The sequence below is a fragment of the Streptomyces sp. NPDC046379 genome (assembly GCF_055587785.1).
Map to the genome: position 1 here is coordinate 114350 of NZ_JBVJFP010000013.1, position 55462 is coordinate 169811.

Consider the following 55462-nt stretch of genomic DNA (forward strand, 5'->3'; position numbering starts at 1 on the left):
AGACCACGACGACCGCGGCGAACCAGCCGGGGACCTCGTCGGTGAGCCCTTGGAGCCAGGGGGTGTCGGGGCCGGCGAACACGGTGGTCACGTACGCGCCCGCGCTCAGGGCGGCCAGGGTGCTGACGAACATCGCCCCGCCCGAGTACCGCACCAGCCTGCCCGGTGGCGTGCCGGCGGGCATGTAGCGGGTGTAGTCGCCCTGGAAGGTGGCGTAGGACAGGGGCACGGTCGCCGAGGCGGTCGCCGCCAGCAGCCAGGTGTGCAGCGGGCTGGACAGGATGTGGGTCCCGCCCGCGTAGCCGGCGTCGAACTTCGGGGCGAGGACCAGGACCGTGCCGGCCAGCACCACCGCGCCGATCACCGCGGTGACGCGGTACGTGCGCACCAGCAGGTCGTGCCCGCGCACCGCGACGACGGCCACCGCCACCGCCGTGACGAACATGGCGACGGTCAGCGCGCCCGGCCCCGTCGGCGTGGAGACCAGGCGGTGGGCGGCGACCATGACGGCCGTGCCGCCGGTCCACACGGCGATGGAGAAGAACCCCAGCGCGGTCACGATGGTGATGAGGTTGCCGATCAGCCTGCCGCGTACGCCGAAGTGGGCGCCGGACGATATCGGGTCGTTGGTGCCGGTGCGGGCGCCCAGGCGGGCGAGCGGGGCCAGCAGGAGGGTGCCGACCGCCGTGCCGACCAGGATGGACGTGAACGCGTCCCACCAGCCCAGGCCGAACACCACGGGCAGCGCGCCCAGCACCACGGTGCCGAAGGAGAACTGGGCGGAGGGCCAGATCCAGCCGAACTCGGCCGGGGTGGAGGTGCGTTCGGCGTCGGGTACGGGGGCGATGCCGTCCGCCTCGGCGGGGGCCGGGCGGGGCGGCGCCGAGGTCGGCGCCGCCCCTTCGCTCAGGGTGCTCATGAGGCGTCCCGTCCCGTGTCGGGGCCGCTGCCGGGTGCGACGCCCCGGCCGGCCGGAAGACCCTCGCCACCGTCATCACCGCGCGGGCCGCCGTCCGGCGGATTCACGCCCGTCACGCCCCCGCGGCCACCGTCCGGCAGAGTTACGCCCGCCGCGCCCCCGCGGCCACCGTCCGGCAGACTCGCTGCCGCCACGCTCCCGCCCGGCAGGCTGTCCACGATGCGCAGCGGATCGCACGCCGGCCCCGACGTGCGTTCGCCGCTGGTCAGGTCGAACGTCGAGTAGTGCAAGGGGCACTTGATGCGCAGCCGGTTCCCGTCGACGTGGGCGTACTTGAGCTTGCCCTGCCGGTGCGGGCACCGCGCGGCGGCCAGGAACTTGCGGCCCGCGACCTCGACGAGGACCAGGTCCTCGCTGATCTCCCGCACCGAGCACTCGGTGTCCATCAGGACACCTCCCGTGCCCGGTCGATGGCCGCCTCGGTGGCGCTGCCGACGATGAGGCTGGCGAGCCGCACGCCGGCCCAGATCTTAGGCAGGTCCGGGTCGTCCAGGGAGCGGATGGCGGTGCGCATGTGGTTGCTGTGGTACGAGTCGATGTAGAGGTGCTCGGTGTAGTACGCGTCCTGCTTGATGCCGAGCCGCCTGGCGGCGCGGGCGAAGCTCTGGAAGCCGTAGAGCACGCTGGCCTCGAAGTAGCCGTAGGCGCCCAGGAAGTACTGCGGGGACGGGGCGCGGGAGGCCAGCCAGTGGAACATGTTGACGTAGGCGTAGCTCTCCGGGCCGGTGACGTCGAGGTAGTCCTCGACGTCGGTGCTCATGCCCAGCTCCTCCAGGAGGTTGCGGTAGAGCTGGGAGTGGGACTTGTCGTCGTTGCCGCAGCCGAGTTCGTCGATCAGGACCCGGAAGACCGCCATGCCGGAGCGGTACGGCAGCCTGGGCACCACGGGCAGCAGGGACTCGGACTCGGTCAGGCCGTCGAGGGCGAACTCCCGCACCACGACCTTGAACTGCTCCAGCGTCGCCTCGTCGGCGAGGAAGGTCTCGTTGGCCGAGACCTCGGCCTCCTCCGCGGCGAGGAACTCCTTGAGCGCCTGGAGGAGGTCGCCGGTGGAGGAGAACTCGGGCGCCTCGGTCTCGAAGCCGCGGGCCAGCGGGAGGATCCACTGCTCCTCGATGTCGAGCATGGCGGCGTAGCCCTCGGCGTCGGGCACCTGCCGGTACAGCTCGTACAGTTCGCGCTGGGCCTGTTCGCGGCGCTGCTTGCCGCGCCGCACGTTGGCGACGACGGTGGCCGGGTTCACCGCAGCTCCTCGTGGACGGCCGGGTCGGCGATGACGCCCCGCGCGTGCAGTTCCCGCTTGACCCAGCGGTACCAGTCGTCCTTGAAGACGCCGTAGCGCTCGCAGACGGCGTCGACCTCGGCCTGGCGGTCGGGGCTGGGGTCGACGAGCACCGCGTTGCACAGGGCCGGCTCCAGGTTGGCGAGCGGGCCGATGAAGCCGTCGATGCCGGTGGCGGCGGTGATCAGGTTCTCCCAGCCCTCGAAGACGGGGATGCCGGTGGCGGCCTCGGCGAGTTTGCGGGTGAAGGCCGCGTCGCCGCTGGACTCCTTGATGCCGACGATGCCGGGGAGTTCGCACAGGGCCAGCAGGGTGTCGTACTCGATGCGGTTGCCGGACAGCGCCTCCTCGTTGTAGAGGAAGATCGGCACGTCGGTGGCGGCGCGCAGGGTGCGGTAGTGCTCGACGATGTCGTCCTGGGTGACGTCCTTGCCGAACGGGGTGGTGACCACGACGGCGTCGACGCCCAGTTCCACGGCGCGCAGGGCGCGTCGGACGACCTGGCCGGTCTCGGGGAGCTGGATGCCGGCCAGCACCGGGAGGGCGCCGGAGTGCCGGACGGTGCAGTCGACCATGTCCGTCCACTGGCGCTCGTCGAGTTTCCAGCCCTCGCCGGAGGTCAGGGCCGGCATGAGGGCGTTGACCTCGTGGCGGACGCTGTCGATGAGGCGGGCGGCGCTGTCCTGGTCGACGGCGCCGTCGTCCCGCATGGGGGTGATCAGGGGAACTATCGTTCCGGAATACATGGCCGGGGTCCTCACAGCGAGTCGGAGGCGACGGTCAGTACCAGGGAGTCCTTGTACAGCCGTTCGAGGTGGTCGGGGAAGGCGTCCTCGGCGGGGGCGGTCCGCAGGTCGGCGACCGGGAGGTCGGTGCGGCCGGTGAGGCGGGGGCTCGCCGTGTACAGCACGCCGGAGTGGGACAGGACCTGGGCGAGCAGCAGCCGTTCGTGGGCGGGGAGGCCGTCCAGTTCCTTCGTGGTGAAGGCGCGGCGGGTGTCCTCCTCGGTGTAGCCGACGCGGTCGATGGCCATGTCGGTGTGGAGGACGTCCATGAAGGGGTAGTAGGCGTCCTGCACCTCGCGGCTGTAGCCCCACACGAGGTCGTCGCAGCGGCCGACCTGCTCCCAGCTCATCGTGACCTTCTCGCCGATGCGGGCGGCGAAGAAGCCCTTGCAGGCGCGGCGGACGGAGTCGTCGCTGCTGTGCATGCCCATGAACAGCGTGGCGTCGATGAAGACGCGGTCAGCCGGCATAGCGCTCGAGCACCTTCCGCAGCCGGTCCATGGCGCCGGCGAACATCTCCGGCTCGCGGGCCAGCGCCAGCCGGACGTAACGCTCGCCGCGCTCCGGGGAGTTCCAGTAGAAGAACGTGCCCGGCAGGACGTAGACCTCCTCGTCGAAGAGCACGGCCTGCAGTTCGGTGGCGGTGACGTCCTCGGCGAGGATCTTGAACCAGGCGACGGAGGTGTTCACCACCGGCTCCTGGAACTCGAGGATGGTGCCCCGCATGGCCTCGCGCGCGGCCTTGCCGTTGGTGGTGATGACGTCCCGCACGGAGGCGAAGCCGTCGGCGATGGAGTCCTCGACGTACTGGGTGACCATGTTGAGGACGAACGGCGAGACGTTGAGGAGCACGCTGGTGTGGAGGTTGTAGACGTCCTCCTGGATGTCCCGGCTGGCGGTGATCATGGCGCACTTGGCGTCCTGGATCGGCCAGGTCTTGCCGGTGTCCTCCATCACCATGTAGGTGACGCCGGACTCCTCCAGCAGCTGGTAGATGTCCACCCGCCCGATCGCGTCGTCGCACAGCGCGAACGAGGCGAAGCAGAAGTCCATGACCAGGACCTTCCGGTGGTCGACGCAGTAGCGCACGACCTCGCGGAAGCCCTCCAGCTTCTGGGCCAGGAGGGTGAAGCCGGTGGGGTTGTTGGGGTCGACGAGGTAGATCGCGTCGGTGGTGACGTGCTGCGCGAGGCGCTCGTAGATCTTGTCCGTCTCGTGCAGCGCCTGCTCGGGCAGCGGCGATATGGGCACCTGCATGTTGCGCAGCAGGTCGACGAGGTTGTCGAAGCACGGTTCGACCAGCGAGACCGACATCCCCTGCTTCTTGAGGTACATGCCGGCGACCATGGTGGAGACGCTGGCGGAGTACGACAGGAGGGTGCGGCCCATCTCGCGGGCGGTGGGCTGGCGGTGCAGGCGGAAGAAGGCGTCGAGGAACTTGGCCTCGAAGTGCGCCTGCTGCTTGGACTCCGACTCGTACCACAGCTCGGGCAGCCGGGCCACGATCGCGTCCTGGCTGGGCGACTGCCGCTGGTGGGTGTGGGCGTCGGCGAGGTTGTACCGGGTCTTCAGCGCCTCGATCTCGTGCTGGGTCAGGTCGACGAAGGCGCTGACGTCCGCCTTCTCGGAACCGTTCACGGACGGGGCGTCGTTGATCGCGCTCTCGGGCATGACAATTCTCCCTGCGTCATTTTCCGGGGAAGCTCCGGGCCGGCCGACCGAAGGCCGATGCCTTTTCGGCGGCTCCGAAACACAGGTGAAACGCTACCGACAAAACACGGCGCCCTGAATCACGCGACCATTACCAAAGCGGTAATCACCGTGATGTTTTCGGGGACAAAATAATGGTGGTGACGTTTTCCGGGGAAAGATAATCGCGGTGATTTTCTGAATGCGCGAAAAAAGGCGGCCGGGAGCTCCCCAGGGGAGTTCCCGGCCGCCTGCGGCGCGCCGGAGGTCCGGACGTTACTCGGTGGCCGCCCGCAAAAGGATGTCCTCGAAGATCTTGGGGTCGTCGGACTCGATCACCGGGAATCCGATGCCGTACGAGCCCTCCCAGCGCACCTCGATCCCGGGGTTGGCGTAGTCGCTGCCGTCGGACAGGAACAGGTGCGGGCTGCAGTTGACGCGGTCCGTGCGGGAGTCGGCGGCCTGGTCCATGAGGGCGCGGCGGGCCCGGCCGTCGTCCAAGGCCTCGGCCAGCGCGTCCACGTCGACGGCGCCGGTCTCCTCGGCGACGTCCAGGATGACCTTGCGGTGGCTGACGCAGCGGGACTCGGCCCAGAACGCCTTGCGCAGGCCGAGGTCGAGCTGCTCGGCGGCGGTCGCCGACTGCTCCTTGGCGGCCTGGATGGCCTCCAGCGCCGGCAGCATCGTCGACGGGTACAGCCAGTCCTTGCTCTGCCACAGCTGCCAGCCGGCCTCGGGCTCCAGGCTCGCCATGCGGCCGACCTCGCTGTCGGTTCCGGGGCGCGGGCTGGGCGCGTCGTTGAGCAGCTCCAGCGGGAAGGCCCGCAGGTCGAAGCTGACCTGGCTCTCCAGGCCGAGGCGCTCGCGGGTGGCGTGCAGGCGGTGGATCGCGATGTGCGCGAAGGAGCACCAGATGTCGGAGTAGACGGTGATGACGCCGGGCGGCGGGGTGAGGGTCGTGTCGGTCACGGAGGCTCCATGGTGTGTGAAGGGCGGGGCTGGGTGTGCGGGCCCGGCGGGTCGTGGTGGTGGGTGGTGGACGGGGGTGGTGGACGGGGGTGGTGGATGGGGGTGGTGGTGCTGGAGGCGGGTCGTCGAGGTAAGGGCGTCGGGGGTCGCGGCGGATCAGGCGGTCGTCGCCGTCCCGTGGGCGTCCAGGACCGCCTCCAGGTCGACGTCCGCGCCCGGCAGCCAGGCCGGCAGCCTCGGTATGCGGGACATGGCCTGCATCAGGGCGTCGACCATGGACCCCTCCACGGTCGGGCCGTGGGCCGACAGCAGGCGGGCGGCGGACAGGGCGGACACGGCGCGGACGTTCCGGTCGAACTTCTCCGCGTCGACCAGCGCCGTCCACGGGGCGATCGCCCGGTTGAGCACGTCGAAACCCTCGAAGAATTCCTTCACCTCGGCGTCGCCGACATGTTGCACGTTTTTCGGCAGTACGGTGCCGAAGCTGTCGGAGCTGAAAAGCGTCCCGTCGCGGTGGTCGAACATCGCGAGGGTTCCCGGTGAGTCGAACGTGGGCGGGCGGAAGAATTCCAGCCGCCGGTCCCCGATGGTTATCCGGCTTCCGGGATTGACCGTCACCACCCGGTCCGCGGGAATGTCGAACTCCTCGGACAGCCGGGTGAGCGATATCGCGTTCATGATGAACTTCGCGCCGGGAGCGCGGTCGAGAAGGGCCGGCAGGCTCCCGGTGTGGTCACGGTCGTCGTGGGTGATGACGACCCACCGCAGGTCCTCCGGATCGACCAGGGACCACAGGGCCTCCTCGAATCCCGCCCGGTCGACGGGCATGCCCGAGTCCACCAGCATCGGCTGCTCGCCCCGCAGCAGATAGGCGTTGACCGGCTGGAGGCCGAGGTCGGGTATGGGCAACTCGGAGGGCAGGACGTGCAGTTCGGGTCCTGCCGTATAGGTCTCGAGCATCGGGTCGGCCTCCTGTCGGCAACGGCGGGCGGGTGCGGGTCACACGAGCTGGATGGCCAGCGATCCGGCGATCAGCAGGCCGAGTCCGGACAGCCGGGGCGTGGTCAGCAGGCGGGTCGGCAGGCGGAACAGGCCGCGGTGGTCGATCAGGGCCGACGTCAGCTGCTGTCCGGTCACCGTCAGCGCGACCGTGACGGCGGCGCCGATCTCGGGGATGAGCAGGAAGGTGCCGGTGACGTAGCCGGCGGCGCAGGCTCCGCCGAGCCAGCCCCACCACGGCATGGACTTCAGCGGCGCCAGCTGCGGCTTGGGGGTCCTGCCGGTGACGCGCAGCACCAGCAGGACGACGGCGATGGTGAGCGTCGCGACGGCGAAGCTGAACGCGGCGACCGTGATGGGGGCGTCGAGCCCGCCCCGGAGCTTGGCGTTCACCGCGCCCTGCACGGGGAGCACACCGCCGGCGACGAGACCCAGGACGATCCAGCCGACGCGGCCGGCGCCGGACATGTGCGGGGCGCCGGGCGGGGCGCTGGCCTTCTGCCCCTTGATGATCACGACGATGCCGGCGAGCACGGCGAGACCGCCCAGGGCGATGCCGGGGCTCAGGCTCCGCTGCTCCAGGCCGAACAGCCCGCCCAGGTCCAGGACCAGGGAGGAGAACATCTGCCCGGTGACGAACAGCCCGACGGCGGCCAGCGCTCCCAGGCGGGGGAAGAGCAGGATGCCGCTGGTGATGTAGAGGGGGCTGGCCAGGCCGCCGAGCAGGTGCCACCACTCGACGTCGGGGAGCTTCCCGAGGGCGCCGAGGGTGCCCGTGACGGCCGCGAGTACCACCAGCAGGCCCGTGGCGACGCCCAGTTGGACCGTCGAGGCGCCGTACGGCGTACCGACGGCCTTGTTCAGTTGCAGGTTCACCGACGCCTGGACGGCCAGTAGGCAACCGATCAGGAGGGCTGCGGCGAGCAGCGCGGCGTTCATCGTTGTCTCCCACTCTCAAGTGGACAGCAGTCTCACTTAAGATAGCCGCAGGGCGCTCAAGTGGACAAGGTGTCCACTTAATCGGATCGAAGTAAGGTGAATGCCATGAGCAACGGCGACGAGATCCCGGCCCCGCCCGTCGTCCCCCTCGGCGACCTGCGCGACCTCCAGGCCGCCGCGCCACCGCGCCAGCGCGCCGACGCCGTGCGCAACCGCGCCCAGATCCTGTCCGCCGCCGAACTGCTCTTCAGCGAGCGCGACCCGCGCACCATCACGATGGATCAGATCGCCAAGGCCGCGGGGGTCGGACGGGCGACGCTCTACCGCAGCTTCCCCGACCGGTCGGCCGTCGCCACCGCCCTCCTCGACGAGCACGAACGGCGCCTGCAGGGCCAGATGATCTACGGCCCGCCGCCCCTGGGGCCGGGCGCGCCCCCGGCCGAGCGCCTGGCGGCCTTCTACATCGCCATGCTGAACCTGCTCCGCCGGCACCTGCCGCTCGCCCTGGGCGCGGAGACCGGCCCGGCCCGCTACACCACCGGCGCCTACGCCTTCTGGCGCCTGCATGTGCGCACCCTGCTCCGGGCCGGCGGCGTGCCCGACCCCGACGCCCTCGCCGACGTCGCCCTGGGCCCGCTGGCCCCGGAGCTCTACGCGCACCAGCGCGACACCCTGGGCATCCCCCACGAGCGGATCGCGGAGTCGTTGTCCCTGCTGGCGCGGCGGCTGCTGGACCGGGGCTGAGCCGCCCCCGCGCGCCCCGCGCCCTCAGCGCCCCCTCAGCGCCCCACCCCGTCCGTGCCCCGCCCGCCCGCTCCGACGCGGGCACCCGAAGCCGGCGCCCGCCCGTCCCCGCCCTTACGCCGGCACACCCCCGACGCCGGCACGCTCCGACACCGGCGCCCCCAACTCCCCTCCGGCACCCCGACGCCGGCACGCTCCGACACCGGCGGCCCCGAATCCCCTCCGGCAACCCCGGACGCCGGCACGCTCCGGCCCCGGCACCCCCAACTCCCCTCCACCCGGCGACGCCGCCGGCACGCCCCCTACGCCGCCGGGAAGCCCACCCCCGACCGCGGGCGCCCGCCCCGCTCCGCCGTCGGTTCCAGCGCGGGGAGCACCAGCTCCCAGATCCGTTCCAGCCGTACGTGCGCCGCGGCTCCGTCCAGTGCCCCCGCCTCGCCCAGCCAGGGTTCGTCGGCGGGCAGCCGGGGACGGCGCATGGCCAGTTCGACGCCGCTGACGACGTAGCTGACCAGGGCGGCCAGCGCCATCGCGTCGATGCCGGGGCGGAGCAGGCCCTCGGCGTCCACGGCCCGGGACAGGCGGGCCACCTCACGGCGCCACGGGCACTTCTCCTCCTGGACGCCCTGCCAGGTCAGTTCGCGGGAGAGCCGCTCGGCGGCCCGGACCACGGGGTCGCTCTCCAGGAGGTCGATGAGGATGCGGGTGACGGCCATCAGTTTGTGCATGGCCGTCGGTTTCCCGGTCGCCGCCGCCTCGACGGCCCTGCGGGTCACCTCCCGGGCCCGCTGGACGACCGCCTCGGCCAGGTTCGCCTTCGTGCCGAAATGGAAGACGACGGCGCCCGTCGTCACCTTGGCCCGTTCGCTGATGCGGCTCAGCGACGTCCGCTCGTAGCCGTCCGCGTCGAACGCCTTGGCCGCGGCCCGCAGGACGATTTCCTTCGTGCGTTCGGCTCGCTGCTGGATCGCCAAGACTTCCTCCCCGTCGAGTCGCCGACTGGCCTGTTTTCTCAGTGAGTCGCATCTCAGTGAGTGGAACGTGCGGCTGTGCTCGGGCGGCGGTTCACGGCGGCGGTGCGCCGGCGGGCCGCGCGCCCCGGCCCTCGATGTGGTGCAGGACGGTGTCGAGGAGCTGTTCGAGGGCGGTCACGGTGTCGTCGGGCAGCCGGTCGTGGAGCCGGGCGTGCTCCGCCGTGGCGGCCTCCAGCACCGCCCGGGCGAGCGCCTCGCCCTCGGGGGTGAGCTGCACCCAGGTGCTGCGGCCGTCGTGGATGTTCGCCTCCCGGTTGACGTACCCCGCCTGCGCCAGCCGGAGGATGACGTTGCTCGTGCCGCCGGAGGACAGCCCGCAGGCCGCGGAGAGGGTGGTCGGCCGCAGCCGGTGGTCCGGGGTGTCGAAGAGGGCCAGCAGCACGTCCGCGTCGGCACTCGTCAGGCCGGCGTCGGACGCGGCGGTCCGGGCGGCCGCGTTGACCACCTGGGCCAGGCGGGCGGCCTTCCGGGCCAGCCGGGTCAGAGGGACCGTGTGTCCGGCCGGGGCGGGGTTGTCCATCTCTCTCCTTCCGCGCCACGAGAACAGCGCCGTCGCGCGGTGAACCGCGCGACTCACTCCAGCACCGCGCCGCCGGGAACACGGCGGCGGTCGGCCACGGGCGCGGCTCCGGCGACAGGAGACAGGGATTGCCGGGGCCGCGGCCCGTTGCCCGGCCCCGCCCCAACGGGACGTGCGGCCGGGACGTCACGGTCGGTTGAATGCCCAACCCGTGACGGTTACTATCTCACAAGAAAGCTTTTCATGAAGGACCCTCGTCGGAGAGGACGGTCGCCGGGCACCACTCGGCCACCAAGGCGCTGCGGTCGGGGCCGAGCTGGAGCTGAACCAGGACCGAGGGCGCGGCGATACTGGGGAACACATGCCGCAGGAGGACGCTCAGGCGCTGGGGGAGGTCGCGGTAGTCGCTCAGAGCCTGGGACATCGCCTGCACGCCGGCGAAGGCGCCGACGAGGAGCTGCGCCACCTCGTCGATGTCGACGTGCGAGAGCACTTCGCCGCGGTCCTGGGCCAGTTGCAGCAGTTGCCGGTTCTGATCGCTCCAGGTGCGAAAGGACAAGTGGTGCTGGAGATGCGCGGCGTGCTGCTGGAGCGTGAGGTGGACGCTGGCCCGCACCAGCGGGTCGGTCTGCAGGCGGTGGGCGAGCAGCATGCCGACGTCGGCCAGTTCCTGGAGCTTGAGTCGCTGCGGCCGGACCACGAAGTCGGTCTGGGCGTCCAGGACGGCCTGGGCGAGCTCCTCCTTCGACTTGAAATGGAAGTAGAGCGAGCCCTTGGTGAGCCCCGCAAGGGCCAAGATCTCAGTGATCGTCGCGGCCTGGTAGCCCTGCTCGACGAAGACGCTGGCGGCCGCTTCCAGGATTCTCCGTCGGGTGCGAATCGCACGCTCCTGGATGGCCATTCGCTCCTGGCCCCAATCGTGTTGAGAGACAAACCGGCACCCGAGTATGTTACCAGCGCCCAATCGGCGTATAGCGGGGCATTTTTCCCGTACTGGCTCCCCTACTGAGTGAGGTGGCACAGTCATGCTCTTACGATCCGGTGTGGACGGCCCGACGGCGTCCTCCGCGCACCCGCGCGGCCGCGGCTGGAAAGACCTGCATCCGGTGCGGGTGGTGACCAAGGAGTCGGCACACCGGGCCAGAGCCGCCGACGTGTTCCCGAGACTGTGGACAAGAACGGCCGAGGACCGGTTCCGGGTGAGCGTGGAACTGCCGTCCGACCACCCCTTCTATCCCCCGGTCGGCGCGGGCAGCGTGGACCCCCTGCTGTTCGTCGAGGCCATGCGGCAGTGCGTGCTGGTGGTCGCGCACGGGGCGTACGCGGTGCCGCTCGGCCATCATTTCCTGCTCAACACCCTGGAGTTCGACTGCGACGCCCGGCGGCTGCGGACCACGGCCGGGCCCGCCCGGCTGGCCGTCGACCTCACCTTCCACGACCTGAAGGTCCGCGCGGGCCGGCTCGTCTCGCTGCACAGCCGGATGTCGGCCTGGCAGCGGGGCCACCGGGTCGGCGGGGCCACCGGACGCATAGGACTGATCAGCCCGGGCGTGTACGACCGAATACGCCGGGCCCGGCTGGAGGACCCCGTGGTCCCCGAACTCCTCGACCCCGTCACGCCCGCCGGGTCCGTGGGCCGCACCCGCCCCGGCGACGTCGTCCTGTCGCCGGACCCGCGGCCGGACGCCTGGCGGCTGCGCGTCGACGTCAACCACCCCACCCTCTTCCAGCGGCCCAACGACCATGTGCCCGGCATGCTCCTGCTGGAGGCCGCGCGGCAGGCCGGCGCCGCGCTGTCGGCCCCGCGGCCGTTCGTCCCCACCGCCGGCCGCATCGAGTTCGAGCGGTACGCGGAGTTCGACAGCCCCTGCCTCGTGACGGCGCGGCGCACGGCGGCACACGCCCCGGACGCCGACCGGGTCGAGGTCACCGGCACGCAGGACGACGAGACCGTCTTCCACTGCTCGCTCACGGCCGCGGCCGGGGACGCCGACGACGGGACGGCCCGGTGATCGTCGTCACCGGTGCGACCGGGACGGTCGGCCGTACGGTGGCCCGCCTGCTCGCGCGGGAGCACCCCGTCCGGCTCTTCGTCCGCAGCCCCGACCGGCTCGGCCCCGTCGAGGGCCTCGCCGAGGGCCGTACCGAGGTGGTGCGCGGGCACTACGGCGACGGTGAGGCGCTGCGCCGGGCGCTGGAAGGGGCACGGGCCGCCTTCCTGGTGACCAACCACCCCACGGAGCCCGACGACGCCCGGTTCGCCGAGGCCGCGGTGGCCGTCGGCCTGCGGCACGTGGTGAAGCTCTCGGCGTACGCGGTCGGCGACCCGGAGGCGGACGACTTCATCACCCGCAGGCAGCGGGAGAACGAGGACGTCATCCGCGCCTCGGGCCTCGACTGGACCTTCCTGCGGCCGCGGGCGTTCATGTCCAACACGCTCTCCTGGGCCGAGTCCGTGCGGGCCGCGGGCGTGGTGCGGGCGCTGTACGGGGACGCCCCGCACTCGGTGATCGACCCGCGGGACGTCGCCGAGGCGGCGGTGCGCGCGCTGACCGGGCCGGGGCACGAGGGCCGCGCCTACGCGCTCACCGGACCGGAGGCGGTCACCGCGGTGGAACAGACGGAGCAGCTCGGCGAGGCGCTGGGCCGGCCGCTGAAGTTCGAGGAACTGACAGTGGATCAGGCGCGGGCGGCGTTGCTGCGCCGCTGTCCGCCGGTCGTGGCCGAGGCGTTGCTGCGCAGCGCCGAACGGCTGGCGGCGGGCCGCAAGGCGGACGTCAGCGGGACGTTCGAGGAGGTCGTCGGGCGCGGGCCGGGCGCCTTCCGGCAGTGGGCGCGCGACCATGCGGAGGCCTTCCGCTGAGCCCGCCGTGACCGTCCGGCGACCGGGACGCCCGCCGCACCCGCCACGGGCGTCCCGGTCGCGCCGCATCAGCGGCCCAGCAGGACGGGCAGCGCCCGGTGCCCGTTGGACAGGAAGGAGCCGAGCAGTTCGAGCGGCTTGCCGGGCTCGGCCAGGGCGAGCGAGGGGAAGCGCTCGAACAGCGCGGACAGCGCCAGCACCGCCTCCATGCGCGCCAGCGGCGCGCCGAGGCAGTGGTGCACGCCGTGGCCGAAGGCCAGATGCTCGCGCCGCTTGGGCCGGGTGACGTCGAAGCGGTCCGCGGTGTCGCCGTGGACCAGCGGATCGCGCCCCGCGCCCGCGATGGAGACCAGGATCGGGTCGCCCCTGCCGATGACGACGCCGTCGATCTCGATGTCCTCGACGGCGTAGCGCAGCGGGATGTACGCGCCCGGCGGCTCCCAGCGCAGGGTCTCCTCGACGACGTCCTCCCAGCCGGCGCTCCCCTGCCTGACCAGGGCGAGCTGGTCGGGGTGGGTGAGCAGGGCGTGGATGGAGCGGTCGATGAGGTTGACGGTGGTCTCGTATCCCGCCGAGATCATCAGCAGCAGGGTGTCGACCAGTTCCTGGTGGCTCAGTCCGCGGTCCTCGTGGTCGTGGACGGAGATCAGGTCGCTGGCGAGGTCGTCGCCGGGCTCGGTCCGTTTGAGGGCGACGAGGTCGTTCAGGGCCGCGTACAGCCGTGCGCCGTTGGCCTGGGCCTGTTCCGGGGAGACGTTGGTGAGGAAGGTGACGTCGATGGTCCTGCGCAGCTCGCCCTGGAGTTCGCCGGGCACGCCCAGCAGTTCGCAGATGACCCGCACCGGCAGTTCGCCGGCGAACGCGGAGCGCAGGTCCACGGGACGGCCGGGACGTGCGGTCGTCTCGATGCGGGTCAGCAGGTCGTCGACGATCTCCCTGACGCGGGGCTCCAGCGCGGCGGTCCGGTGGGCGGTGAAGGCGCTGGAGACCAGTTTGCGCAGGCGGCGGTGCTCCTCTCCGTAGGCCGTGATCATGCTGCGCACGGAGACCCAGATGGCCAGCGGCCAGTCGCGCGGGACGCGGCCCTCGATCCAGTCGGGCCAGTGCAGTTCGGCGTCCTTGGACACCCTGGGGTCCGTCATCAGCCGTTTGACGAGCGCGGCGCCGGTCACGGTCCAGGCGCGTACGCCGCCCGGCAGCTCGACCGGCGCCACCTGTCCGTGCTCGCGCAGTCGGGTGTTCTCCCCGTGGATGTCGCGGCCTTCGGGATCAAGGGCGACAGGGCAGGAACGGTTCAGCACAAGACTCTCCCCCCGGTAGTCGGAGCCTGCGTGAAACCAACCGCGCGACCGGCCCCTTGTCAACGAACACCGGGTGAACGGGGCACTTCTCGGGAGACGCTCGCGGGCAAGAAACAGGCAACGCGGTCTTTATCCAGGGCCACCCTCGTGACTACCGTCACAGTAGGTACACGGTCAGGTTAACGCAACCGTCATTTGGGCCGCCAGAGGCCGAAAACAGCAGGTGATCCATCGCACAACTGATCGGTCACCTACGATTGAAAACCAGCAAGCCGGTATGCTTCTATGGCGCAAGTGCACACCGGGTGACGAAAAGTGCTCGCAGAGCCGCCACCGGCGGCCTTCCGCATCTCGTCGTCGCCCCCGTGCGCAACGGGGTGGACGCCGTGCCGACGCGCACCTACCCGCAACCGTCAGGCCGCAGCATCTACGCGGGCAGAGGGCGACCCGCGTGGACATCGATTCTTGGCACGGATGGGGGCTCGCGATGATCGACGCCTGGTTCGACTACAGGTTTCCACTGAGCATGTTGACCCGGCATCTCCTGACCAGAGAGCTGGGCGACACCGGACTGCAGGCGAGATGGCATCCCAGCGAGTGCGCGGACGACACCTGGGATCCCGCCTGGCTGGCGCGGGCCTGGGAGCGCAGCGTGCGCCCGCTGGCCGAACGGCTGGGCGTGCGGGTGCACACGGCCCCCCCGCGGCCGGCCTCCACCCGCCTCGCCCTGCACGGCTACCAGTACGCACTGGACGAGGGCCGTGCGGACGCCTACAACGACCAGGTCTTCCACGCCCGCTTCGCCCAGCGCCTGGACATCGGCGACCCGCAGACGCTGCGGATGATCGCCTTCAGGGCCGGCCTCGAACCGGACCGGTTCATCGCCGCCGCCTCCTCGCCGCACTACGCCGAGCGGCATCGCGCGGCGGTCGGCAAGTGGCCGCCGGTCAAGGTGGCGCCGACCCTGGTGTGCCGCGGCTACCGGATAGAGGGCGTTCCCAGCCCGGCGCAGCTGGCGAGGCTGGTGGCCGCGTCCACTGCGCCGCACACGGAGAACGGCGCCCGCGGCGCCGACGGGGCGGGCGCGACGGCGGCCGCCCGGCCCGCCGAGGCGACGACGCCGGAACGCGGGGCGACCACGCCGGCGGGACGAGGGCCCGCCCGCGCGGCCGACCAGGCGAACGGCCCGGTCCGCGCGGCGGCCGTCCGGCGCACGCCGGCCGCGTTCGCGGGCTGATCCGCCGGACCCTTCCCGCCCTTCCCGGGATGGCCGGATTTCGCGACTTCCGGTTGATGGCCGTCGCACGCTCGGTTATCGTCTCGCCGAAAAGCTTTACCAAAAGGTAAGTGGGGGAGGGGAGGGGCATGGCCACGTCGGAGGACCTTCGCCGGCTGGACGGGCACGCGCAGTCGGAGCTCTTACGCACCGGGCACCTGTCGGAGAAGGAGCTTCTGCACGCGGCCGTCGAGCGCATCGAGGAGATCGACGCACGGCTGGGCGCCGTCGTCGTCACCGCCTTCGACCGGGCCCTGGCCGAGGCCGACCGGCCGGTTCCCGGGCCCGCCGAGCGCGGCCCCCTGTACGGGGTGCCGTTCCTGCTCAAGGACCTCGGGCCGACCGTCGCCGGCCTGGAGGCGACCATGGGCTCACGCTTCCTGGCCGGTTTCGTTCCCCGGCAGGGCAGTGAGCTGGGCGACCGCTTCCGGGCCGCGGGCCTGCGCGTGCTCGGCAAGGCCAAGACCGCCGAGTTCGGCGTCCTGCCCACCACCGAGCCGCGGTTCCGGGGACCGACCGTCAACCCGTGGGACCCCCGGCTCAGCGCCGGCGGCTCGAGCGGCGGCTCCGCGGCCGCCGTGGCGGCCGGACTGGTGCCCGTGGCGCACGCCAACGACGCCGGCGGTTCCATCCGCATCCCCGCCTCCCTCTGCGGCGTGTTCGGCCTCAAGCCCACCCGCGCCCGCACCCCGCTGGGACCCGCCGTCGGGGACCTGATGAACGGCCTGGCGTGCGAGCACGTCGTCAGCCGTTCCGTGCGGGACAGCGCGGCCGTGCTCGACGCCATCGCGGGGCCCGCGCCCGGCGACCCGTACTGGGCGCCGCCCTGTGCACCCGGCGCGTTCGCCCGGGCCGTACGGGAGGGCCCCGGACGGCCGCTGCGCATCGCCTTCACCGTCCGCCCCGGCGCCGGCGGCGCCCTCGACCCCGAGTGCGCCGAAGCGGTCCGCGACGCCGCCGCGCTCTGCGCCGACCTCGGGCACCACGTCACCGAGAACGCGCCCGCCGTCGACTTCGCCGGCCTGGCAGAACCGTTCCTGGTGCTGTGGGCCGCCGGAGTCTCCTCGGCGATCAGCTCGTACGCGCAGCTCAGCGGCAGGGTCCCGGAGCCCGGCGCGTTCGAGGAACTGACCTGGGACCTCTACGAGCGGGGGCGGACGCTCAGCGCCGCCGACTACCTGCTGGCCGTCTCCACCCTCCAGCGGGCCGCCCGCGAGATCGCCGCCTTCCACAAGCGGTACGACGTCCTGCTCGGCCCCGTCACCGCCCGCCCGGCGCCGCGGCTCGGCGCCTTCTCCACCGGCACCCCACGGCAGCAGATCACCCGGGCCGTGGAGTTCTGCCACGAGACACCCCTCGCGAACCTCACCGGACAGCCCGCCATGTCGGTCCCCCTGCACCGGACCGGCACGGGCGTCCCCGTCGGCGTGCACGCCACCGGACGCTTCGGCGAGGAGGCGACCCTGTTCGCCCTCGCCGCGCAGCTGGAACAAGCCCGCCCCTGGGCGCATCGCCTGCCCGACCTCGAGCACCTGCGATCGGAGACCCAGTCTTGCTGAAGATATCCCTGGCGCACCGGGGGACGGACGCCTGGCGCGAGGCCGGCGCCTTCGCCCGCGCCGCCTACGCGCACATCCACCGGGCGACCATCGACCCCCGCCCCGACGCCTTCATCGTCGCCACCGGTCCCGACGACCGGGGCGGCACCGCCGTGCGCGGCTGCGCCGGCTGCACCTACGCCTCGGACCGGCCGTTCTTCTCCGAGCGCTACCTCGACACGACCGTCGAGCAGGCCATCGGGGAACGCAACGGCCTGCCGGTGGACCGCAGCCGCATCGTGGAGATCGGCGCGCTGGCCGGCCCCGGCGGCGCCGGACAGGAGATGGTCCGGCTCATCCCGATCATCGCCTGGTGCATGGGCATGGAGTACATCCTGTGCACGGTCACGTCCCGGCTGCACGAGCTGCTGCAGCGACTCGACATCACCTTCACCCCGCTCGGCACCGCCACCGCGGAGCACCTGGACCCGGCCGAGCGCGCGGCGTGGGGCACGTACTACGACCAGTCGCCCCAGGTCGGATTCATCGAACTGCGCGTCCTCGCCTCCCTGTTCGCCGGCGCGACCGGTCGCTACGCCTTCTTCGAGCCCGTGGTGGAGCTGCTCACCGGCACCGCCACCCCGCGGGAGGTGGCCGGCCGTGCGAGCCGTTGAGCGCGCCCTCGCCCGTCACGCGGAGTCCGACGCCACGCTCGTCCAGGTCCTGGACGCCGACGGCGGCCGGGCCGCCGCCTTCAGCTACCGCGAGATCACCCGGGCCGCGCAGGCGCTGGCCTCGCGGCTGGGCGCCGTCCCGGAGACGACGGACGGCAGCCGGCGCGTCGGCGTCCTGTGCGGCAACACCCCCGAGTTCGTCGTCGCGGACCTGGCGCTGCTCGCCGCGCGCCGCACCGAGGTGCCCGTCCCGCTGGCGTTCTCGCGCGACCAGGCCGCCGGCCTCCTGCTGGAGGCGGAGATCTGCCTGGTGGACGAGTTCGGCGCGGCGCGGCTGGACGAGTGGGGCCGCGACAACGTCCTGCCCGCGGGCTGCCGGGTCGTGGAGATCCGGCTGGCCGAACTCGTGCGGGGAACCGTCCCCTACGCCGTCCCCGCGGGCGACGAGGACTGGATCTGCAAGATCATCCACACCTCGGGGACCACGTCCCTCCCCAAGGGCGTGCGCATCCGCTCCCACGGCGTCGACGCGCTGATCGGCTCGCTGCACTCCGCGATGCCCGCCCGCGCCTTCACGCGCTACGTGTCCTTCGTGCCGTTCAGCCTCCTCATCGAGCAGGTGACGGGGCTGTACCTGGTGGTGCTGGACGGCGGCTGCGTGACGCTGCTGCCGCCGGACGCCCCGCTCGTGGGCACCAGCGGCGCCGCCGTGGAGACCGTGCTGCCGCTGCTGGCCGCCGCACGCCCGACCGCCGTCGTCGCCACCCCCGCCCCGGTCACCGCGCTGCTGGCGGCCGCGCGCCGGGCCTCGGCGGCGGGCGAGGACGTCAGCCGGGCCCTGTTCGGCACCGAACAAACGCCCCTGATCTGCTGCGGCGGCGCCCCGGTCCACCCGGACACCCTGCGCGAACTGGACACGTTCGGGATCGCCGTGCACGAGGGGTACGGCCTGTCCGAGAACAGCTCCGTGGTCAGCCTCAACACCCCCGGCGCCCGGCGCATCGGCACGGTCGGCCGCCCGCTGGACCATGTCAGCGTCCGGCTCGGCGAGGACGGCGAACTCCTCGTCCGCAGCGCCTCCCTGTTCGCCGGCTACACCCGCGAGGACCCCTCCAGCTGCGACGTGGTCGACGGCTGGCTCCACACCGGCGACCTCGCGTCCATCGACGAGGACGGCTACCTCACCATCACCGGGCGCAAGAAGAACGTCATCATCACCGCCGCCGGGCGCAACGTGGCGCCCGAGTGGGTGGAGGCCCAGTACACGCGGCTTCCGTTCGTCCGCGCCGTGGCGGTGGTGGGCAACGGACTGCCCGCCCTGAACGGCCTGTTCGTCATCGACCCGGACACCGACCCGGCCGAGGCGCAGCGCGCCATCGCGGCGTTCGGCGCCGAGCACCTCTCCGCCGTGGAGCGGGTCGAGAAGGTCCATCTCATGAGCACCGAGGACGCCGCGTACCGCCGGCTGTTCACCGTCACCGGCCGTCCCGTCCGCAAGGCCATCACCAAACAGCTCCTCTCCCAGTGACAAGAGGAACGAGGTCGAACATGTCCCTGAGCCAGCCCGAGATTCAGCCCTTCGGCACCGGAACCGGAAGGCTGGTCCTCGCCACCGCCGACTGCGCCGCCCTGAGCGACCTGGAGCCCCTGGACGTCGTACGGCTGCTGGCCGAGGCCGGCTTCCTGGTCCTGCGCGGCTTCCGGCCCTCCCTCGAGGACTTCTCCGGGTTCGTCAAGACGCACTCCGACCGGGTGACGCTGGACCCCGCCCGCTCCTTCCACGGCGGTGACGTGGCGCAGAAGGTGGACGCCGGCACCCAGGCGGTCGGCCTGCACCTGGAGAACGGCAACAGCCCGTTCGTCCCCGACCTGACCTGGTTCCTGTGCGAGCGGGCGGCGGCCGACGGCTCGCAGACCACGGTGTGCGACGGCTACCGCGTGTGGGACGCGGCGACCGAGGAGGACCGGGCGGCCTTCGCCCAGGACATCACCTACTCGCGCCGGGTCGAGGAGGACAAGTGGAAGCAGTTCGTGCTGCACCAGAGCGGCGGCGCGAAGCGGCTGGAGGACATCACCTTCGAGGACTTCCGCGCCCTGGTCGCCGGCTCGCGGGACACCACGCTCGTCCACCTGCCGGACGGCGCCGCGCACTACACGTACCGCACCCCGGCCGCCCGCACCACGCTGTTCGGCGAGCGGCTGTCCTGGGCCAACAGCATCTTCGGCCCCTCCTACAACTACGAGAAGCCGGTCATCGCCTTCGCCGACGGCACCCCCCTCTCCCCCGGCCTGACCGACCGCATGAAGCGCCTCACGGACGAGCTGACCGAGGACATCGACTGGCAGGACGGCGACGTCGCGCTCATCGACAACACCCGTGTGATGCACGGCCGCCGGGCGATCACCGACACCCGCCGGACCATCTACAACGCGCAGAGCTACCTCCGCCGCGACCTGCTGGAAGCCGTCACCGCCTGACCGTCCGCCCGCCCGTCCAGGGCCGGCCGTACGGCAGCTCGCACACCACGGGAGATCACCTTGTCCGTCCCGCCCGTCCGCCCCGGCGCCCCGGGGCTCGACGACCCCGCGGTCCGCTCCGTCCTCACCAGGCTGTACGCCCAGGCCGAGCGTGCGGACAAGGAGGTCATGGAGCGGGCCTACGCCCACGCCGCCGAACTCCCGGCGCCGCCCACCGCCGAGCAGGCGAGCGCGCTGTGCGCCGACGCCCTGCTGCCCGTCGACCCGCACATCGGCCGGCTGCTCTACACCCTGACCCGGATGCTCCGGCCGCGCGGCGTCGTGGAGTTCGGCACCTCGTTCGGCACCTCCGCCATCCAGATCGCCGCCGCCCTGCGGGACAACGGCGGCGGCCGTCTGATCACCTGCGAACTGGACGCCGGCAAGGTGCGCCGGGCCCGGGAGAACATCGCCGAGGCCGGGCTCGCCGACCTGGTCACCGTCCTGGAGGGCGACGCGCGCGACACGCTGGCCGGCCTGACGCAGCCCGTCGAGCTGATCCTGCTCGACGGCTGGAAGGAGCTGTACCTGCCGGTCCTCCAGGTGCTGGAGCCGGCCATGGCGGACGGCGCCGTGATCGTCGCCGACAACCTCTCGATGCTGCCGGAGGAGTACCTGCGGCACGTCCGCGACCCCGAGCGCGGCTACGTCTCGCTCGACCTTCCGCTGGGCGACGGCGTCGAGATCACGACCTGGACGCGGGGCACTGCGTGACGGACGCCCGGCCCCGGGTCCCGCAACCCGACCCCGTCCCGATCCGTCCCTCACCCGGAGATCCCATGTCATCCCTGTTCGACCCGCTCACCGCGGGCGCCCTGGCGCTGCCCCACCGTGTGGTCATGGCGCCCATGACCCGCAACCGCGCGGGCTCCGACGGCGTCCCCGGCCCGCTGATGGCCGAGTACTACGCGCAGCGGGCCTCCGCCGGTCTCATCGTCACCGAGGGATCGCGCGTCAGCGCCGCCGGGCACGGGCCGATCGGTCAGCCGGGGCTGCACACCCGGGCCCAGACCGAGGGCTGGGCCCGGGTGACCGACGCGGTGCACCGGGCGGGCGGCCGCATCGTGGCGCAGCTGACCCATCACGGGCGCATCGCCCATCCCGACCTGTTGCCGGAGGGCGTGCAGCCGGTGGCGCCGTCGGCCGTGACCGCGCTCAGCGACGCGCGGACGGCGAAGGGGCTGGTGCCGACGGTGCGTCCGCGCGCGATGGAGCCCGCCGACATCGCCGAGACCCTGGAGGACTTCAAGGCCGCCGCCCTGGCGTCGGTCGAGGCCGGCTTCGACGGCGTCGAGATCCAGGGCGGCAACGGGTACCTGATCCACCAGTTCCTGTCGGACGACTCCAACGTCCGCGACGACGGCTACGGCGGTGACGCCGCCGGGCGCATCCGGTTCGCCGTCGAGGCCGTCCGCGCGGTGGCCGGCGCGATCGGCCCGGACCGGGTGGGACTGCGGATCTCCCCCGGCAGCGGCTACAACGACACCGCCGAGTCCGACCCCGCGCTGGTCTACGGACTGCTCGCCGACGCCCTGAACGCGGAGAACCTCGCCTATCTGCACGTGGTCGAGGGCCCGGACGCGGAGCTGCCGCGGCTGCTGCGCCAACGCTGGACGGGCGTGATCGTCAGCAGCCCGTTCACCGGCGACGACCCCACCGACCCGGACACCGCGCGCGAGGTGCTCGCCTCCGGGCGCGCCGACGCGGTCAGCTTCGCCCGGTACTTCGCCGCCAACCCCGACCTGCCCGAGCGGATCCGCGCGGGCGCGCCGCTCACCGAGCCCGACCCGGACACGTTCCACGACGGGGACGCCGTGGGCTACACCGACTACGCCGTCCACGGGCACGCGATCGCCTGACGGCCCGCACGCAGGGAGTGCACGACCCATGACCACGCAGGACGACCAGTACGCCGCCATCGGCGACCGCTACTCCGACTTCAAGGACACGGCCCCGCTGGCCGGTCCCGAGCAGTACAACGTGCTCAAGCACCTGGGCGACCCGACCGGCGCCCGGGTGCTCGACCTGGCCTGCGGGCACGGCCACTACAGCCGGCTCATCAAGCGCGCGGGCGCCGCCGAGGTGGTGGGCGTCGACCTGTCGCCCGTCATGGTGGAGCTGGCGCGCAAGACGGAGCGGGAGCAGCCGCTGGGCATCTCCTACGAGGTGGCCGACGCCGTACGGCTGCCCCGGCTCGGCGCCTTCGACCTGGTGAGCGCCGTATGGCTGCTCAACTACGCGACCACCGAGGACGAGCTGACCGCGATGCTGCGCGGCATCCACGACAACCTGGTCCCCGGCGGCCGGTTCGTGGCCGTCGCGGTATGGCCGGACTTCGACCCGCACGGGCCCGAGTGGGACGCCTACGGGCTGCGGGTGGTCTCGGAGACTCCCGCCGAGCACCGGGGCGTCCTCGTGACCGATCTGATCGGCGGCACGGAGACGTCGACGATCACCACGTCCCGGTGGAGCCACGAGGCGTTCGCCCGGTGCCTGGCGGCGGCGGGCTTCACCTCGTACGACTGGCACAAGCCGGAGGTGCCGCAGGAGTCCGTGGCCCGGTTCGGGGACGCCTTCTGGGACAACTACCGCGCCAACCCGGTCCCCGGCCTCCTCGTCGGCGTCCGCACCGCATCCGTGACGGAGTCCGGCGGGGCGGCGGGGGTGCGCGCGGCTGCCGAGGCGCTCGGGCGGGACCTCGCGGCGGGCGCCTGGTCCCCCGTCGAGCTGGAGAAGGTGCTCGCCCGGCAGCTGCTCGACTCCGCTGCGGCGGGCGGGACGTTCACGCCGGCGGCGGTGCGGAGCGTGTTCCGGGAGGGCTCGGAGGCCTTTCCCAGGGACAACGGCGGCCGGCTGGCCGCCGTGCTCGCCGATCTGCTGCCGGTGCTGGAGGCCGGGGGCGAGGACGCCGCCGAGACCGGCCGGACGGTCTCGGCGCTGCTGCGCTCGATCGTCTGAGGAACGCGACAGCCGGTGGGCAACCGTGCGTCGCGCACGGTCGCCCACCGCGCGCTGTCGGGAAAGGTCGCAGGCCATGAAAACGGTCAGGTCCGTCATGCCGGCCGGGGGGACGAGCCACCCCGAGCCGCCGCCGGCGCGGCGGCTCACCGCGGTGCACCTGGTGCCCGTCGCGGCGCTGCGGGACGCCGACTCCCCGCGCGCCTGCCCGGAGAACCCCGAGCATCTCCAGTTGCTGGCCGCGGCGGAGAGTTCGCTGCCGCCGATCGTGGTGCACCGCGCCACCATGCGCGTCATCGACGGCACGCACCGCCTGAAGGCCGCGAAGCTGCGCGGCCGGACCGAGATCGAGGTGCAGTTCTTCGACGGCAGCGAGGCGGACGCGTTCGTCTACGCCGTGGAGACCAACACCCGGCACGGGCTGCCGCTGACGCTCGCCGAGCGCTCCGCCGCCGCCGAACGCATCCTGCGCTCGCACCCGCACTGGGCGGACCGGGCGATCGCCTCGGTGACGGGGCTCTCCGCCCACACGGTCACCGGTCTGCGCCGGGGGGCGGCCGCCGGCCGGGACGCCGTGTCACCGCCGGTGCGGCTCGGCCGGGACGGCAGGGTGCGGCCCCTGAGCACGGCGCAGGGCCGGCGTGAGGCGGAGCGGCTGCTGCTGTCCTCGCCGCAGGTGTCGCTGCGGGAGATCGCCCGGCGGACCGGCATCTCCCCGGCCACGGTGCGCGACGTCCGCGACCGGCTGCTGCGCGGCGACGACCCGGTGCCGGAGCGGATGCGGGCCGAGGAGCGCGGCGCGCGCCCCGCGCCCCGGCGATCGTCGCCCCCTGTGCGCAGGCCGGCCCCGGAGCGGGACGTGACGGCCGTCTACCAGAACCTGTGCCAGGACCCGGCGCTGCGGCACAGCGAGAAGGGCCGCCTGCTGCTGCGTCTGCTGAGCGCCCTCGCGCTGCCCGACACGGAGTGGCGCAGCATCGCCGACGAGATCCCCGCCCACCGGGCCGACGCGGTGGCCGAGCTGGCGACGGAGTACGCCAGGCTCTGGCGCGAGTTCGCGGACCGGGCCCGGGACAACGCGCCGGACGCGCCGGCCGACCGGTAGCCGCGGGCCGGACACGCGGGCCGTGCGGCGCGGCGACCACCGGCGGCCGGCGCGAGGGCTCGGCGCCGGTCAGTACCCCACCGCCCGGATCCGTGGCCCGTACGGCGCCGTGTCCAGCCAGTGGCCGGCGCGGGGCCAGACGGGGGAGGCGGTGGCCGCGGCCCACTGGAGGCAGCGTCGGCCGGCGCCGGTGGCCAGCAGGTGGTCCAGGGCCGCGCCCGCCGCGCGGACGTTGGCCTCCGCCGCGGCGCGCCGGGACCGGGCGTAGTGGTCGACGCTGCCGGCGCGCACCGCGCGGGCGGCGGCGACGGCGTCGCCGATGCCGGAGTTCATGCCGCGGGCCCCGAACGGCGGCAGGAGGTGGGCGGCCTCGCCCGCCAGGAGGACGCGCCGGTGGGCGTCGGTGAAGCGGTCGGCGACGCGCTGCTGGAAGCGGTAGACCGACGACCAGGTGATCCGCGGGTCGGGCGCCTGGGGCAGCACCCGGGGCAGCCACTCGGGCGCCCGGGCGACCAGGTCCCGCGCGTCGTCCCCGGCCCGGCACTGGACGTCGACGCGCCAGCCGCCCCGGAACGGCACGAGGAGGACGTTGCGCCCTCCGGCGCCGGGGTGCCGGTAGTGGAACACCCGCTCGGCGTCGTCGGACCGGACGTCGGCGGCGACGTCGAGGACGACGAACTCGGTGGTGGAGGTGTCCCCCTGCAGGGCGATGCCCGCCTGCGCGCGCACCCGGGACCGGGCCCCGTCCGCGGCGATGACGTGGCCGGCGTCGTGGACCGCGCCGCCTTCCGTCCGCAGCCGGACGCCGTCCGGGGTGCTGTGGACCTCCTGGACGGGGTCGCCCCAGACCGACCGGATGCCCGCGGCGTCGCAGGCCCGCAGCAGCAGGTCCTCGACGGCGGTCTGGGGAAGGCTGGTGAACGGCACGGCGGCGGTGGGGGCGTAGGTGCGGACGTGGACCTGGCGGCCGGCCCACAGGGTGCGCTTGGTGCGCCACACCAGCCCCTGGGCGAAGACGCTCTCCCCCAGGCCGGGGCTGACACGGTCGAGGTGGTCGAGGGTGGCGCGGTGCACGAAGATCGCCCGGCTGCCGGGGCGCGCGGCGGTGCGCGGCCGGGCCTCCAGCAGGACGGGGTCGAGGCCGAGGGCGTGGGCGGCGAGTGCGGCGGCCAGGCCGACGGGCCCGGCGCCGACCACGGCGACGGCGCTCATGACGCGGCCACCGCCGGCCGGCGCCCCGCGGCGGCGACGGGGCCGGAGGGGCCGGGCCGCTGTCCCGGTGAGACGACGGCGGGGTTGAAGGTCTCCTCGACGTGGAGCGGCAACGCGCCGTCCAGGTGCAGCAGATAGCTTCTGGCCACGGCGGGCAGCGTGCCGTGGGCGACGGGCCAGCCGGAGAGTCCGGCGGTCCGCGGGGTCCGCCGGTGCGGTGTCCCGCTCGCGGCGACGGCGCGGCCCAGCGGGGTGGTGCGGCTGGTGACGGCGGCGGCCAGTTCGTCGTCGTCCGGGAGCGGGCCGGTCACCGTGTTGCGGGAGACCACCGTGCCCTCGGGCGTCACCAGTTCGGTGCGGCGGACCAGGAACGGCGGCGCGGGACGGGGCGGCCGGTGGCCGCCCGCGGCGCGGGGTGCGAGGGTCTGGGCGCGCACCCGGACGCGCAGCGGGCGCCCGAGGTGCTGCTCCAGGAGGTCGGTCGTCATCCCGCGGTGGCCGAGCAGCCGGCGGGTGAAGGCGTCGGCGAAGTTCCGTACGGGGACGGCGCGCAGGGGCGCGGGGCCGGCCGGCTGTTCCGGGTGGGCGGGCATGGCGGCGGGTCTCTTCGGTCGGGGGGCAAAAGGAGCGAGGCCGCTGCGAGAGCGGCCTCGGCCGTGCCGCGTCCGGGGGTGTGAACCGGACGCAGGGACCTGGCCGGGCGGCGGGCCCGGTCAGGCGGAGGTGCTGGTCAGGCGGAGGGCTTGTAGTTGCCCGGGGTGAGGCGCTGGGTGATCGCGAGCCGGTTGTAGCTGTTGATCGCGACGATGACGAACAGCAGGTGGGAGAGCTGCTCGTCGCCGAAGACCTTCTGGGCGCGCCGGTAGGCGTCGTCCGGGACGTGACCGTCGTGGACGAGGGTGATGGCCTCGGTGAACTCCAGCGCGGCGCGCTCCCGTTCGGTGAAGAACGGCGTCTCCTCCCACGCGTTGAGGGCGTAGATGCGCTGCTCGGTCTCGCCGGCGTTGCGGGCGTCGATGGTGTGCATGTCGATGCAGAAGGCGCAGCCGTTGATCTGCGACGCGCGGATGCGGACGAGTTCGAGCAGCGCGCTCTCCAGACCGGCCTCCTGGGCGGCCTGGGCGGCCGTGGAGGCGAGGCGGTGCATGGCGGAGTAGGTGCGCTCGGCGTGGGTGTTCAGGTCCAGGCGCTGGCTGTTCTCGGTGGTCATGGCCGGGATCGTAGGAGCGGGCGCGGGCGGGTGGCCAGTGCTCGCGTCCCGCAGTTGAACAGCCGATCGCGCGTCGGATCGAACAGGTGACTGCGTGCCGGGGCGACCGGGCGAGTGCGCGCCGGGCCGAACAGGCGACTGCGCGCCGGGGCGGCGCTTGACAGTCAGGTGTCTCACGGAAAAGGTAAATCGGGAGCAGGGCGGTGAGGCCACCGCCGGCACGCCGCTCGCTGCCCTCTGGGTCCGCTGCGCCCTCTTCCGGGTCCGCCGCGCCCGCCGGCAGGGCGATTCGCCCGGACCACGGCTCGTACCTCCTGTGTTTCGGCGCCGCGCCGCGCCCAGTACCCGCACGTCCGGTGCCTTGCGGCACCGACCCGACGAAATGGCTGGACGTACATGACTGACCTGGCAAACGACACGCTGCGGGCCGGTGGCACCGGCACGGCGCCGGAACACCTGCGTGCCGTCCTGCGCTGGCACTTCGACCCCGCCACGGGCTCCCCGTTCTGGCTGCGCAAGGCCGCCGGTCTGGGCTTCGACCCGCTCACCGACATCGTCGACGTCGCCGACCTGCGCCGCTTCCCGGACGTCAGCGGCGAGTTGCGCACGGTCCCGGCCGAGGACCTCATCCCGGCGGGCAGTTCGGGCAGCGGCTTCGAGGTGTTCGAGTCGGGCGGCACGGTCGGCGCCCCCAAGCGGGTCGTCGACAGCACCTCGCGGACCCGCAACGTGGAGTGGGTGAGCGACGTCCTGGCCGAGCACGGCTTCCCCGCCACGGGGCACTGGCTGCACGTGGGCCCGACCGGCCCGCACGTCGTCGGCCGTACCGTCCGGCACCTGGCGCAGCTGCGCGGCTCCCTGTGCTTCACCCTCGACTTCGACCCGCGCTGGGTGAAGCGGCTGATCGCCTCCGGCCGCACCGAACTCGCCGCCGAGTACCGCGCGTACCTGCTCGACCAGATCGAACCGATCGTCAGTTCCCAGAACATCAAGGTGCTGTTCGTCACGCCTCCCGTGCTGGAGGCGATCTGCGCCCGCCCGGACCTGTACGAGCGGCTCGCCGCGTCGCTCGAGGCCATCCTCTGGGCGGGCACCAGCATCAGCCCCGAGTCGCTGCGCCAGATCGAGGAGACCTTCTTCCCGCGGGCCAGGGTCGCGGCCATCTACGGCAACACCATCATGGGCATCGCCCCGCAGCGGCCGCGCGAGGCGGACGACCCGTACCCCTGCGTGTTCCGCCCGTACTTCCCGCAGTCGATCGTCGAGCTGGTGGACCCGGAGACCGGCGGCCCCGTGGCGTACGGGGAGCGCGGGCAGGTCCTGATGCACCAGCTCAGCCGGGACATGTTCCTGCCCAACGTGCTGGAGCGCGACACCGCGATCCGGGTCCGGCCGGCGAGCGGGGACGACGTCGACGGCCTGGCCGACATCGCCCCGCTGAAGGCCAAGGACGCCCCGGCCGTGATCGAGGGGGTCTACTGATGGCCGCGGCCCTGCCCGTCGTCAATCCCGTCCTCGGGGGCGCCGACGTCGACAGCCGCGACCGGGTGGAGCTCGCCGCGCTCGACGGTTCCCCGCTCGCCTCGGTCGGACTGGCCCCGCGTCTGCTCGCGCAGGCCGCCCTCAACCGGCTCCGGGCGGCGCCGGCCGGGCCAGCGCCCGCCGGAGAGGTGTTCGCCGAGGCCGGCCGGCTGTTCGCCGAGGCCGAGCTGGACGGGGAGTCCCCCGAGGAGTACCGGCGCCGTGTCGTGCTGGCCACCGGCACGCCGGGCGGCGCGATCACCCGGGCGATCCGCGGCATCCGCTCGCAGCTCGGCATGATCGAGCGGATCAACCAGGCCGAGTACCCGGAGCCGTTCGAGACCCCGGGCTACCGCACGGTCTGGGTGCCGCGCGGCGCGCTCCTGGCCGCGATCGTGCCCAACAACCACCCCGAGCCCAACGTCACCTGGGTGCGCGCCCTCGCCATGGGCGCGCGTGTCCTGGTGCGGCCGGGCAGCAGGGACCCCTTCACCCCGCGCAGGCTGTTCGCCGCTCTCCTCGCCGCCGGCGTGGACCCGCAGACCCTGGCGTTCCTGCCCGGCGACCACGACATGGGCGAACACCTGCTGGAACACGCCGACCTGGGGCTGGTGTACGGCGGACCGGCGGCGGCGGAGCGCTTCGCCCGGCGCAGCGACGTCCTGGTGCGCGGGCCCGGCCGCAGCAAGGTCCTGGTCGGCGCGGGGGCCGAGAAGGACGAGGAGCTGCTCGACGACCTCGTCCAGTGGATCGCCGACGACGGCGGGGTGCGGTGCAACAACATCTCGCTGGTGCTGACCAGCGGCCCGGTGGAACCGCTCGCCGACGCGCTCGCCCACCGGCTCGCCGGGCTCCCGGTCCGCCCCGCCCTGGAGGAGCAGGCCACCCTGCCCGCCGTCAGCCCGGACAACGCCGCCGCCCTGGCCGACCACCTCGCCGGGCTGACGAAGGACGCCACCGACCACAGCACGCACCGCTACGGCGGTTCGCTGCCGGCCGACCCGGGCGACGGCACCCGCGTGATGCGCCCGCTGGTCGTCTCCGTCGACCGCCCCGACCACCCCCTGGCCGGCACGGAGCTGGGCTTTCCCTTCGTCGTGGTCGCGCCGTGGCGGCCCGCCGACGGGGTGCGCCCGCTGCGCGAGTCCCTGGTGGTGAGCCTCCCCGGCGAACACGCCCCGCTCGCCGAGGCCGTACTGCGCGAACCCTCCGTCCGCAAGGTCGTCACCGGGCGCGTCAGGCCCTGGTCCGGCGTCCCCGAGACCCCGCACGACGGCAGCCTCGCCCAGTTCCTGCTCGAACCGAAGGGCCTGGTCACGGCTGAGACCGACAGCTGACCGGACACCCCGTGCCCCACTGCCCGCACCCGCCGCCATACGGACGGAAGGGATGAGCCGTGTCCTCGTTCGCCGATCATCCGCCGGTCGCCCCGGCTCCCCCCGCGCCGCCGCCCGCAACGGAGTGGCGCAATCTCCCCGCCGACCAGCAGCCCGCGTGGCCCGACCCCTCCCGGACCGCCCGGGTCCAGGACCAGCTGGCCCTCGCCCCCGCCCTCACCGCCCCCGGTGACGTGCGCCGCCTCGGCTCCGCCCTGGCGCACACGGGGGCGGGACGCGCCTTCCTGCTCCAGGCGGGCGACTGCGCCGAGCCCGTCGGCGCCGCCGGCGTGGCCGCCGTCCGGGGCAAGCACCGCGTCATCGGGGAGATGGCCGAGATCATCAGCGAAGCCTCCGGTCTGCCGACCGTCACCGTCGGCCGGATCGCCGGCCAGTACGCCAAACCCCGCTCGCGGCCCCAGGAGACCGTCGGCGACCGGGTCCTGCCCGTCTACCGCGGCGACCTGGTCAACTCCCCCGACGCCGACGAGCGGGCCCGGATCCCCGACCCGCGCCGCATGCTGCTCGGGTACAGCACCGCCCGGGCCGTCCTGAACGAACTCCACCTCATCGCCCACGAGTCCGCCCTGACGCTCCATTCCTGGGACGGCTGGGACCGGTGGGACGGCTGGGACGGACGGCGGGTCACGGGCGGCCCGGGTCTGCCCACCCGGGCGTGGGACGGCAGCCTGCGCTCGGTGCTCAGGGACTACGGCCAGACGATCCTGCTCGACGGCGCCTGGCGGCGCACGGGCCTGTGGACCAGCCACGAGGCGCTCGTGCTGGACTACGAGCAGGCGCTGGTGCGCCGTGACGCCCACACCGGCGAGGAGTACCTGCTCTCCACCCATCTCCCCTGGGTGGGCGAGCGGACCCGCCGGCTCGACGGCGCCCACCTCGCCTTCCTCGCACGGATCGCGGGCCCGGTCGCCTGCAAGGTCGGTCCGGCCACCGATCCCGGGACGCTGCGCGAGATCTGCGCCCGCCTGGACCCGCACCGCAGGCCCGGCCGGCTCACCCTCATCGGCCGCTTCGGCGCCGGCCGGGTCCGGGAGGTGCTGCCCGGTCTGGTCGAGGCCGCCCGCTCGGCCGGGCACGAGGTGGTCTGGGTCTGCGACCCCATGCACGGCAACACCGTCACCACGTCCCGCGGTGTCAAGACACGGCGCCTGAGCGACGTCCTCGACGAGATCACCGGGTTCTTCGAGGTGCTGCGCCGGGCGGGCCAGTGGCCGGGCGGCGTCCACCTGGAGATCGCGGGGGACGACGTGACCGAGTGCCTCGGCGCCGGCGGACCCGACGGCGAGGACGGCCTCGGCCGCGCCTACCGCACCCTGTGCGACCCCCGCCTCAACGACGCCCAGGCACTCCTGGTCGCCCGGACCGTCTCCGAGCTGATCGCCAAGGGCTGATCCGGAGCGCAGCACGCCGAACGCCCGCGACCCCCACAGAGAGCCCGTGATGAGAACCCTGCTGATCGACAACTACGACTCGTACACCTACAACCTCTTCCAGCTCATAGCGGAGGTCAACGGCGCCGAGCCGGTCGTCGTGACCAACGACGACCGCGGCGCCGACGGCATCGACCTGGCCGCCTTCGACAACGTCGTCATCTCGCCCGGCCCCGGACACCCCGCCCGCCCCCGCGACTTCGGCGTCTCCGCCCGGGTCCTGGAGACCTCGCCCGTCCCCGTGCTCGGCGTCTGCCTGGGGCACCAGGGCATCGGGCACGGCGAGGGCGCCGCGATCGTGCCCGCCCCCGAGCCCCGGCACGGCTACCTCAGCCGGATCACCCACGACGGGCAGGACGTCTTCGCCGGCCTGCCGCAGGGCTTCACGGCGGTGCGCTACCACTCGCTGTGCGTGGCCGACCCGCTCCCCGACGCCCTGGAGGCCACCGCCTGGTCCGAGGACGGGGTCATCATGGGCCTGCGGCACCGCACCCGCCCGGTCTGGGGCGTGCAGTTCCACCCCGAGTCCGTCTCCACCGAGCACGGCCGCCGCATGATGGCGAACTTCCGCGACCTCACCCTGGCCCGCCGCACGACCGCTTCCCGCCCGGCGGCCGCCCCCCCGGCCGGGCGGGAAGCGGCGCCGGCGCCGGCCGGCCGCGCCGTCCCCGTCGAGCCGGCCGCCGGCTACCGGGTGCACGTGCGCACCATCGAGACCGCCGTCGACACCGAGTCCGCCTTCACCCACCTGTACGCGGGCTCCGACGTGCCCTCCTTCTGGCTGGACAGCGCCCATGTGGAGCCGGGCCGCTCCCGCTTCTCCTACCTGGGCGACGCCTCCGGCCCGCTCGCCGAGACCGTCCGCTACCGGCTCACCGATCGCGAGGTCGAGGTCGTCCGCGCCGACGGCGAGCCGCGGTGCTTCCCCGGGACGGTGTTCGACTACCTCCAGACGCAGCTGCGCCGCCGCCGGCTGGACGTGTCCGACCTGCCGTTCGGCTTCACCGGCGGCTACGTCGGCTACTTCGGCTACGAGCTGAAGGGCGACCTCGGCTCGGTCAACAAGCACGTCTCGCCGACCCCGGACGCCGTCTGGATCTTCGCCGACCGGGTCGTCGTGGTCGACCACCAGGAGGACGCCACCTATCTGCTGGCGCTCAGCGACGCGGACCCCGCCACCGAGTCGGCCGCCGTCCGCTGGCTCGACACGACCGCCGCGGCCCTGCTCTCCCTGCCGCCGGCCGAGCCCGTGGAGGTCGGCGACGGCGTCGGCGCCGAGCCCTGGCTCACCCACGACCGCGCGGCCTACCGGGCCCGGATCGACGAGATCCAGAAGAACCTGCGGGCCGGGGAGAGCTACGAGGTCTGCCTCACCACCTCGGCGTGGCTGCCCGCCGAGGGCGACGGCTACACGTACTACCGCGCGCTGCGCCGGGCCAACCCCGCCCCCTACGCCGCCTATCTGCGGCTCGGCGACGTAGAGATCGCCAGCTCCTCGCCCGAGCGGTTCCTCACCATCGACCGCTCCGGCGTCGTGGAGACCAAGCCGATCAAGGGGACGGTGCCGCGCAGCGCGGACCCCGAGGAGGACGAGGCCCTGCGCGCGTCGCTGGCCGCCAGCGCCAAGACCCGCGCCGAGAACCTGATGATCGTCGACCTGCTCCGCAACGACCTCGGACGGGTCTGCGAGGTGGGCAGCGTCCATGTGCCGCGGCTGATGGCCACCGAGAGCTACACCACCGTGCACCAGCTGGTGTCCACCGTCCGCGGCAGGATCCGCACCGGACTCGACGCCGTCGACGTGGTGCGCGCCTGCTTCCCCGGCGGGTCGATGACCGGGGCGCCCAAGCTCCGCACCATGGAGATCATCGACGAGTTGGAGTCCGAGGCCCGCGGCGTGTACTCCGGCTCCATCGGTCTGCTGTCCACCAACGGCACCGCGGACCTGAACATCGTCATCCGCACCGCCGTCCGGGTCGGCGACCAGTGGCGGGTGGGGGCGGGCGGCGCGATCGTCCTGGACTCGGACGCCGACGACGAGTTCGACGAGATGGTGCTCAAGGCGTCCGCGCCGCTGCGCGCCTTCCGCGTCCCGGAGCAGCTCACCGCATGAGCCCGACCGCCTTTGTCCGCGCATCCGTCGACGACAGGAGCCGTACACCATGAACGTCGCCGCAGCGCTCGAACATGCGGCCGAGGAGCGGGGCTGGTCGGACCGGGCCGCCTTCCACGAGGGCGACCGGACCGTGACCCACCGGGAGGTGCACGCCCTGGCCGCCCGCGCCGCCTCGGTGCTCGCCCGGCACGGCGCCGCCCCGGGCCGCAGCGTCCTGATCGCCCTGCCCGACACCCTCGCCTGGGTCGTCGCCTTCCTCGCCACGGCCCGGCTCGGCGCCGTGGCGGTGGTCGCCAACCCGCAGCTGACCGAGGAGCGCCACGGCTACCTCGCCAAGGACTGCGACGCGGTCCTCGCCGTCGCCGACGAGTCGCTCGCCGGCCGCTTCCCGGGCGCCGCCCACCTGACGGGCGAGCGGTTGCTGGAGGAGGCCGCCGGCGCCGAGGCCGCCCCGGCGGCGCCGGTCGGCGCGGACCATCCGCTGTACATCCAGTACACGTCCGGGACGACCGGGCTGCCCAAGGGAGTCGTCCACCGCCACGCGGACCTGGAGCTGTACCACACCGGCGCGGGCGCGCAGGTGCTCGGCTTCGGCGCGGACGACGTCGCCCTGTCGGTGTCGAAGCTGTTCTTCGCGTACGGGCTCGGCAACACGCTGGCGTTCCCGCTGTGGTCGGGCGGCTCGGCGGTGCTGGAGCCGGGGCCGCCCCGGCCCGCCCGGATCGCGGAGCTGGTCGCCCGGCACCGGGTCACCCAGCTGTTCGCCGTGCCGTCCGCGTACGCCAACATCATCGCCGAGACCGACGCCGCCGACTTCGCCAGTGTGCGCTCGGCGGTCTCCGCGGGCGAGCGGCTGACCGACGAACTGCGCGAGCGGGCCGCCGCGTTCTTCCGCTGCCCGCTGTACGACCAGCTCGGTTCCACGGAGGCGGGGCACGCCATCGCCACCAACGGCGTCGCCTTCCACGCGCCGGGCACGGTGGGCCGGCCGGTGCCCGGCTTCGAGGCCGAGGTGCGCGACCGGGACGGGCGGCCGGTGCCCGACGGGACGCCCGGCGAGCTGTGGGTGCGCGGGCCGACGGTCACGCGCGGTTACCACCGTCTGCCGGAGGAGACGGCCCGTGTCCTGGTGGACGGCTGGCTGAACACCCGCGACCAGGTGGTCCGCCATCCCGACGGCACCCTGACCCACCGGGGCCGCACCGACGACCTGGAGATGGTCGGGGGCATCACCTTCTCGCCGGTCGAGATCGAGCAGCTGCTCGCCCGGCACCCCGACGTCCACGACATCGCCGTGACCTGTGTGCGCAACGAACGGGGCGCATCCAAACTCCGCGCCTTCGTCGTGCCCCGGCGGCCCGCCTGCGACCCCGCGACGCTGGAGTCCGAGCTGGTCGCCCTCGCCCGGGCCCACCTCGAGCCCTACAAGGTGCCGCGTGCCGTGCAGGTCGTCGAGTCCCTGCCGCGCACCCCCACCGGGAAGCTCCAGCGCTTCCTCCTCCGCCAGGGCGGCTGACAGTCCACCGCCCTTCCCTCCGTCAAGAAAGCAGCCGCCTCATGTTCTCCAGGATCACCAAACCGCTGCCGGAGACGGCCTTCTACCTCGGCCTGCTCTGGGAGAAGGCCGCGGCCAAGTTCCCGGGCACGCCCGTCACCCTCGACCAGCCGCTCGCGACCCTGCCCCACCTCGGGACCAGCTTCAGCTACGCGGAACTGGCCGACGTGGTCGACGACCTCGCGGCCCGGCTGTGGGCGACGGGCATCCGGCCCACCGAGCGCGTCGCCGTCCACAAGTCGGACAACTTCGACATCTCGCTGCTGGCCTGCGCGGTGGCCCGGATCGGCGGCGTGCCGGTGATGATCTCCTCCGCGCTGCCCGGGGAGATCGTGGGCAAGCTGCTCGGCCGGCTGGACAAGCCCTGGCTGATCAGCGACGCCGCCAAGCTGACCGGCCCGCTGGACGGCGTGGACGTGCGGTCGCTGACCCACGAGACGGTGCTGGCCGGGACCGAGGCGCACGACGGACTGCGCCGGCTCGCGGACCTGGACGGGGCGCCCCGCCGCCCGGCCGTGCGCCTGCACTCCTCGCAGCCGGCGCTGATCACCCACACCTCGGGCACCACGGGCGTGTCCAAGCTGATGGTCCACAACGCGAAGGCGCTGTTCCACCGGCTGCTGCCGCAGCAGGTCATCGCCTGGCCGGTGCGCAGGAAGGAGACGGTGGCGCTGTGCATGTCGTTCGTGCACTCCCGCTTCTTCCACTCCCTCGGCGTCTTCCTCAACTACGGCAACCCGCTGCTCGTCCTGAACGACCCGGACCCGGACAAGATCGCGCCCATCTTCGTCAGGCACCGCCCCGGCCTGGTCGAGACGCACCCCAACAACTTCATCCAGTGGGAGGACCTGGCCGACGCCCCCGGCGCCCCGCTGTCCAGCGTCCGCTACTACAGCAGCACCTTCGACGCCATCCACCCCCGCACCATCCAGCGGCTGCTGCGCGCCTCCAAGCGCCCCCGCCCGCTGCTGATACAGCTGTACGGGCAGAGCGAGACCGGGCCCATCTCCGGCGCCTGGTACAGCGCGAAGACCGCCGACAAGACGGACGGGCGCGACGTCGGCTACGTCCTGCCCGGCTTCATCCGGCTGCGGGTGGTCGACGACAGCGGCAGGCCCGTCGCCAAGGGCAAGCCGGGCCATCTCGAACTGCGCGGCCGGGGCCGCATCATGACGTACCTCGGCGAGCACGAGCGCTATCTGAACAACTTCAACGACGGCTGGTGGCGGCTCGGCGACATGGGCTACCTCGGCCGGTTCGGGAAGCTGCACCTGATCGACCGCGAGATCGACCAGATCGACGAGATCGACAGCAACCTCGAACTCGAGGACATCCTGCTGTCCCGCCTGGAGGAACTCCTCGAGGTGATCATCGTCACCGGCCCCGAGGGCGACCCGGTGCCCGTCGTGTGCACCCGCCGGGACGCCCCGCTGGACCCCGAGCGCTGGGCCCGCGCCACCGCCGGTCTGCCGCCCCTCGCCCCGCCCCTGCACTGGCCGTTCAACGAGGTGCCCCGCACCTCGACGTGGAAGGTGCAGCGCGTGGAGATCAGCCGGATGCTCCGCGAGAACAAGGCGCCCGGCGGCGTGCGCGCTTCCGACTGACGACCGCGCCGGACGACCAGAGGGAGAGTTGTCATGTCCTCCAATCCCCCACCGCCCGAACGGGTCCCGGTCCTCGTCGTCGGAGCCGGCCCCGTGGGGCTCACCGCCGCCCTCGCCCTGCGCAGCCACGGCCTGCCCGTCACCGTCCTGGAGGCCGAGCCGGAGGACCGGGTGCGCCCGGGAAGCCGCGCCCTGTTCGTGCACCGGGAGTCGCTGAACGTGCTGGGCCGGATCAGCCCGGGCCTGGACCGCACCCTGATCCGCAACGGGGTGGTCTGGCCGACCCGCCGCACGGTCTACCGCACGAAGGAGGTCTTCGCCCGCACCTACCCGCCCCGGCCGAACGACGCGGGTCACACGCCGCCGTTCACCAGTCTGCGGCAGATCGAGACGGAACGTCACCTGATGGCGGCCTGCCGCGAGGCGGGCGTCGAGTTCCGCTGGGACAGCGAGGTCACCGGCGTGGAGACGTTCCCGGACATCGCCCGGCTCACCACCGGCAAGGGCGCGGTGTGGGAGGCCGAGTACGTCATCGGGGCCGACGGCGCGCGGTCCCGGGTGCGGCGGTCCCAGGGCATCGAGATGGAGGGCGAGCGGTCCGAGGCCTTCCACGTCGTGGTCGACATCGAGGAGGACCCCGACGATCCGCTGCCGCTGGAGCGGGTGTTCGTCTACGAGCATCCCGCGCTCGGCGGTCGCAGCGTGATGCGGGTGCCGTTCGCCGGCGGCTTCCAGCTGGACCTGCAGTGCAAGGACGGCGACGCGCCCGAGGAGTGGGCCGACGAGGCCGCGGCGGCCCGCTGGGTGGCCGCCGTGGTGGGCGAGAAGTACGCCGACCGGCTCCTGTGGGTGTCCAAGTACCGCTTCCTGCATGTGGTGGCCGCCGACTTCACCGACCGCTGCCACCGGGTGCTGCTGGTCGGCGAGGCCTCCCATCTGTTCCCGCCCTTCGGGGCGCGGGGCATGAACAGCGGCATCGCCGACTCGGCCGCGGCGGCCGACGCGGTGGCCAGGGCGCTCGCGCGGCCGGACGAACGGGTCCTCGCCATACGGGAGTTCGCCACCGAGCGCCGGCAGGCCGCCGTGTTCAACAGCGAGGCCGCGCGGACGGCCCTGGCCCATCTGCGGCCGAGCAGCAGGCTGACCCGGCTCAAGCAGGCCGCGGGCGCGGCGCTCTCCCCGCTGGTGCCCTCCTGCGGGGAGTGGCTGGAACGCGCCCCGTACGGGCCGCGCACCGGAGCACCGACCAACACCAAGGGACGGTATTGACACGATGGCCTGCACGGAGCGGTGGCTCGCCTGGGACGGCGAACGGGGGTTCGCCCCCGCGGCCGACCCGGCGGGCGATCTCCTGGTGGCCGACTCCTGGCTGGTCGCGGACGGCCGGGTGCGCGCCGTCGAACGCCACGGGGCGCGGTTCGCCGCGTCCTGTGTGCGGGCGGGCCTGCGGCAGCCGGCCGTGCGGCGGTTCTGGGACGCCGCCGTGGCCGAACTCCCGCGCGAGGGCCAGTGGTTCCCGCGCGTGGAACTGCATCCCGACGGGACGCTCGCCCTGAACCTGCGGCGCGCCCCGGACCTGGCCCCGGCCGTGCGCGTCCTGCCCTGGCCGTACGCGGACCCGCGCACCGCTCCCCTGGTCAAGGGGCCGGACATCGGCCGCCTCGCCCAGGTGCGGGCGCGGGCCCGGGCCGCCGGCGCGGACGAGGCGCTGTTCACCACCGAGGACGGCCGGGTCACGGAGTCGACCACGGCCAGTCTCCTGTGGTGGGAGGGGCCCGACCTGTGTCTGCCGGACGCCGAGGACCGGGTGCTGCCCGGCGTCACCAGCGCCCTGCTGTCCGGGCTGGCCCGGGACCGCGGCGTCGTGGTGCGCCGTGCGAGGGCGGCCTTCGAGGACCTGTACGACCGGGAGACCTGGCTGGTCAACGCGCTGCACGGAATCCGTCCGGTGACGGAGTGGATCAGCTCCGGGCGCCGGGCGGCGCCGGCCGAACGGGCGCCCCGGTGGCAGCGGCTGCTGCGGGCGCAGGCCCGGCATCTGGACGACTCGCCCATCGCGAGCGAGCACGCACACCGCGTGCCGTGAACTCACAAAGGAAACTGGACATGATCAAGCGCAGGACCCTGCTCGCCGCCGGTGCGGGCCTGACCGCCGCCGGCGCGAGCCTCGCCGCCGTCGGCACCGCCGAGGCCCGCCCGAAGCGGCGCCGGTACGGCACCGCCCCGTGGGACCGGCTGCGCGCCTCGCTCACGGGCGACCTGGTCCTCCCCGGCGACGCCGACTACGACCGCGCCCGGCTGCTGGCCAACGCCCAGTTCGACGACATCCGTCCGCAGGCCGTGGTGTACGCCGAGACCTCCCAGGACGTCGCCACCGCGATGCTGTTCGCCCAGGACCACTCCCTGCACACCGCGGTGCGCAGCGGCGGCCACAGCTACGGCGGCTGGTCGACCACGGAGGGCCTGGTCATCAACCTGACCCGGCTCAACCGGGTGCACGCCGGGCCGGGCCAGGTCTGCCTCGGCCCCGGCGTCCAGGCCGTGGACGTGCTGCCGCGGCTGAGCCCGTACGGCATCAGCGTGCCGGCCGGCTTCTGTGCGACGGTCAGCCCCGGCGGCTTCCTCACCGGCGGCGGCACCGGCTGGCAGTACCGCAAGTACGGCCCCGCCTCCGACCGGCTGCTGTCGGCGCGGGTGGTGCTGGCCGACGGGCGGATCGTCACGGCCTCCAAGGACCGCAACGCCGACCTGCTGTGGGCGCTGCGCGGCGGGGGCGGCGGCAACTTCGGCGTGGTCACCGAGTTCCGGATGGCGCCCACCCCGATCACCCGGGTCGTCCACTACACGCTGACCTGGACGTGGGACCACGCCCAGCGGGCCGTGCCGGGCTACCTGGAGTGGTCGCGGCAGGCGTCCGCCGACCTGGCCTGCGGCGGTCTGGTGAGGCTGCCGGACGCGCGGCCGGGGGCGCTGCCGACGATCATCGTCTCGGGCGTGCACTTCGGCACCGTGGAGCAGCTGGAGGCCGAACTGGCCCTGCTCACCTCGCTGGTGGGCGTCGCGCCCGCCACGCGTGCGGTGCAGGAGATGACGTACGAGCGGGCGATGATGCGGGTGTTCGGCTGCGAGGACAAGACGGTCGACGCCTGCCACACGACCGGCAGCAACCCCGAGGCCACGATCCCCCGGCAGGCCTGGGTCAAGAACCGGGGCCGGATGTTCAGCCGGGTGCTGCCGCAGACGGGCGTGGACGAGTTCCTCGCCGCGTTCGACGCGGACCGGCGGGCCGGCCAGTCCCGGGTGGTCAGCCTGCTCGGCCTGGGCAAGAACGCCAACCTCCCGGCCGTCGACGCCACGGCGTGGCCGCACCGCGACGCGCTCTACAGCGCGACCCTCACCGTCAGCCTCGCCTCCTCCACTCCGCCCGCCGAGGAGCGGGCGGCGGCGGAGAGCTGGCTGAACGGCCTGTTCGACGCCATCGACGGCTACTCCAACGGGCGTTCGTACGTGAACTTCCCCGACACCGAGCTGAGCGACTACGCGCACGCCTACTACGGCCCCAACCTGCCGCGGCTGAGCGGGGTCAAGCGGAAGTACGACCCGTACGGCTTCTTCACCTTCCCGCAGGCGGTCCCGGCGTGACCGCCGCCCCGCCGGTCACGGCGACGGCCGTGGCCGGCGGGGCCCCGGCACGGGACGGCGGGCCCGGGGGGCGTCCTGGGCTCTCTAGCGCTGCTTCGCCAGCCATTCGTCGAAGGTGGTCGGCGCGATGCGGACCCGCTCGCCGGGCAGCAGCGCCTCGCCGGCCATCTCCGGCCCGAATCCGGCCCGCCAGGTCGGCACGAGCCTGATCTCACGGCCGCGCGCCTCGTTGGTGCGGCGGGCCATGTCCACCAGGTCGTGCTGTTCGGGCCCGGCGATGTCGGCGTACCGCCCCTGCGGCTCGCCCGTCGCGATCTCGGCGAGGATGTCGGCGACGTCCGCGGGCGCGATCGGCTGGACGAGCAGCGGGGCGAGGGTGGCGACGCCCTCGTGCTCGGTCCAGCTCGTCACCATGGCGGCGAAGTCGTGGAACTGCGTCGCCGGGACGATCGTCCACGGAACCGGCCCCTCGGCGACGAGGCGCTCCTGCTCCCGCTTGCCCGCGTAGTGCGCGTTCCCCTCGACCCGGTCGATCCCGACGATCGAGAGCAGCACGTGGTGGCGTACGCCCGCCCGCTCCTCGGCGGTGAGCAGGTTGCGGGTGGTGGCCGCGAAGTACGCCACCGTCTCCGCCCGGTCGCTCGCCGGACCGTTGGTCGCGTCGACGACCGCGTCCACCCCGGCGAGGGCGTCGTCGAGCCCCGCGCCGGTCGTCAGGTCCACGCCGGACGAGCGGCTGATGCGTACGACGTCGTGCCCGTCCCGCTCCAGTGCGGCGACGGTCAGGGCCCCGATGTTTCCGGTCGCGCCGGCGACAGCGATGCGCATGGTGACCTCCCCATTCCAGTTGACCGGAAAGTATCATGGACTAAATGACTCCACAATGTCTTCGATAGACTCGGGGCTGTGAAGCTGCCTGTGAGTACGGAGTGGGTCCTGCACTGCGCCGCGACGCTGGCGCAGCTCGACCCGGGAGTCAGCGCGTCGGCGACGCAGCTCGCGCAGTACTACGACCTCCCGGCGGCCTATCTGACCAAGCAGCTCAAGGCGCTGGTCCGGGCCGGCGTGCTGGCCGCGACCAGCGGACCGCGGGGCGGCTTCCGGCTCGCGCGGCCCGCCGCCGAGATCACGCTCCTGCACATCGTCGAGGCCGTCGACGGCACGTCGTCGCCGTACGAGTGCCGGGAGATCCGCCAGCAGGGGCGGGGGGCCCTGCCGCCCGAGGACTGCCGGCGCACGTGTGTGCTCGCGGAGAAGATGGCCGAGGCGCACGAGGCGTGGCGCGCCAGCCTCGCCGGGGTCACCCTCGCCGAGATCGTCGCCTCCCTGCCCCCGTCCGCACCGTCCCGCACCCGGCTGCGCCTGACGGGGACGGCGTAGTCCTCGGGCGCGGTCTCGCGTCGGGCGCGGTCTCGCGTCGGGCGCGGTCTCGCGTCGGGCGCGGTCTCGCGTCGGGCGCGGTCAGACGGGCGTGACCAGGCGGACGACCAGGTTCCGCCAGCCCGCCTCGACCCGCTGGGGATCGAGGCCGCGGTGGTGGACCAGGTAGGAGTACAGGCCGACGTCGAGGAAGCCCAGCAGCGTCTCGGTCAGCAGTTCGGTGTCGGCTCCGGGGACGGCCTCGCGCAGCAGGGCGTGCAGGTGGTCGCGCTTGACCTGCTGCGGTGAGGTGCCGTGGCACAGGACGGAGTCCGGGCGGGCGGCCAGGTACAGCTCGCCGTGACCGGCCCAGTGGCGCAGCGTGGCGAGCCCGAAGGCCTCGATCCGCTCGACGGCGGGCGCGCCGGGCCCGAGCGGCGGCGGACCCTCGCGCAGCGCCCGCCGGTAGGTCTCCTCGGTCTCCTCCAGCAGTGCCATGACCAGGCCCGTGCGGTTGCCGAAACGGCGGAAGACGGTGCCCTTGCCGACCCGCGCGCGGACGGCGACCGCCTCCATGGTCAGGCCCCCCACCCCCCGCTCGGCCACCAGTTCGGCGGCGGCGTGGAGGAGCCGGGCGCGGTTGCGGGCGGCGTCGGCGCGCACCGTCCCGCGCCGGCCGGCCGGGCGGGCGCCGTCGAGGACGAGCGCGTCGGAGGTCGTACGGTCGCGCAGGCCGCCCGGGTCGGGAGCGCCGGGCGACTGCGGTAAGGAAGGCGTCATGGGATCTCATCCTAGGGAGGCGGCCCGGCCGCGTCCCCGGCCCGCTGGTTAGGGTGGCGGGACAGGGCGGTCAGGCCGAAGTCGCAGACCAGACAGGGGAAACCATGAGCACTCCACGCCTGAGCAGTACGCCGTTGCCGGGGATCGGGGTGCGCTACGACCTCACCACGCGGGAGCGGCGGCGGGTGTCGGTCGTGGCGCACCGGGACGGGTCGCGGACGCTGAACGCCTACCGGCAGGACGATCCGGACGCGTGCGCGCTGTCGGTGCGGCTGACCGCGGGCGAGACGGCGGCGCTGATCGACGCCATGATGCCGACGCACCACAGCCCCAACCTGCTGTCCACCACCTCGCTCGGGCTGGTCGCCGAACGGGTCGAGCTGGCGGCCTCCTCGCACTGGAACGGGCGGCTGCTCGGGGAGACGCGGATGCGCACCGCGACGGGCGCCTCGATCGTGGCCGTGCTGCGACGGGCGGAGGCGATCCCGTCGCCCGCGCCGGACTTCCGGCTCGCGGGCGGGGACACCCTCATCGTGATCGGCACCCGTGAGGGTGTGGAGGCGGCCGCGGCGATTCTCGGGCGGGAGTGAGCCGTGCACTCGTCCGCGGTCTTCCTGATCGAGTTCGGCGCGATCATCCTCGGCCTGGGGCTGCTGGGCCGGTTCGCCGCCCGGTTCCGGCTGTCGCCGATCCCGCTCTACCTGCTGGCCGGGCTCGCCTTCGGCGAGGGCGGGCTGCTGCCGCTGGGCACCAGCGAGGAGTTCGTCGCCATCGGCGCCGAGATCGGCGTCATCCTGCTGCTGCTCATGCTGGGCCTCGAGTACACGGCCAGCGACCTGGTCTCCAACCTGCGCACCCAGTACCCGGCCGGCCTCGTGGACGCCGTGCTGAACGCGCTGCCCGGGGCCGCCATGGCGCTGCTGCTGGGCTGGGGGCCCGTGGCGGCCGTGGTGCTGGCGGGGGTGACCTGGATCTCCTCGTCCGGCGTGATCGCCAAGGTGCTGGGGGACCTCGGGCGGCTCGGCAACCGGGAGACGCCCGTCGTGCTCAGCATCCTCGTCCTCGAGGACCTGTCCATGGCCGTCTACCTGCCCATCCTCACCGCCCTGCTCGCCGGGTCGGGGCTGGCGGCCGGCAGTGTGACGCTGGCGGTCGCGCTCGGCGTCGCCGGGGCGGTGCTGTTCGTCGCGGTGCGCTACGGGCGCCACATCTCCCGTTTCGTCTCCAGCGACGACCCCGAGAAGCTGCTGCTGGTCGTGCTCGGGCTGACCCTTCTCGTCGCCGGGCTCGCGCAGCAGTTGCAGGTGTCGGCCGCGGTGGGCGCGTTCCTCGTGGGGATCGCGCTGTCCGGCGAGGCCGCCGAGGGGGCGCACAGTCTGCTGGCGCCGCTGCGGGACCTCTTCGCCGCCGTCTTCTTCGTCTTCTTCGGCCTGCACACCGACCCCGCCAGCATCCCGCCGGTCCTGCTGCCCGCGCTCGCGCTGGCCGTGGTCACCGCGCTGACGAAGATCGCCACCGGATACTGGGCCGCGCGCCGCGCCGGGATCTCCGCCAAGGGCCGGTGGCGGGCGGGCGGGACGCTCGTCGCCCGCGGCGAGTTCTCCATCGTCATCGCCGGGCTCGCCGTCACGGCGGGCATCGAGCCGTCCCTCGGCCCGCTGGCCACGGCGTACGTCCTGATCCTGGTGATCGTCGGACCGCTCACGGCGCGGTTCACCGAGCCGGTGGCCCTCCGTGTGACGGGCCGCCGCCGCGGGAACGGCCCGGGAATCGGCCCCGACCCCCGGCCGGAGGCGGCGCCGGACTCGCTGGCGGGCTCGGAGAAGTAGCCCCCTGCCGTCGCCGCCCCCCGGCCGTCTCACCCACGAGGACGCCCCATGACCCGACTCCCCCTCGCCCACCTCACCGGGGCGGCCCGGCCATGACCGACGACCTGCCCTTCGTGGACGAGCACACCGTGCTGGTCGCCGCCTCCCCCACCGCCGTGTGGCGGTCCCTCGCCCACGCCTACGGCGGCGGCTCACCCTCGTGGGAGGCATACGGCCGCCTGGTCGCCGCCGACCCCGGCAGGACCACCGGCGCGCCACTCGCCGAGGGTTCCACGCTCCCCGGTTTCGAGGTGACCGAGTCGGCCCCCGCCCGCCTGCTCCGCCTCACCGGCCGCCACCGGTACTCCCGCTACGCCCTCACCCTCACCCTGACCCCCCGCCCCACCGGCACCCTCCTCACGGCCCGCACCCACGCCGCCTTCCCGGGCGCCGCCGGCCGGACCTACCGCCGCCTCGTCATCGCGTCCGGCGCCCACAGGATCCTCATGACCCGCCGGCTCGGGGGCATACGACGCCGGGCCGAGTCGGAGGCGGCGATGTGATCACGCCGAGCGCTTGCGGGACGCCGTCTTCTTCGCCGGGGTCTTCTTCTGCGCGGTCTTCGACGTCCCCGCGGTCTTGGACGTGCCCGCGGTCTTGGACGTCCCCGCGGTCTTCGACGTGCCCGCCGTCTTCTTCGCGGCCGACGCCGACTTCGACGCCGTCTTCTTCGTGGACGCCGTCTTCTTCGCCGGGGTCCTGCCCGTCGTGGACGTCGACTTCTTGCCCGCCGGCTCCTTCGGGGTCGTCTCGCGCGGCGGGAGTCGTCTGACCTCCGCCTGCTCCTCGCCGCGGGACTCCCGCGCCGCCCGGACGCTGTTCTCCAGGGCCGCCATCAGGTCGAGCACCTTGCCGCCCTTCGCCGGCTCGGGGGTCTCCGGGGGCGCCTCGCCCGCGGCCTTCGCGGCGATGACCTCCTCGACGGCCTCGCGGTACTCGTCGTGCAGGTCCTCCAGGTCCACCTCGCCCAGCGTGTCCATCAGGGCGTCCGCGAGGTCCAGTTCCTTGTCGCGGACGGTGACGTCCGTGTCGGGGGCGACGCCCTCGGGGGCGCGCACCTCGTCGGGCCAGAGCAGGCCGTGCATCGCGATCGCCTCGCCGACCACCCGCAGCATGCCCAGCCGCTCCCGCCCGCGCAGCGCGAACTTGGCGATCGCCACCTTGTTGCTGCGCTTCAGCGCCTCCCGCAGCAGGGTGTACGGCTTGGCGGCCGGCGCGCCGCTCGCCGCCAGGTAGTACGCCGCGTCCATCTGCAGCGGGTCGATCCGGTCGGCCGGCACGAACGCGACGATCTCGATCGTCCTGGCGGTCGGCAGCGGCAGCTGCGCCAGGTCCTCGTCCGTGATCGGGATGATCGACCCGTCCGCGTCCTCGTACCCCTTGCCGATCTCCGCCTGGCTGACCTCGCGGTCCTCCAGTTCGCAGACCTTGCGGTAGCGGATCCGGCCGCCGTCCTCCGTGTGGATCTGGCGGAACGAGATCGAGTGGCTCTCCGTGGCGTTCACCAGCTTGATCGGGATGCTGACGAGGCCGAACGAGATGGCGCCGTTCCAGATGGATCGCACGGGCGGCATCCTTTCGCGCTGACCGGGGAGTCGCTTTACGGCGATATGCGCCGATTTCTGTGATTCTCATCGTATGACGCCGATCACAGAGGTGGAGGGGCGACGGGTCGCGCTCAGCAATCTGGAGAAGGTGCTGCACCCGGCGACCGGCTTCACCAAGGCCGAGCTGCTGCACTACTACGCGACCACCGCCGAGGTGCTGCTCCCCCATCTGCGGGACCGGCCGGTGTCCTTCCTGCGCTACCCGGACGGTCCCGACGGCCAGGTGTTCTTCACCAAGAACGTGCCGCCCGGTACGCCCGACTGGGTCACCACCGCCGAGGTCCCCCGGTCGGAGGGACCCTCCCGGATGGTCCTGGTGCAGGACCTGCCGAGCCTGATGTGGGCCGCCAACCTGGTCGCCGAGTTCCACACGCACCAGTGGCTCGCCGGCGCCCCGGAGATCGCCGACCGGCTGGTGTTCGACCTCGACCCGGGCGCCCCCGCGACGGTCGTGCAGTGCTGCGAGGTCGCCCTCTGGCTGCGCGAACGCCTCGCCGCGGACGGCATCGAGGCCCACCCCAAGACCTCCGGGTCCAAGGGGCTGCACCTGCTCGCGGCGGTCCGGCCCGCGCCCTCCTCCGACGTGACCGAGTACGCCAAGGCCCTCGCCGTCGAGGCGGAGCGGGCCATGCCCCGGCTGGTCGTCCACCGGATGACCAGGAGCCTGCGGCCCGGCAAGGTCTTCGTCGACTGGAGCCAGAACGCCGCCCGCAAGACCACCGCGGCCCCCTACACCCTGCGCGCCCGCCCCGAGCCCACCGTCTCCGCCCCCGTCACCTGGGACGAGGTCACCGCCTGCGGCGCCCCCGAACAGCTCGTGTTCACCGCCGCCGACCTCGGACCCCGCGTGCAGGACTACGGCGACCTGCTGGCCCCCCTCTTCGACCCCGACCGCGCCGGGCCGCTGCCCTGACCTCGGCGCGGCCCTTTCGTACGACCGCCGACCACCCCATCCCGAAGGAGTCCCATGGACGCGTCCCCGCCCTCCCCCCGATCCCACCGCACCCCCCGCCGCACCCTCCTCGCCACCCTCACCGCCCTCGCCCTCGCCGCCGCCCCCTGGTCCGCCACCGCCGCGCCCGAACGGCCACCGGCACCCGGGGCGGCCGGCCCGCAGGTGATCCTCGACTGGAACCGCACCGCCGTCGCCACCATCAACACCGACGCCCGGCTGTACTCGGCGGAGCAGTTCCTCTGGCACGGCTTCGTCTCCGCCGCCGTCTACAACGCGGTGGTCGGCATCGAGGGCCGCTACACCCCGTACAAGTGGGACGTACGACGCCCTCACGGCGCCTCCGCCGAGGCCGCCGCCGCTGCCGCCGCGCACGAGGTGCTGCGGACGTACTTCCCGTCCTCCCGCAAGCGCCTCGACGCCGCCTATGCCGAGTCGCTGGCGAAGATCCCCGACGGGCGCGCCGAGGAGCGCGGCGTCGCCTTCGGGCGGCGGGCCGCCGAGCACGTCGTGCGGCTGCGCGCGGACGACGGGCGCGGGGCCCGGGTGACGTACGCCAAGGCCCCCGCCCCCGGCGTCTGGCGGCCCACCCCGCCGACCGAGGCGCCCTTCCACGCGCCGTGGCTGGCGAAGACGCGCCCCCTGCTGCTGGACTCCGCCGAGCGGATGCTGCCCGCGGCCCCGCCCGCGCCGGCCTCCCGCCGGTACGCGCGGGATTTCGCCGAGATCAAGGCGATGGGCGGCAGGAGCGGCTCACTGCGCACGGCGTGGCAGACGGAGACGGCCCGCTTCTACGCCGACGTCCTGCCGGTGCAGCTCCAGGACGCCTACCGCGGCCACGTCGAGCGGCGCGGGCTGGACCTGGTGGACGCGGCCCGGCTGTTCGCCGCCGCCAACACGGCGACCGCCGACGCGTCGATCGCGGCGTGGAACGCCAAGTACACGCACGGCCAGTGGCGTCCCGTCACGGCGATCCGGCTGGCCGGCACGGACGGCAACCCGGCCACCGAGGCGGACCCGGAGTGGACGCCGCTGCTGCGCACGCCGCCGTACCCGGACTACGTCAGCGGGCACTGCACGGTGGACGGCGCCGCGGTGACGGTCCTGGACCGGCTGGGCGGCGGCGACCTCGACCTGCGGATCTCCTCGGCGGTGACGGGGACGACGCGGACGTACACGCGGGCCGCCGACTTCCGGCGGGACGTGATCAACGCCCGGGTGTGGGGCGGGGTCCACTTCCGGACCAGCGATGTCGTCGGCGACCGGCTCGGCAGGGACATCGGGGCGTTCACACTCGATCACTACTTCACACCGGTCGACCAGGAGGCCGACTGAAAGCACCGCTCACAGCCGCCTGCCACCCGCCACCCGCAGTCGCCTGCGGCGCACGGACGGCCGCTCTCACAGCCGCGCCCAGGTGTTCCGGTCACGGGCCAGGGCGTACAGGCCCTCCACGTCCGCCGGCTTGAGCACGCCCCCGAGCCGGGCGAGCCCCGCGAGGTCCGCGTCCTCCAGGACCCGCACCTCCCTCAGCGGCCCGGCCACCTCCAGCCGGGCCGCGGGACCCGCCAGCGCCAGCACCGGACGGACCTCGGCGGTCAGCGCGTACGAGGCCCGGTCGGCGTCCGCCCGCACCCGTCGCAGCAGCGGCCGCTCCTCCCTCCGCCCCAGCGCGGTCAGGCGCACCACCGGATCGGCGATCCGCACCCTGCGCCTGCGCGCGTACACCGCGTGCACGGCGAAGACCCCGCCCGGCCCGATCACCAGGTGGTGGACGCGGTCGCCGCCGGGCAGCGGGACCGAGTGCAGCGTGCGCCAGCCCGCGCCCTCCAGCCCGTCCAGCGCCTCCCCGACCGTCCGCTCGGCCTCCAGCGCCCGCCGCCGCGGGTCGGCGCCCAACCGGCCCACGGAACCGGCCGCTCCCAGCCCCCCGGGGTCGCGGTCGAGGGCGATCAGCAGGGCCTCGCCGGGCCGGTTGGGAGCCAGGTCGTCGTCGGGGTGGAGGCTGAGCCGGGCCAGTTCGGCGGGGGTCGGCACGGGCGGCGGGCCCACCGTCACCGGGCCCGCGACGAAGGGGCGCAGGGCGGTGAGGACGTCGTCCCTGCGGTCCTCGGCGATCAGGTGGACGCGGGCCGTCCCACGGTCGTACCAGGCGATGCTCCTGCCGTCCGTGAGACAGACGTACAGCCGCTCCCGGCCGGGCCCGAGGGCCGGGACGACGCGCAGTCCGGTCATGCGCCATCACCTCATGACCATGGGAACAGGCCGGGTGCTCCCGGAGCAAGGACCCGGCTACTGGTGAGGAGTTGGGCGTACGGTTGGGGAGGCGCCGGTGGCTGCCCGCGGGAAGCGGCCCGACGTCCCCGCGCCGGAGCGCCCGTGGGACGAGATCGCGCCCGGGCCGTGGAGGGGCGGGCACGAGTGCGCGAGCCGGTCGGGCGGCCCGCGGTCCGCGGTGTACGGGACGAGGTCGATCTCGTGCAGACCCTGCTGCGGCTGCCGGGGCACGGGCCCGGTCCCGGCGTGGAGCACCAGGTGCGGCCCATCCTGGACGGGCCGCTCGACGGCGCCCGGCTCGCGGGCCCGATCCGGCTCGCGGAGGCCGCGTGCGAGGCGGTGGCCGCCGGCCGCAAGGTGCCGGTGCGCGGCTACCACGGCTACAACCGCTCCGGCCCGGTCGCGGCGCACGCCCTGATGCGCCAGGGGCGGTCGGCGGAGGCGGCCGTCCGGCTGATCCGGTCCCGCCGCTCGCCGTGGGCGCTGCACGACGACCTGTTCGTCGAGTACCTGCGGGCAGGGCTGCCGACGGCCCGGCTGCTGGAGGAACTGGCGGAGTGAGGCCCCGGCCTGCGGCCGTCCGGCCCGGGCGGCCGTCTCGGCAAGCAGCCGCTCCTCCCCGGAGGCCGCCTCTCCCTGATGGCCCAGTGTGGAAGGCGGCGCCGACACCACCCTCCTAATGTGGCGATTGACCCACTTCACCCCCATTCATGGAGGTACCCCATGTCCCTGCGCGCCTCGCTCACCCGCCTCGCCATAGCGACCGCCGCCGGCGCCCTCGCCACCGCCACCGCCGTCGTCCCCGCAGGCGCCCTCGGCACCGCCCCCGCGAACGACGAGTGGGGCGGCGACGGCGCCTCCGTCGTGTCCGGCGAGTACCAGCCCCAGGGCGGCGGCTTCGGCGGCGGAGGAGCCGGCGGCGGCGGAGGAGCCGGCGGCGGCGGAGGAGCCGGAGGCGACGGCTTCGGCGGTGGCAGCGGCGGCGCCGGCGGGAACGGCCTCGGCGGCGACGGACGCGACCCGCACGGCGGCGGCCACCACGACTCCCGCTACTACAAGGGCGTCGTCACCGCCCAGCGGCTGCTGCTGCGCAGCGCGCCGAACCGCGGCAGCCAGGTCATCCGGGCCGTGCACCGCGGCGACGTCGTCTCCATCTACTGCAAGGCGCCCGGCGAGACCGTCGACGGCAACCCGCTGTGGTACCTCCTCACGGACGGCACCTGGGCCTGGGGCGCGGCCCGCTACATCGACAACATCGGCCCGGCCCCGCGCTGGTGCTGAGCACAAGAGGAGAGCAAGACGTCATATTCCGCTAGGTTCCGGACATGATCGAGGCCGGAACCGGAACCGCCGTCGCCGCGCGGACGCCCGCTCCCCCGGCGCGCCTCCCCCGGCGCCGCGGCATCGAACTCACCCTCGTCCTGGCGGCCGTCCTGCTGTCGGTGTGCGGCTACTGCGCCGTCGGGCTCGCGCACGACGGCTCCCTCCCGCCCGGCGCCGCCGCCCACGGCGCCGGGCTGGGCGCGTTCGCGCTCCTCGCCCACCTCGCGGTCCGGATGCGCGCCCCGTACGCCGACCCGCTGCCGCTGCCCATCGGCGTGCTGCTCAACGGGCTCGGCCTGGTGCTGATCCACCGGCTGGACCTGGAGACGCCGGGCGACCGCGCGGCCCCGGCGCAGCTGGTCTGGTCGGCGTCCGGCGTGGTGCTGTGCGCCCTGGTCGTGGCCGCGCTGCGGGACCACCGCCTGCTGCGCCGCTACGCCTACGTCAGCGGCGCCGCGGCCCTGGTGCTGCTCACGCTGCCGATCCTGTTCCCCCCGGTGAACGGCGCCCGGATCTGGGTCCGCTTCGCCGGCCTCTCCCTCCAGCCGGGCGAGTTCGCGAAGGTGCTGCTGGCGGTGTTCTTCGCCGCGTACCTGGCCGCGAACCGCGGCGCGCTCGCCCACGCCGGCCGTCGCGTCCCGCGCCTGCGCCGGCTCCAGCTGCCCACCGGACGGGTCCTCGGCCCGATCGTCACCGTGTGGCTGGCGAGCGTCGGCGTGCTGGTCCTGGAACGGGACCTCGGCACGTCGCTGCTGTTCTTCGGCCTGTTCGTGGTGATGCTGTACGTCGCCACGGGCCGCACCGGCTGGATCGCCGTCGGCCTCGCGCTGGCCGCCTCCGGAGCGTGGGCGGTGGGCCGGCTGGAGCCGCACGTGCACGCCCGCATCCAGGACTGGCTGCACCCCTTCGCGTCCGTCGACGCCGGCCAGGGCCCCGGCCAGCTCGCGCAGTCGCTGTTCGCCTTCGCCGCGGGCGGACTGACCGGCACCGGGCTCGGGCTCGGCGACTCGGAGCTGATCGGCTTCGCCGCGAAGTCCGACTTCATCCTGTCCACCGCCGGCGAGGAGCTGGGCCTGGCCGGGCTGGCCGCGGTCCTCGTGCTCTACGCCCTGCTGGTGGAGCGCGGCTTCCGGGCGGGCCTCGCCCTGCGCGACCCGTTCGGGCGGCTGCTCGCGGTGGGGCTCGCCTCGCTCGTGGCGCTCCAGGTGTTCGTCATCGCGGGCGGGGTGACCGGGCTGATCCCGCTGACCGGGATGGCGATGCCGTTCCTGGCGCGGGGCGGCTCCTCGGTGGTCGCCAACTGGGTGATCGTGGCGCTGCTGATCCGGGTGAGCGACGCGGCGCGCCGGGAGTACGACGGGCGGCTCGCCCCGTGAGCCGGCACATCCGGCACGCCGCCGCCTTCTGCGCGCTGCTGCTGGCGGCGCTGCTGGTCAACGCCGCCCGCGTCCAGATCGTCCAGGCCCCCGCCCACGACGCCAACCCGGCCAACCGGCGTGACACGATGGCCCGCTACCGCGAGCCGCGCGGCGACATCCTGGTGGAGGGCCGCCCGGTCACCGGCTCCCGCGACACCCGCGAGCATCTTCGCCACGAACGCACCTACACGGACGGGCCGCTGTACGCGCCGGTGACCGGGTTCGCCTCGCAGCTGTACGGCACGGCGTTCCTGGAGCGCACCGAGGACGCCCTGCTGTCCGGGGCCGACCCGGCACTCAGGCCGCTGCCGCTGTGGAACGACCTCACCCGCGCGCGCCCCTCGGGCGGCGACGTCGTCACCACCCTGCACGCGGCGGCGCAGCGCGCGGCCTTCACGGGGCTCGGCGACCGCAAGGGCGCGGTGGCGGCGGTGGAACCGGCGACGGGACGCGTCCTGGCGCTGGTGTCCACCCCGTCGTACGACCCCGGCGAGCTGTCGGGGAACGGACGGGCGGCGATGCGGGCCTGGGCGCGGCTGAACCGGGACCCGGACCGGCCGATGCTGAACCGGGCGACGCACCGGACGTATCCGCCGGGCTCGACGTTCAAGGTGGTCACCGCGGCGGCGGCGCTGGACGCGGGCGTCGTCCGCGACCTGGACGCCCCCACCCGCACCCCCGTCCCGTACACCCTGCCCGGCACCGCCACGGCCCTGCGCGACAAGGCCCGGGAGTGCCGCGACGCCTCCCTGCGCGAGGCGTTCGAGCGGTCCTGCAACACGGTGTTCGCCAAGCTCGGCGTGGACGTCGGGGTGGAGCGGATGACCGCCGCCGCGCACGCCTTCGGCTTCAACGACCCCGATCCGCGCATCCCCTACCCGGTGGCGACGAGCACCTTCGACACCTCGGTGGACCGGGCCCAGCTGGCGCTGTCGTCGATCGGCCAGTTCAACACGCGGGCGACGCCCTTGCAGATGGCGACGGTCGCGGCCGCCGTCGCGGGCGGCGGGCTGGTGCGCGAGCCGTACCTGGTGGAGCGCCGTACGACGGCCCGCGGGGCCACCGTCTCCACGGCGGGCGCCCTGCCCGCGCGGTGGGCGATGTCGCCGTCGACGGCGCTGCGGCTGCGGCAGCTGATGCGGGACGTGGTGGAGCGGGGCACCGGCCGGGGCGCGGCGATTCCCGGCGCGGTCGTCGGCGGCAAGACCGGCACCGCGCAGCACGGGGTCGGCAACTCCGGGACGCCGTACGCCTGGTTCGTGTCCTGGGCGCAGCGGGAGGGCGATCCGGAGCCGCGGGTGGCGGTCGCGGTGGTGGTGGAGGACGCTGCGGCGGACCGCGGGGACATCACCGGCGGCGGGGTGGCCGCGCCGGTCGCCCGGGCGGTGATGGCGGCGGTTCTCGGCCAGTGAGACGGGGGGTGCCGGGCGAGGGCGCGCCGACCTACCGTTCGGTCATGACCGATCCCACCGCGTACGAACTCGCCCAGGTCAACATCGCCCGTCTCAAGGCCCCGCTGGACTCCCCGCAGTTGAAGGATTTCGTGGACGCGCTCGACCCGGTGAACGCCGACGCCGACGCGGCCGACGGCTTCGTGTGGCGGCTGAAGGGCGACTCCGGCAACGCGACCGACGTGCCCGTGTTCGGGGACTCCTGGCTGATCGTCAACCTGACGGTGTGGCGGGACCCCAACGCCCTGACGGCGTACATGTACCAGGGCCGGCACCGGGAGATGCTGGCCCGGCGCCGGGAGTGGTTCGAACGGCTGGAGGAGGCGGTGACCGCGCTGTGGTGGGTGCCGGCCGGTCACCGTCCGACCGTCGCCGAGGCCGAGGCGCGGCTGCTGCACCTGCGCACCAACGGGCCGACGCCGTACGCCTTCACGCTGCGCACCTCCTTCCCGCCCGAGGGGACCGCGCCGGTGACCGGCGAGGTGGCGGAGGACCTGGGCTGCCCGGTCTGACCGGCGCGCCCTACCCCTGCCCGCCGCCCGCACCGTCCTCGCCCGCCGCACCGTCCTCGCCCGCCGCTCCGTCCTCGATCGCCCGGCTCACCTCGGCGACGCGGTCGCGCTCCTCGGCGGCGAAGCGTTCGGCGTCCAGCCGCTCGGCGACCTCCTCGTCCTGCGCCATCAGCAGGTCGAGGCTCGCGTCGCCGAGCTCGAGGACGCCCATGTCGACGTAGGCCTGCTGGAGGCGCGGCCCCCACAGGCCGATGTCCCTGACGCAGGGGACGATGCGGCTGAAGAGCAGCTTGCGGAACAGGGCGAGGAACTCGGAGCGCTCGGTGAACTCCACCGCCTCGGCCCGCGGCACGCCGAAGTTCTCCAGCACCGCGACGTCGCGCAGCCGGTCGCGCATCAGGTGGCAGCCCTCGATGACGAACTCCTCGCGCTCGCGCAGTTCGGCGTCGGTGAGCTGCCGGTAGTAGTCGCGCAGGGCCATCCGCCCGAAGGCGACGTGGCGGGCCTCGTCCTGCATGACGTAGGCGAGGATCTGCTTGGGCAGGGGCTTGTTCGTGGTGTCCCGGATCATGCCGAAGGCGGCGAGCGCCAGGCCCTCGATCAGCACCTGCATGCCGAGGTAGGGCATGTCCCAGCGGCTGTCGCGGAGGGTGTCGCCCAGCAGGGCCCGAAGGTTGTCGTCGACCGGGTAGAGCATCCCGAGCTTCTCGTGCAGGAAGCGGCCGTAGATCTCGGCGTGCCGGGCCTCGTCCATGGTCTGGGTGGCCGAGTAGAACTTGGCGTCGAGGTCGGGCACGGACTCCACGATGCGGGCGGCGCAGACCATGGCGCCCTGCTCGCCGTGCAGGAACTGGCTGAACTGCCAGGCGGCGAGGTGCCGGCGCAGCTCGCCCCGGTCACGCTCGCCGAGCTTCGCCCAGTACTTGGTGCCGTACAGGGAGAGGTACTCGTCGGGGGTGCCGAGCGGGTCGTGCGGATCGACCTCGAGGTCCCAGTCGATCCGTCTGCGCCCGTCCCACTGCTTGTCCTTGCCCTTCTGGTACAGGGCCAGCAGACGGTCGCGGCCGTCGTCGTACTCCCAGGAGAACCGGGCCGCGCCGGACGCGGGCACCTGCCAGTCGGGACCGTCCGGATCCATCGCGTACAGGTCGAAGGTCGGCATGTTCCGCAGATTCACATGTGGTAGACGGCGGGTCAACAAGTTGCGCACGGGGGATTGACGGGCTTGCTGACAGGCAGTCTCATAAGGAGTGACCGCGGGTAACCCGAACGCGTCCCGCACCGCCCCCGAAAGCCCCCGCACGACGAGGTGGACAGCCCATGACGACCCTGACGGATGCCGACGCGCTCTCCGGCCTGCGTGACGCGCTCGGTCTGCTCAAGGACCGCGAGCAGGTGGCCGAGCGACTGCTCGACTCGTCCGCCAAGCACTCCTTCGACCCCGACAAGGAACTGGACTGGGACGCGCCCTTCGAGGAGGGCAAGTGGTTCTGGCCGCCGGAGCTGGTGTCGCTGTACGACACCCCGATGTGGAAGCAGATGAGCGAGGAGCAGCGGATCCTGCTCTCCCGGCACGAGGCCGCCGCGCTCGCCTCGCTCGGCATCTGGTTCGAGCTGATCCTGATGCAGCTGCTGGTCCGGCACGTCTACGACAAGTCGGCGACCAGCGCCCACGTCAGGTACGCGCTGACCGAGATCGAGGACGAGTGCCGGCACTCCAAGATGTTCGCGCGGCTGATCTCGCGCAGCGAAACGCCCTGGTACCCGGTGAGCCGCACCCATCAGCAGCTCGGCCGGCTGTTCAAGACCATCTCCACCACGCCCGGCTCCTTCACCGCCACGCTCCTCGGCGAGGAGGTGCTCGACTGGATGCAGCGGCTGACCTTCCCGGACGAGCGGGTGCAGACGCTGATCCGCGGGGTCACCCGCATCCACGTCGTGGAGGAGGCCCGCCACGTCCGGTACGCCCGTGAGGAGCTGCGCCGTCAGATGCTGACGGCGCCGAGGTGGTCGCAGGAGTTCACCCGCGTCACCTCCGGGGAGTTCGCGCGCGTCT

At 73.5% G+C, this 55462-nt stretch carries 53 protein-coding genes and 1 pseudogene (2 of these 54 cut by a window edge); 33 read left to right on the top strand and 21 right to left on the bottom strand.

Features of this window, described 5'->3' with window-relative positions; translation table 11 throughout:
- The 9 genes from ACZ6KF_RS23015 to ACZ6KF_RS23055 form a co-directional block, all read right to left on the bottom strand.
- Positions 1 to 919: the 5' portion of a purine-cytosine permease family protein gene (locus ACZ6KF_RS23015; RefSeq protein WP_356626681.1), read on the bottom strand. Its footprint begins 536 nt before the window's first position; the window shows 919 of its 1455 coding nt (coding positions 1–919); the start codon lies at positions 917 to 919; its stop codon lies beyond the left edge, outside the window.
- The gene (locus ACZ6KF_RS23020; protein WP_469239857.1) at positions 916 to 1365 is read right to left on the bottom strand and encodes a Rieske (2Fe-2S) protein; all 450 of its coding nucleotides are present in this window, start codon (positions 1363 to 1365) and stop codon (positions 916 to 918) included. Before ACZ6KF_RS23020 ends, ACZ6KF_RS23015 begins: the two co-directional genes overlap by 4 nt.
- Entirely contained in the window at positions 1365 to 2222 is an 858-nt protein-coding gene (locus tag ACZ6KF_RS23025; RefSeq protein WP_356626678.1) for an iron-containing redox enzyme family protein, read from the bottom strand. Before ACZ6KF_RS23025 ends, ACZ6KF_RS23020 begins: the two co-directional genes overlap by 1 nt.
- Positions 2219 to 3007, bottom strand: coding sequence for a dihydrodipicolinate synthase family protein (locus ACZ6KF_RS23030; protein ID WP_469239859.1), 789 nt, complete (start codon positions 3005 to 3007; stop codon positions 2219 to 2221). The genes ACZ6KF_RS23025 and ACZ6KF_RS23030 overlap by 4 nt, the downstream gene beginning before the upstream one ends.
- An 11-nt stretch (positions 3008 to 3018) precedes the next feature.
- The gene (locus ACZ6KF_RS23035) at positions 3019 to 3516 is read right to left on the bottom strand and encodes a DUF6190 family protein (protein ID WP_356626676.1); all 498 of its coding nucleotides are present in this window, start codon (positions 3514 to 3516) and stop codon (positions 3019 to 3021) included.
- A complete protein-coding gene (locus ACZ6KF_RS23040) occupies positions 3506 to 4717 on the bottom strand; it encodes an aminotransferase class I/II-fold pyridoxal phosphate-dependent enzyme (protein ID WP_356626674.1) in 1212 nt (403 codons plus the stop codon). Before ACZ6KF_RS23040 ends, ACZ6KF_RS23035 begins: the two co-directional genes overlap by 11 nt.
- Before the next feature lie 294 nt (positions 4718 to 5011).
- A complete protein-coding gene (locus ACZ6KF_RS23045; protein ID WP_469239861.1) occupies positions 5012 to 5704 on the bottom strand; it encodes a DsbA family oxidoreductase in 693 nt (230 codons plus the stop codon).
- Between the two features lie 156 nt (positions 5705 to 5860).
- Complete coding sequence (locus ACZ6KF_RS23050; protein ID WP_356626671.1) at positions 5861 to 6664, bottom strand: oxygen-binding di-iron domain-containing protein; 804 nt, start codon at positions 6662 to 6664, stop codon at positions 5861 to 5863.
- Positions 6665 to 6703: 39 nt separating this feature from the next.
- Positions 6704 to 7642, bottom strand: coding sequence for a DMT family transporter (locus ACZ6KF_RS23055; RefSeq protein WP_356626669.1), 939 nt, complete (start codon positions 7640 to 7642; stop codon positions 6704 to 6706).
- 105 nt (positions 7643 to 7747) lie between these two features.
- Here ACZ6KF_RS23055 and ACZ6KF_RS23060 point away from each other — a divergent pair, with 105 nt between their 5' ends.
- Entirely contained in the window at positions 7748 to 8386 is a 639-nt protein-coding gene (locus ACZ6KF_RS23060) for a TetR/AcrR family transcriptional regulator (RefSeq protein ID WP_356626668.1), read from the top strand.
- Positions 8387 to 8688: 302 nt separating this feature from the next.
- On the opposite strand, the gene ACZ6KF_RS23065 is transcribed toward ACZ6KF_RS23060, so the two are convergent.
- The 3 genes from ACZ6KF_RS23065 to ACZ6KF_RS23075 all read right to left on the bottom strand — a co-directional run bounded on the left by ACZ6KF_RS23065 (position 8689) and on the right by ACZ6KF_RS23075 (position 10841).
- Positions 8689 to 9360 (bottom strand): helix-turn-helix domain-containing protein, encoded by a 672-nt coding sequence (locus tag ACZ6KF_RS23065; protein WP_356626666.1) that lies wholly within the window; start codon positions 9358 to 9360, stop codon positions 8689 to 8691.
- Between the two features lie 91 nt (positions 9361 to 9451).
- The gene (locus ACZ6KF_RS23070) at positions 9452 to 9940 is read right to left on the bottom strand and encodes a MarR family winged helix-turn-helix transcriptional regulator (protein ID WP_356626665.1); all 489 of its coding nucleotides are present in this window, start codon (positions 9938 to 9940) and stop codon (positions 9452 to 9454) included.
- 241 nt (positions 9941 to 10181) lie between these two features.
- Positions 10182 to 10841 carry a ScbR family autoregulator-binding transcription factor gene (locus tag ACZ6KF_RS23075; protein ID WP_356626663.1) on the bottom strand — a complete coding sequence of 220 codons (660 nt, stop codon included), beginning with the start codon at positions 10839 to 10841 and terminating at the stop codon, positions 10182 to 10184.
- A 124-nt stretch (positions 10842 to 10965) separates the two neighbouring features.
- Between ACZ6KF_RS23075 and ACZ6KF_RS23080 the strand changes: the two genes are divergently transcribed.
- Both ACZ6KF_RS23080 and ACZ6KF_RS23085 read left to right on the top strand, forming a co-directional pair.
- Positions 10966 to 11952, top strand: coding sequence for a ScbA/BarX family gamma-butyrolactone biosynthesis protein (locus ACZ6KF_RS23080; RefSeq protein WP_356626661.1), 987 nt, complete (start codon positions 10966 to 10968; stop codon positions 11950 to 11952).
- Positions 11949 to 12803: an NAD(P)H-binding protein gene (locus ACZ6KF_RS23085; RefSeq protein WP_469157338.1), complete on the top strand. Its 855-nt coding sequence runs from the start codon at positions 11949 to 11951 to the stop codon at positions 12801 to 12803. The genes ACZ6KF_RS23080 and ACZ6KF_RS23085 overlap by 4 nt, the downstream gene beginning before the upstream one ends.
- A 68-nt stretch (positions 12804 to 12871) precedes the next feature.
- Here ACZ6KF_RS23085 and ACZ6KF_RS23090 read toward each other — a convergent pair whose 3' ends face one another.
- Complete coding sequence (locus ACZ6KF_RS23090; protein WP_469177324.1) at positions 12872 to 14104, bottom strand: cytochrome P450 family protein; 1233 nt, start codon at positions 14102 to 14104, stop codon at positions 12872 to 12874.
- A gap of 451 nt (positions 14105 to 14555) precedes the next feature.
- Here ACZ6KF_RS23090 and ACZ6KF_RS23095 point away from each other — a divergent pair, with 451 nt between their 5' ends.
- The 9 genes from ACZ6KF_RS23095 (at position 14556) to ACZ6KF_RS23135 (ending at position 24172) form a co-directional block, all read left to right on the top strand.
- Positions 14556 to 15341 carry a DsbA family oxidoreductase gene (locus ACZ6KF_RS23095; protein ID WP_469239863.1) on the top strand — a complete coding sequence of 262 codons (786 nt, stop codon included), beginning with the start codon at positions 14556 to 14558 and terminating at the stop codon, positions 15339 to 15341.
- A 128-nt stretch (positions 15342 to 15469) separates the two neighbouring features.
- Entirely contained in the window at positions 15470 to 16939 is a 1470-nt protein-coding gene (locus tag ACZ6KF_RS23100; RefSeq protein WP_469239865.1) for an amidase, read from the top strand.
- The gene (locus tag ACZ6KF_RS23105; protein WP_469239867.1) at positions 16933 to 17592 is read left to right on the top strand and encodes a thermostable hemolysin; all 660 of its coding nucleotides are present in this window, start codon (positions 16933 to 16935) and stop codon (positions 17590 to 17592) included. Before ACZ6KF_RS23100 ends, ACZ6KF_RS23105 begins: the two co-directional genes overlap by 7 nt.
- The gene (locus tag ACZ6KF_RS23110; protein ID WP_356626652.1) at positions 17579 to 19120 is read left to right on the top strand and encodes an AMP-binding protein; all 1542 of its coding nucleotides are present in this window, start codon (positions 17579 to 17581) and stop codon (positions 19118 to 19120) included. Before ACZ6KF_RS23105 ends, ACZ6KF_RS23110 begins: the two co-directional genes overlap by 14 nt.
- Positions 19121 to 19140: 20 nt before the next feature.
- Positions 19141 to 20070: a TauD/TfdA family dioxygenase gene (locus tag ACZ6KF_RS23115; protein ID WP_356626650.1), complete on the top strand. Its 930-nt coding sequence runs from the start codon at positions 19141 to 19143 to the stop codon at positions 20068 to 20070.
- 60 nt (positions 20071 to 20130) lie between these two features.
- Positions 20131 to 20823, top strand: coding sequence for an O-methyltransferase (locus ACZ6KF_RS23120; protein ID WP_356626648.1), 693 nt, complete (start codon positions 20131 to 20133; stop codon positions 20821 to 20823).
- Positions 20824 to 20888: 65 nt separating this feature from the next.
- On the top strand, positions 20889 to 21968 hold the full coding sequence (locus tag ACZ6KF_RS23125) for an alkene reductase (protein ID WP_356626647.1): 1080 nt from the start codon (positions 20889 to 20891) through the stop codon (positions 21966 to 21968).
- 28 nt (positions 21969 to 21996) lie between these two features.
- A complete protein-coding gene (locus ACZ6KF_RS23130; RefSeq protein WP_356626645.1) occupies positions 21997 to 23067 on the top strand; it encodes a class I SAM-dependent methyltransferase in 1071 nt (356 codons plus the stop codon).
- Between the two features lie 76 nt (positions 23068 to 23143).
- A complete protein-coding gene (locus ACZ6KF_RS23135; RefSeq protein WP_356626643.1) occupies positions 23144 to 24172 on the top strand; it encodes a ParB N-terminal domain-containing protein in 1029 nt (342 codons plus the stop codon).
- Between the two features lie 69 nt (positions 24173 to 24241).
- On the opposite strand, the gene ACZ6KF_RS23140 is transcribed toward ACZ6KF_RS23135, so the two are convergent.
- The 3 genes from ACZ6KF_RS23140 to ACZ6KF_RS23150 all read right to left on the bottom strand — a co-directional run bounded on the left by ACZ6KF_RS23140 (position 24242) and on the right by ACZ6KF_RS23150 (position 26594).
- Positions 24242 to 25384: an FAD-dependent monooxygenase gene (locus tag ACZ6KF_RS23140; protein ID WP_469157340.1), complete on the bottom strand. Its 1143-nt coding sequence runs from the start codon at positions 25382 to 25384 to the stop codon at positions 24242 to 24244.
- Positions 25381 to 25977 (bottom strand): hypothetical protein, encoded by a 597-nt coding sequence (locus ACZ6KF_RS23145; protein WP_356626641.1) that lies wholly within the window; start codon positions 25975 to 25977, stop codon positions 25381 to 25383. The genes ACZ6KF_RS23140 and ACZ6KF_RS23145 overlap by 4 nt, the downstream gene beginning before the upstream one ends.
- 137 nt (positions 25978 to 26114) lie before the next feature.
- Positions 26115 to 26594, bottom strand: a complete 480-nt coding sequence (locus ACZ6KF_RS23150) for a carboxymuconolactone decarboxylase family protein (RefSeq protein WP_469239868.1) — start codon at positions 26592 to 26594, stop codon at positions 26115 to 26117.
- Positions 26595 to 26990: 396 nt separating this feature from the next.
- Between ACZ6KF_RS23150 and ACZ6KF_RS23155 the strand changes: the two genes are divergently transcribed.
- From ACZ6KF_RS23155 to ACZ6KF_RS23195, 9 genes are read left to right on the top strand one after another with little or no spacing between them, the layout of a single operon-like run.
- A complete protein-coding gene (locus ACZ6KF_RS23155; protein WP_469177318.1) occupies positions 26991 to 28076 on the top strand; it encodes an AMP-binding protein in 1086 nt (361 codons plus the stop codon).
- Complete coding sequence (locus ACZ6KF_RS23160) at positions 28076 to 29452, top strand: aldehyde dehydrogenase family protein (RefSeq protein ID WP_469239870.1); 1377 nt, start codon at positions 28076 to 28078, stop codon at positions 29450 to 29452. Before ACZ6KF_RS23155 ends, ACZ6KF_RS23160 begins: the two co-directional genes overlap by 1 nt.
- Before the next feature lie 59 nt (positions 29453 to 29511).
- Entirely contained in the window at positions 29512 to 30903 is a 1392-nt protein-coding gene (locus ACZ6KF_RS23165) for a 3-deoxy-7-phosphoheptulonate synthase class II (RefSeq protein ID WP_469177316.1), read from the top strand.
- Positions 30904 to 30952: 49 nt separating this feature from the next.
- Positions 30953 to 33055, top strand: a complete 2103-nt coding sequence (pabB, locus tag ACZ6KF_RS23170) for an aminodeoxychorismate synthase component I (RefSeq protein WP_469157343.1) — start codon at positions 30953 to 30955, stop codon at positions 33053 to 33055.
- 49 nt (positions 33056 to 33104) lie between these two features.
- Positions 33105 to 34574 carry an AMP-binding protein gene (locus tag ACZ6KF_RS23175; RefSeq protein WP_356626630.1) on the top strand — a complete coding sequence of 490 codons (1470 nt, stop codon included), beginning with the start codon at positions 33105 to 33107 and terminating at the stop codon, positions 34572 to 34574.
- A gap of 41 nt (positions 34575 to 34615) precedes the next feature.
- A complete protein-coding gene (locus tag ACZ6KF_RS23180) occupies positions 34616 to 36217 on the top strand; it encodes a class I adenylate-forming enzyme family protein (protein ID WP_356626629.1) in 1602 nt (533 codons plus the stop codon).
- A 33-nt stretch (positions 36218 to 36250) separates the two neighbouring features.
- Positions 36251 to 37486 (top strand): FAD-dependent monooxygenase, encoded by a 1236-nt coding sequence (locus ACZ6KF_RS23185; protein WP_356626627.1) that lies wholly within the window; start codon positions 36251 to 36253, stop codon positions 37484 to 37486.
- A 4-nt stretch (positions 37487 to 37490) separates the two neighbouring features.
- Positions 37491 to 38303: an aminotransferase class IV gene (locus ACZ6KF_RS23190; protein WP_356626625.1), complete on the top strand. Its 813-nt coding sequence runs from the start codon at positions 37491 to 37493 to the stop codon at positions 38301 to 38303.
- 20 nt (positions 38304 to 38323) lie between these two features.
- A complete protein-coding gene (locus ACZ6KF_RS23195; protein WP_356626623.1) occupies positions 38324 to 39859 on the top strand; it encodes an FAD-binding oxidoreductase in 1536 nt (511 codons plus the stop codon).
- Between the two features lie 84 nt (positions 39860 to 39943).
- Here the strand turns inward: ACZ6KF_RS23195 and ACZ6KF_RS23200 are convergent, their stop codons facing one another.
- A complete protein-coding gene (locus tag ACZ6KF_RS23200; protein ID WP_356626621.1) occupies positions 39944 to 40687 on the bottom strand; it encodes an SDR family oxidoreductase in 744 nt (247 codons plus the stop codon).
- Between the two features lie 78 nt (positions 40688 to 40765).
- Between ACZ6KF_RS23200 and ACZ6KF_RS23205 the strand changes: the two genes are divergently transcribed.
- Positions 40766 to 41239 (top strand): RrF2 family transcriptional regulator, encoded by a 474-nt coding sequence (locus tag ACZ6KF_RS23205; protein ID WP_356626620.1) that lies wholly within the window; start codon positions 40766 to 40768, stop codon positions 41237 to 41239.
- Between the two features lie 81 nt (positions 41240 to 41320).
- Here ACZ6KF_RS23205 and ACZ6KF_RS23210 read toward each other — a convergent pair whose 3' ends face one another.
- Positions 41321 to 41998, bottom strand: coding sequence for a TetR/AcrR family transcriptional regulator (locus ACZ6KF_RS23210; protein WP_469157346.1), 678 nt, complete (start codon positions 41996 to 41998; stop codon positions 41321 to 41323).
- A 104-nt stretch (positions 41999 to 42102) separates the two neighbouring features.
- Here ACZ6KF_RS23210 and ACZ6KF_RS23215 point away from each other — a divergent pair, with 104 nt between their 5' ends.
- The 3 genes from ACZ6KF_RS23215 to ACZ6KF_RS23225 all read left to right on the top strand — a co-directional run bounded on the left by ACZ6KF_RS23215 (position 42103) and on the right by ACZ6KF_RS23225 (position 44369).
- Entirely contained in the window at positions 42103 to 42588 is a 486-nt protein-coding gene (locus tag ACZ6KF_RS23215) for a cation:proton antiporter regulatory subunit (protein WP_356626617.1), read from the top strand.
- A gap of 3 nt (positions 42589 to 42591) precedes the next feature.
- Positions 42592 to 43827, top strand: coding sequence for a cation:proton antiporter (locus ACZ6KF_RS23220; protein ID WP_356626615.1), 1236 nt, complete (start codon positions 42592 to 42594; stop codon positions 43825 to 43827).
- 92 nt (positions 43828 to 43919) lie between these two features.
- Positions 43920 to 44369 (top strand): SRPBCC family protein, encoded by a 450-nt coding sequence (locus ACZ6KF_RS23225; RefSeq protein WP_469177311.1) that lies wholly within the window; start codon positions 43920 to 43922, stop codon positions 44367 to 44369.
- On the opposite strand, the gene ku is transcribed toward ACZ6KF_RS23225, so the two are convergent.
- Positions 44370 to 45431, bottom strand: coding sequence for a non-homologous end joining protein Ku (gene ku, locus ACZ6KF_RS23230; RefSeq protein ID WP_469177309.1), 1062 nt, complete (start codon positions 45429 to 45431; stop codon positions 44370 to 44372).
- 73 nt (positions 45432 to 45504) lie between these two features.
- Here ku and ligD point away from each other — a divergent pair, with 73 nt between their 5' ends.
- Both ligD and ACZ6KF_RS23240 read left to right on the top strand, forming a co-directional pair.
- Entirely contained in the window at positions 45505 to 46386 is an 882-nt protein-coding gene (gene ligD / locus ACZ6KF_RS23235; protein WP_469239873.1) for a non-homologous end-joining DNA ligase, read from the top strand.
- Positions 46387 to 46440: 54 nt separating this feature from the next.
- A complete protein-coding gene (locus ACZ6KF_RS23240) occupies positions 46441 to 47760 on the top strand; it encodes a vanadium-dependent haloperoxidase (RefSeq protein WP_469239875.1) in 1320 nt (439 codons plus the stop codon).
- Positions 47761 to 47826: 66 nt separating this feature from the next.
- Here ACZ6KF_RS23240 and ACZ6KF_RS23245 read toward each other — a convergent pair whose 3' ends face one another.
- Positions 47827 to 48660 (bottom strand): nuclease-related domain-containing protein, encoded by an 834-nt coding sequence (locus ACZ6KF_RS23245; RefSeq protein ID WP_356626607.1) that lies wholly within the window; start codon positions 48658 to 48660, stop codon positions 47827 to 47829.
- A 97-nt stretch (positions 48661 to 48757) separates the two neighbouring features.
- Here ACZ6KF_RS23245 and ACZ6KF_RS23250 point away from each other — a divergent pair.
- The 5 genes and pseudogenes from ACZ6KF_RS23250 to ACZ6KF_RS23270 all read left to right on the top strand — a co-directional run bounded on the left by ACZ6KF_RS23250 (position 48758) and on the right by ACZ6KF_RS23270 (position 53406).
- Positions 48758 to 49263, top strand: a pseudogene (locus ACZ6KF_RS23250) (protein phosphatase).
- Between the two features lie 162 nt (positions 49264 to 49425).
- Positions 49426 to 49983, top strand: coding sequence for an SH3 domain-containing protein (locus ACZ6KF_RS23255; protein ID WP_469239877.1), 558 nt, complete (start codon positions 49426 to 49428; stop codon positions 49981 to 49983).
- Between the two features lie 44 nt (positions 49984 to 50027).
- The gene (locus ACZ6KF_RS23260) at positions 50028 to 51401 is read left to right on the top strand and encodes an FtsW/RodA/SpoVE family cell cycle protein (protein ID WP_469239879.1); all 1374 of its coding nucleotides are present in this window, start codon (positions 50028 to 50030) and stop codon (positions 51399 to 51401) included.
- On the top strand, positions 51398 to 52855 hold the full coding sequence (locus ACZ6KF_RS23265; protein ID WP_469177303.1) for a penicillin-binding transpeptidase domain-containing protein: 1458 nt from the start codon (positions 51398 to 51400) through the stop codon (positions 52853 to 52855). Before ACZ6KF_RS23260 ends, ACZ6KF_RS23265 begins: the two co-directional genes overlap by 4 nt.
- Before the next feature lie 44 nt (positions 52856 to 52899).
- Complete coding sequence (locus ACZ6KF_RS23270; RefSeq protein ID WP_356626599.1) at positions 52900 to 53406, top strand: DUF3291 domain-containing protein; 507 nt, start codon at positions 52900 to 52902, stop codon at positions 53404 to 53406.
- Between the two features lie 10 nt (positions 53407 to 53416).
- On the opposite strand, the gene ACZ6KF_RS23275 is transcribed toward ACZ6KF_RS23270, so the two are convergent.
- Positions 53417 to 54568 (bottom strand): ferritin-like domain-containing protein, encoded by a 1152-nt coding sequence (locus ACZ6KF_RS23275; RefSeq protein ID WP_469239881.1) that lies wholly within the window; start codon positions 54566 to 54568, stop codon positions 53417 to 53419.
- A gap of 158 nt (positions 54569 to 54726) precedes the next feature.
- On the opposite strand from ACZ6KF_RS23275, the gene ACZ6KF_RS23280 reads away from it, so the two are divergent.
- Positions 54727 to 55462 carry the 5' portion of an AurF N-oxygenase family protein gene (locus ACZ6KF_RS23280; RefSeq protein ID WP_469239883.1) on the top strand. It continues 203 nt past the right edge of the window, so 736 of the gene's 939 nt are visible here — the first part of the coding sequence; it begins with the start codon at positions 54727 to 54729; the stop codon falls past the right edge of the window.

Excerpts from the sequence above, each read along its gene's own strand:
- ACZ6KF_RS23020 (WP_469239857.1), bottom strand. The coding sequence starts at position 1,365 with ATGGACACCGAGTGCTCGGTGCGGGAGATCAGCGAGGACCTGGTCCTC.
- ACZ6KF_RS23030 (WP_469239859.1), bottom strand. The coding sequence starts at position 3,007 with ATGTATTCCGGAACGATAGTTCCCCTGATCACCCCCATGCGGGACGAC.
- ACZ6KF_RS23035 (WP_356626676.1), bottom strand. The coding sequence starts at position 3,516 with ATGCCGGCTGACCGCGTCTTCATCGACGCCACGCTGTTCATGGGCATG.
- ACZ6KF_RS23040 (WP_356626674.1), bottom strand. The coding sequence starts at position 4,717 with ATGCCCGAGAGCGCGATCAACGACGCCCCGTCCGTGAACGGTTCCGAG.
- ACZ6KF_RS23050 (WP_356626671.1), bottom strand. The coding sequence starts at position 6,664 with ATGCTCGAGACCTATACGGCAGGACCCGAACTGCACGTCCTGCCCTCC.
- ACZ6KF_RS23055 (WP_356626669.1), bottom strand. The coding sequence starts at position 7,642 with ATGAACGCCGCGCTGCTCGCCGCAGCCCTCCTGATCGGTTGCCTACTG.
- ACZ6KF_RS23060 (WP_356626668.1), top strand. The coding sequence starts at position 7,748 with ATGAGCAACGGCGACGAGATCCCGGCCCCGCCCGTCGTCCCCCTCGGC.
- ACZ6KF_RS23070 (WP_356626665.1), bottom strand. The coding sequence starts at position 9,940 with ATGGACAACCCCGCCCCGGCCGGACACACGGTCCCTCTGACCCGGCTG.
- ACZ6KF_RS23075 (WP_356626663.1), bottom strand. The coding sequence starts at position 10,841 with ATGGCCATCCAGGAGCGTGCGATTCGCACCCGACGGAGAATCCTGGAA.
- ACZ6KF_RS23080 (WP_356626661.1), top strand. The coding sequence starts at position 10,966 with ATGCTCTTACGATCCGGTGTGGACGGCCCGACGGCGTCCTCCGCGCAC.
- ACZ6KF_RS23100 (WP_469239865.1), top strand. The coding sequence starts at position 15,470 with ATGGCCACGTCGGAGGACCTTCGCCGGCTGGACGGGCACGCGCAGTCG.
- ACZ6KF_RS23115 (WP_356626650.1), top strand. The coding sequence starts at position 19,141 with ATGTCCCTGAGCCAGCCCGAGATTCAGCCCTTCGGCACCGGAACCGGA.
- ACZ6KF_RS23125 (WP_356626647.1), top strand. The coding sequence starts at position 20,889 with ATGTCATCCCTGTTCGACCCGCTCACCGCGGGCGCCCTGGCGCTGCCC.
- ACZ6KF_RS23130 (WP_356626645.1), top strand. The coding sequence starts at position 21,997 with ATGACCACGCAGGACGACCAGTACGCCGCCATCGGCGACCGCTACTCC.
- ACZ6KF_RS23135 (WP_356626643.1), top strand. The coding sequence starts at position 23,144 with ATGAAAACGGTCAGGTCCGTCATGCCGGCCGGGGGGACGAGCCACCCC.
- ACZ6KF_RS23140 (WP_469157340.1), bottom strand. The coding sequence starts at position 25,384 with ATGAGCGCCGTCGCCGTGGTCGGCGCCGGGCCCGTCGGCCTGGCCGCC.
- ACZ6KF_RS23145 (WP_356626641.1), bottom strand. The coding sequence starts at position 25,977 with ATGCCCGCCCACCCGGAACAGCCGGCCGGCCCCGCGCCCCTGCGCGCC.
- ACZ6KF_RS23150 (WP_469239868.1), bottom strand. The coding sequence starts at position 26,594 with ATGACCACCGAGAACAGCCAGCGCCTGGACCTGAACACCCACGCCGAG.
- ACZ6KF_RS23155 (WP_469177318.1), top strand. The coding sequence starts at position 26,991 with ATGACTGACCTGGCAAACGACACGCTGCGGGCCGGTGGCACCGGCACG.
- ACZ6KF_RS23160 (WP_469239870.1), top strand. The coding sequence starts at position 28,076 with ATGGCCGCGGCCCTGCCCGTCGTCAATCCCGTCCTCGGGGGCGCCGAC.
- pabB (WP_469157343.1), top strand. The coding sequence starts at position 30,953 with ATGAGAACCCTGCTGATCGACAACTACGACTCGTACACCTACAACCTC.
- ACZ6KF_RS23175 (WP_356626630.1), top strand. The coding sequence starts at position 33,105 with ATGAACGTCGCCGCAGCGCTCGAACATGCGGCCGAGGAGCGGGGCTGG.
- ACZ6KF_RS23180 (WP_356626629.1), top strand. The coding sequence starts at position 34,616 with ATGTTCTCCAGGATCACCAAACCGCTGCCGGAGACGGCCTTCTACCTC.
- ACZ6KF_RS23185 (WP_356626627.1), top strand. The coding sequence starts at position 36,251 with ATGTCCTCCAATCCCCCACCGCCCGAACGGGTCCCGGTCCTCGTCGTC.
- ACZ6KF_RS23190 (WP_356626625.1), top strand. The coding sequence starts at position 37,491 with ATGGCCTGCACGGAGCGGTGGCTCGCCTGGGACGGCGAACGGGGGTTC.
- ACZ6KF_RS23195 (WP_356626623.1), top strand. The coding sequence starts at position 38,324 with ATGATCAAGCGCAGGACCCTGCTCGCCGCCGGTGCGGGCCTGACCGCC.
- ACZ6KF_RS23200 (WP_356626621.1), bottom strand. The coding sequence starts at position 40,687 with ATGCGCATCGCTGTCGCCGGCGCGACCGGAAACATCGGGGCCCTGACC.
- ACZ6KF_RS23210 (WP_469157346.1), bottom strand. The coding sequence starts at position 41,998 with ATGACGCCTTCCTTACCGCAGTCGCCCGGCGCTCCCGACCCGGGCGGC.
- ACZ6KF_RS23215 (WP_356626617.1), top strand. The coding sequence starts at position 42,103 with ATGAGCACTCCACGCCTGAGCAGTACGCCGTTGCCGGGGATCGGGGTG.
- ACZ6KF_RS23225 (WP_469177311.1), top strand. The coding sequence starts at position 43,920 with ATGACCGACGACCTGCCCTTCGTGGACGAGCACACCGTGCTGGTCGCC.
- ligD (WP_469239873.1), top strand. The coding sequence starts at position 45,505 with ATGACGCCGATCACAGAGGTGGAGGGGCGACGGGTCGCGCTCAGCAAT.
- ACZ6KF_RS23240 (WP_469239875.1), top strand. The coding sequence starts at position 46,441 with ATGGACGCGTCCCCGCCCTCCCCCCGATCCCACCGCACCCCCCGCCGC.
- ACZ6KF_RS23245 (WP_356626607.1), bottom strand. The coding sequence starts at position 48,660 with ATGACCGGACTGCGCGTCGTCCCGGCCCTCGGGCCCGGCCGGGAGCGG.
- ACZ6KF_RS23255 (WP_469239877.1), top strand. The coding sequence starts at position 49,426 with ATGTCCCTGCGCGCCTCGCTCACCCGCCTCGCCATAGCGACCGCCGCC.
- ACZ6KF_RS23260 (WP_469239879.1), top strand. The coding sequence starts at position 50,028 with ATGATCGAGGCCGGAACCGGAACCGCCGTCGCCGCGCGGACGCCCGCT.
- ACZ6KF_RS23270 (WP_356626599.1), top strand. The coding sequence starts at position 52,900 with ATGACCGATCCCACCGCGTACGAACTCGCCCAGGTCAACATCGCCCGT.
- ACZ6KF_RS23275 (WP_469239881.1), bottom strand. The coding sequence starts at position 54,568 with ATGCCGACCTTCGACCTGTACGCGATGGATCCGGACGGTCCCGACTGG.